This is a genomic window from Aequorivita soesokkakensis (genome assembly GCF_001641085.1).
GTDB classification, from domain to species: domain Bacteria; phylum Bacteroidota; class Bacteroidia; order Flavobacteriales; family Flavobacteriaceae; genus Aequorivita; species Aequorivita soesokkakensis.
Genome location: NZ_LXIE01000001.1, coordinates 1 through 56,534, shown reverse-complemented (window position 1 = coordinate 56,534; position 56,534 = coordinate 1). Strand labels below are relative to the sequence as shown.

Sequence of the window (56,534 nt, the reverse complement as noted above, 5' to 3'; positions counted from 1 at the left end):
CTAACTTTTTCATGTGTAAATAGTTAAATAATTGTATAATTTTAATTAAACTCGTTGCGTAATAATTGCTCAATAATCGTGTTTCGCTGTGATCCCCTATCGTCTTGTCGATTGCTTAACAGTACGATCGTTGCATTGTATGCTGGTATAAAACCAATCATGCTCCAATAGCCATTAATATCGCCAGCGTGCCAATACATGGTGGTATTACTTTCTTGGGTCGTAAACCAACCCAATCCAAAATCAGTAAAACCACTGTAAACATTTTGGGCAAACACCTCCCCTTTTTCCGCTTCTGTGAACCAATTCGACTTAACTGCATTGGCCCAGATTTCCATATCTCTTGGGGTACTACTGAAATCGCCCGCCCCAAATGGAATGGCCATAGGGTACGTACTATTTGGATTTCCGTTAAAATACCCTTGTGCGTGTGTGTTAACCTCTATTTCATCCGTACCTTTAAATGAGCTTAGCATTCCCAAGGGATTAAAAATTTTCTGTTGAATATACTCATGGTAAGGTATTCCGGATATTTGCTGTACTAACAGGGCTGCAATAAGATAATTTGAATTACAATATTGTTTCTTTGACCCTGGTGTAAAACTGAGACCCTCTTCTAATATTAAATCCGTTATAACATTATAAATGTCTATTTCATCCAGTATTTGTCCACCCTCAAAAGCTTGTTCAACTACCAGTTGATACTCTGGAATACCCGATTGATGCGAAAGTAAATGCGCAATAGTTATCTGATCGCCATTCGGAAACGCTTCATCAAATTCATTTAAGGTCTGATTAAAACTGCTTATTAAGCCCTCGCGTTTCAATTGCACTAGGGCTGCGGCAGTTAAGGTTTTGGAAACGGAGCCTATGCGATAAGCGAGGGTGTAGTCTTGCGGCATGGAAGTACCAATATTTGCCAGCCCAAAACCCTGACGGAGTAAATCATTTCCATTTTTAGTAACAATGGCATAGCCTTGAAAATCAATCTCCCTCAATAGATTCTCTACCGTTGTGTAGTTAGTTGTTGGCGAGTTTGTATCATCCTCCTTAGAGCAAGACGTAAAGAGCCCCAAAATGGATATAATACATACCAATATGAATTTTTGCAATGCTTTCATAACTGTTCGTTTTTTGATTACTAATTATGGTGCAAAGATTTATAGGATAGACAAGCCAATCGTCCTGAATTATAATTTGAAACGAATTGATGGAAATTTGCTACGAATTGGCTTTTAACCAAGCCCTAGGAGTAAGACCTTCCGCTTTTTTAAAATAGGTGTTAAATACACTCTTTGAGTTGAACCCGCTATCATAGGCTAACCCAAGAATTGTTAGGTGCGAATTTTTAGGGTCTAAGGCTATCGTTTTAAAATGCTTTAGACGGTATGAATTAACATACTGATTAAAATTCATGCCAATTACTTCATTTATTAAAAAGGAAACTTTATTGGTTGAAATTGTTAGTATTTCTGAAATTGTATTTAATGATAAAGAAGCATCAAGATAAGGTTTCTCTTCATTAAAATAAACAGTTAATTTGGTTTGTAATTCCTTTCGTTCTTCCTCTAATAAAAGCGGTTTGGTGATTTCTACAGTTTTTTTATTATCAACAATTTCATCAATTGAAAAATTACTTGTATGTAACTTGTAAAAATCATTGAACGCTCTCAAAGGCTTCAACAAGGGTTCTTGTTTATAATTGAGAATTTGTCCGCGCTTTTGTGCTACAAATTGTTTCAATAATTCATACGCTTCCTCTGTGTAATTTGTATTGGCAAGAATGAAGAGTTCAAACAAGGTCAGTTGGTCCCGTTTTAAATGATTGGAAAGAAAGCTGGATAAAACTTCTTTCGGCAAGGACTTTCTATTTTCATTTACAGCTTCATGTAACAATTGTATCTTTTCCCACAAAGGGTTGGATTGAAATTCATTTTCCAATTGTTCCCTTTTATTAAGTGCAATTAAACAAACCGCTTTTTTATGATAGGCCAAATCAAAATCAGGACGCAACTGAATAGCCTTGGTGATATGGGTTAAGGCAATATCAAAATCACCTTTATAGTAATAAATATTTGCGAAAATGTATTGGTTGTTTGCTGAAAGCGGATCTATCTCCAACAATTTTTTTCCATAAAATATAGCTTCATTAAAATGGCCATGCGCCATAAATAACTTCACCATAACATCCAACGCATCGGTATGATTAGGATTTATGGCAAGAACATCATTGAGGTAATGATATGTAGATTTAAAGTCCCATTCTCTCCAAAAACATTTATTTACATAACACATAGGGTGTTCGGGTAAATGGGTATCAATTTCTTTGGCTTTCATTAAGTTGAGAAAAGCTTTTTCAGTTCCTTCCTCTTTATCCATATACCCCCAAGTGGTTAACAACTCATAGCATTGCACATTGCCATAATATGCCTTTGCATAATTAACATCTAATGAAATTGCTTCATTATAAAATTGGATGGCTTTTTTTAATGCATCTGGTGTCCATTGTAATTGATTGAAGCGTCCTTTTAAAAATAATTGATAGGCATCAATACTCTTAGTGGGTTGCTCAATTAAATGGTCTTTTACTTCAAAATGCCCAAAATTATTTCTGATTTCATCCGCTATGGCAAGACTGATCTCATCCTCTAAATCGAATATATCAATTAGTTCCCTGTCAAACCTTTTGGACCAATAATGGGTTCCATCCGTAACATCTATTAATTGTGCTGTTATTCTAACCCGCTCTTGTGATTTTTTTATGCTGCCTTCAAGAATTGTATTTACGTTTAATTGTTTACCAATTTCCCTAATATCAATATCTCTTCCTTTAAAGGCGAAAGATGAGGTTCTTGCAATAACCTTAATTTGGCTGACTGCCGTTAGTGCATTTATAATTTCCTCGGTAATTCCATCGCAAAAGTAGTCGTTGTCAATATCATTGCTCATATTGACGAATGGTAGTACTGCAATAGACTTTTGGTTGATAAATCTTAATTTTTATTGAACAAACCTAGAAAAAAATAAAAATATAAAAAAGTAAAGGAAATCAGCTTATATGCTTTTCTAAAACTAGAATTGTGCGGTTAGGGGTATTTTGCGATTTCCATAATAAAAGATTTCCCTCTGCCGCGCTGACAAAGACAGGTTTTTAAATTTAATTTATTCGGTCTGGCCAGATATTGGGTAATTCTCATCTAAAACCAATAGTCTTTAGGCCATTACAATAGCTGCCCCTCTATCCCAATTCAAATTTAGGCCACTTGTCCTTAAAACCACTTGGTGCATAAAAAAACTCCTGAGAATTTTTCTTCAGGAGTTTTTTTATAAAGTTTAAAACTTTTTATCAATCTGCCTTTACCAATTCAATATTTAAGTAGGTGCCATCAGCAATTGTCCTCACGTTACTGTCTTGGGGGGTATCCGTAAAAATATAAACCACCTCATTGGCGTTAAAATGAACCATTTTGGTTAGGGTAGCCGAAACCTTATCCCCATTCCCCATAAAAACGTAAGTCGCAGAGCCTGGAATAAAGTTAGAATTCCACCCCTTGGCAAGGCTGTTGGTTTCTAGATAAATATAGAGCCTTTTCGCAAAAAACACAAGTAGTACATGCCGACTATAAGCCGACTCCATGCCAATCATAAGCCGACCCAATGCCGACTCCATGCCGACCACACTCCATAGATACTCCACATATACTCCATAGATACTTCATAGAGGCTTTATGAATACTACCTATATACTACAACAGCGCATCGGTCTTACGTCTTATGTCGTTTGGCGGTTGGCTATATGGTGAATATGTGAGTAAGGGGAACTTGGAATTTGGAATTTGGAATTTGAGTAAAGGTTTTTAAGCTGTAGGCTTAAGGTTTTAGATTAGTCCCAAATCGCTGGGGGCTTCATTTTCATGGCTCTCAAATAGGAAAGGAATTGTCCGGCGTGAACAGCTTCATGATATCCAATTCGCAATAAATATTTTCCAAGGTTTTTCTTGGCTCCATTTCCAGGGTGAATGATTTCCGTTTCGTTTAATTCCCTATCCGAAAATTGGCGAATGCTTTCCAAAAAGGCATTTCTATATGGTTCAGCAAATTCAATTTCGTCTGCAACACTGATGTATGGACGATTTTGCCAAGGGGTTTGATACTTTGCCATACTCCCATTATTGATTATGATATTCCATCCATAGTCGGCTTCCAGGACGTGTCTAACCATTGCTATGGCAGTCATTGCTTTGGCGTCGGGTTTCCAAAGGTAGTAGCTTTCAGGAAGCCCTTTCCAAAGTATTACGCTTCTTCTCCTTATCTCCGTAAGGTTTAAAATGATAAGTTCAGATTGTGTCATATTCTTAGTTTTCGGGAAAATAGGTTTACGTTCTTAGAATTATTATTTTTTTTGGGCTGAAAGCTTTATAATTGAACATTGAGAATTAAACCTTGGGCATTAAACCTGCAACCTTCTCACAACCCACAACCCACAACTCCCAACCCACAATTCACTACTAACTACTCACCACAATCACCACATTCCCTCTTTTCCGCCCTTTGTCAACATATTTATGGGCTTTAATGATATCAGAAAAGGGAAAGGTTTTGTCGATAAATGGTTTGAGGGCTGCCTGCTCAGCTAGTTGGCATAATTTCTCGAGATGCTCCTGACCCGGACTCGTCAGTGCCTTTACAGTTACAAAACGGCCTTCCTTTTTTAGAACTTTTGCTGCTTTTGATTTTGAGGTTTTTCCAACAGCATCAAAAACAATATCAAATTTTTGTTCCAGTTCTGCATAGTCTTGACGCTTATAGTCAATGGTAACATCAGCTCCCAGTTGTTTTGCCATATCAAAATTTGAACTGCTGCATACTGCTGTTACGGTGGCTCCACTTGCTTTCGCAATTTGGATGGCATAGCTCCCCACACTTCCTGAGGCACCATACACCAGTATGTTCTGTCCTATTCCCATTTTGGCTTTTTGAAGAAGGTATAAAGCAGTCATTCCGCCAACAGGCAAGGCGGCAGCTTCATTGAAACTAAGCGTCTTGGGTTTTAATGCCAATACACCCTTCTTCCGGTGTTCTGGAATACTTAGATATTCGGTATAGGAGCCCGAGGGGAGCATGGTTGGGGTGCCTAAAACCTCATCCCCCACTTTATATTTGCTAACACCCGCACCAATGGCTTCAACAATACCTGAAAATTCGTGGCCCAATATTTCCTTTTTCGGTTTGAATAGACCGTAGATAAGTCTAACAAAAAGCCAGGCTATTCCGGGGAAATCCGAGCTGCGCAACCGGACATCACCGGATGTTACGGAAGTTGCATAAATTTTGACCAATACTTCGTTGCGCTTTGGAGTTGGCTTCTCAATATCCACCATATTCAAAACACTTGGTGGGCCATATTTTTGGTAGGTAACTGCTTTCATTATTTCATTGTTATTCTCAGCATTCAAACAGTAGAGTGCTGAAGTTATAGTTAAGTTTTATGATTTTCTATTTCAAATTAAAATTGTGGATTATACTTGCCAGAGCATTCTTGTTTATTTGTTTTCTTCCTGCATAAATATACGAATTGCTCGAATAGCCTCCTCTTTCGATTCCTCCTGAACAAAATGACCGCTTTCTATTTCCTCCGTTTTAGCATTTGGAAGTTTCTCTTGCCAACGTTTTAAAGAGTCCATGGTAATAAAGGTGTCTTTGGTTCCCCAAAGAATCAACCATTCTTTAGTTGCCAATAGATCCAGTTGTTCCCATTGTTTTTGATACCAATCAGAAGAACCCACCAATGCTTTTGCAAGCTTTAGCAACGAAATGCGTGAAACTTTATCGGGAAATGGTTTGATATAGTGCTGATGCACTTTTTTTGATAAGTTCTTTTTGTTTGAAAAACCTTGTCTCAAAAGTACCTTGGGAGAGAAATTCATGGTTAAGTACATAAACTTTCCCACTCGGCTATTTATAACCCTATCAATTTTTTGAGCTTCTTTGTTTTCTTCAGTAGCCCAAAGCCAAGAGTTGAATAATACAACCTTATTGATTCGTGCGTTATTTTCAATACCGGCTGCCAACCCTATGGGTCCCCCAAAGTCGTGCACGACCAAAGTGATGTTGTTAAGGTCTAATTTTTTAATAAATTCGTTAAGATTCCGGGCGTGCCATTCCGGCGTTCCGGGGACTGAGTCCGGTTTATCAGACAGGCCAAACCCTAAATGGTCTATGGCAATGCAGCGATATTCTTTTGATAGTTCTTTTATGAAATCCCTGTATAAGAATGACCATGTGGGAGTGCCGTGAACGAAAAGAATGGTTTCCCCCTTCCCTTCATCCACATAGTGCATATTTCCTGCTTCCAATCGCAGAAATTTGTTTTCAAAGGGATAAAGCGTGGAGTTTACCCATGATTGGGAAAATGTCGTTGTGTTCATAATGCATAAAATTAAAATGTTAAGTGATCGATTAATTGTTCTTTAATTTTGATGCAAAGATCTGGCGCTTAAACCAGTTTGTTTTTGGTATATACCAAGATTTTAAATTTTAATCGTGTTGAACAACTTGCTGAAGTTGGTTGAATCAATCCGTAAATAGGAAGCCAAGTCTTTGTGGGAGACTAAATTGAAGAGGTGTGGACTTCTTTGGGCGAAAGATGTAAAACGTTGATGTATATCAAATGCCATCAATTCATAGTGCCGTTGCACCATTCCAATTAATATGCCTTCGGTCGCTTTTCTGAACAGCGTTTCTATATCCCGATGTTCTTGCATAAGTTGCTGGTGCTTTTCAAAGGGGATCCGAAGAAATGAACTTTCAGTTATGGTCTCCAAGTAATATTTTGAAGGTGTTTGGGTAAGAAAGGATTCCGGAATTCCGCTAAACGAGGGAGTATAGGTAAAGGCAATGACGTGTTGTTTATCCTCGTTTAGGTAATAGGATTTTTGAATTCCGTCTATTACAAAATACATATAACGCTCCGTTTCTCCCGGAGCTGTCATGATGGTTTTTTTAGGTGCAGTGTATTTGGTCCAATTCGCAATGTAGTCTTCAAGAATTTCTTGGTCTATAGAATATATTTTATTGAAAAATTCTTTCATTGTTCAGGATTGCATCTAACCGGCGGGAATTCTTTTCAAATATAGCAATAATTCAAATGTTGTAATTTTTTGGAGGTTGGCTATAGGGTGAATCTGTGAATCTGTGAGTAAGGGGAGCTTGGAATTTGGAATTGGGATTTGGAATTTGGAATTTGGAATTTTGGATTTGAAATTTGAATACAGGTCTTTAAGCTGTTGGCTGTTAGCTGAAGGCTTTAGAATTGAGAACTGGGAGTTGAGAATTGAGAATTGAATATTGAGCATTAAACCTGCACCGTCTCACAACCCACAACATCCCTATGTCATCTATAGGCCGTATCTTTGCCAATACGTCTACATCCATAAAAAAACCTATGCCCTTTAAAAAATTACATCCCGATATACTAGAGAAGCTAGCGCAACTTGAAATAACCACCCCTACTCCTTTTCAGAGCGAGTGTATTCCTATTGTAAAAAGTGGCGCCAATGTATATTGCGTGGCTCCAAAGAATAGCGGTAAAACAACCACGCTTATCATTACCACTTTGCAAAAATTGAAATGCAGGGCCATAGGCAATGCCCCACGGGCGTTGGTTCTTGTGGAAAACAAGGAAATTGCCACCCAATTGTATGATGCTTTTTTATTTTATACCAAAGAGACTTCGTTAAGGGTATATGTTGGCTATGAAGAGCTGCATAACGATGTGCAAAAATCAGAAATCGCTATGGGGGTTGATATTCTTATTTCTACTCCCAAGAGTATGAACAAGTTGTTTTTAACCAATGGCGTGAGTATTGCCGATTTAAAGCTGTTTAGTATTGACGATGCTACATTTTTAACCCAAAAATCGGCTTATGCGGCTATTATGTCAATTACCCAAAGTATTCAAAAATGCCAATATGTGCTGTATTCAGAAAAAATGCACCCGATGTTGAAACGGTTTGAGGGGTATTTTATGGAGTTTAGTAAAGTAGTGAGTAATTAGGTATTTACTTCGACTATCTCAGTACAGACTTCTTCAATTTAAACCATAAAAAAATCACCTGTCTTAAAACAGATGATTTTTTATTTTTAATAATTGATTCTACTTAGTTTTTAAGAGATTTCATATCAATTACGAAGCGGTATTTCACATCACTTTTCAGCATACGCTCGTAGGCTTTGTTTATATCTTGGATTTTTATGACTTCGATATCTGAAGTGATGTTGTGTTTTCCACAGAAATCCAATAACTCCTGTGTTTCCGCAATGCCTCCAATCAATGATCCTGCCACGGACTTTCGGCCCATAATCATTGGTACGGTAACCAACATTGGGTCCAAGGGACCTAAATAGCCAACCACCACCAAGGTGCCGCTGGTTGTTAATGTACCTAAATATGGATTTAAATCGTGGGCATAAGGTACTGTATCAATAATGAGATCAAAACGCCCCATGGCCTTTTCCATCTGGGCTTCGTCCGTGGAAATAATAACCTCATCTGCTCCTAATGCTTTTGCATCTTCAATTTTATTGGTGGAGCGTGAAAATAAGGATACGTGCGCGCCCAATGCATGTGCTAGTTTTATTGCCATATGGCCCAATCCGCCAAGACCTACTACCGCTACCCTACTATTTTTACCAACCTTCCAGTGCCGCAATGGCGACCAAGTTGTAATACCTGCACATAATAAAGGGGCTATTCCTGCATGATCTAGGTTTTCAGGAACCCGCAGTACAAAATCTTCATCCACAACAATGGTTTCTGAATAGCCACCATGGGTGGTGGTGTCTAAATGTTTGTCATACCCACCATAAGTTCCAACCCAACTTCCACAATATTGTTCTAGGTCGTCATTACAGTTGTCACAGTTTCTACAGGAATCCACCAAACAGCCCACGGCCACTAAGTCGCCCACTTTATACTTTGAAACTCCAGAACCCACTTGGGTTACCCTGCCCACAATTTCATGTCCCGGCACCACTGGATATTGCGTCATCCCCCAATCGTTGCGTGCAAAATGCAAATCGGAATGGCAGACACCACAAAATAGAATATCTATTTCAACATCTTTTGGGGTGACCTCCCTCCTATTGATGTTCATTTGTTTTAAATCGGCAACGGTAGATTCGGTGCCGAATGCTTTAACGCTTTTTGTTTTCATGGCATTTTGATTTTATTATTATTATATGATTAAGAACACTTTTTAAAAATTTAGCGTTAAGGTAACAAAAGCATTGTGAATTAAAGGATTAGACTTGTGTGAAAGACGGCAAATATTGTCCGAAGATGCTATTTTTATTATCAGATGATTCTATAATGGGTCACTCTTCAACTGCGCTCAGTGTGAAAGTTTTAGATTTTGGTTAATTATTCGAAAGGTTAAACTAAATAATGTAGTTTAGTAAAAATAAATTAAATTATGGTGCTAGCGATTATTGGCCCTTGGCAAATTATCCTGATTTTAATAATTCTTATGGTAACTTTTGTTTTACCAATAACACTCATCTTATATTTTAGGAGAAAGAATAAAAGAAAATAATTATTTTCAATACTATCTCAATTATAGGTTTAATGATGAGATTGCTCTATTAAACACTACTATTCTATTCATGGTGGCATTGTTTTTAAGCTGAAATATTCTTAAGCTTATCAGCATGCATCTTACGAAGCTTGGCCAATTTCGGAGTTATCACCGCACTACAGTATCCCGCTGATTGATTGTTTTTGTAATAGTCTTGATGATACTCTTCGGCTTCATGAAAAGTTTGCAAAGCACTAATTTCAGTAACTATCGGCTTTTCAAAATAAGGCGCCATTTCTTTTGCAACCAATTCTGCAATTTCCTTCTGGATTTCGTTGTGATAATAAATAACCGAGCGATACTGCGTTCCCGCATCACCACCTTGACGGTTTAGGGATGTTGGGTCGTGGCTGGTCATGAAAATTATCAATAAATCTTCGTATGAAATCACAGAAGGATCAAAGGTTACTTGTACTACTTCGGCGTGGCCCGTGAGGCCAGAACAAACTTCCCGATATGTTGGTTTACCTGGAACGGTTCCTCCCGTATATCCAGAAACAACTTTTTCTACGCCCTTAACTTCATTCAATACGGCTTCAATACACCAAAAACATCCGCCACCCACTGTTGCTAATTCCATTTTAGTATTTGTCATTTTTAAATTTTCTTTTCTGTTTTTTGTAATTTCATTGATTCTGAATTGATGCAATAGCGCAAACCGCTTGGCGCGGGACCATCTGGAAATACGTGGCCTAAATGCGCATCACAAGTATTGCACATCACCTCCACCCTAACCATTCCGTAGGCTGTATCTTTTTCATATTTAATCGCGTTTACTGTAATTGGCTGTGTAAAACTAGGCCAGCCGGAGCTGGATGAAAATTTAATTGTAGAGTCGAATAAAGGCGTGCCACAGCAAATACAATTGTATTTTCCTTCGTCGTAAATACTGCACAACGCGCCGCTATTGGGAGCTTCCGTTCCTTTAAGACGTGTTATTCGGTATTGTTCGGGAGTTAATAGTTCCTTCCATTCGCTATCCGTTTTTTCAACGCGTTTATCGGGAATGGGATTGCCATTTACTGTAAAATTCATTACTTCTTTCCAAGTTAACATGCTTTTTTCTTTCTTGAATTAATTTATATTCTATTGCTCGGTGACTTCTGTCGTTAAAGGTACTTACAAATTACAATTTCAGAAATAAAAGCCCTTCCATTTAAAGCATCCCAAAAACCTGAAAAACCAAAAACAGAAAGCTCATTAAAAAGGTTGCAAGTTCCATAAATCCAAAAGGTGGTTTAAGGAGTAGAAATATTCTTAAGGGAAGATAAAACAGGCAAAGACAAAGGATTGACCAAAATTGGATGCCACCATTTTCGGGATGCCAATTTTGCACCGTGAGCGTTAGAAAGGCAATACTGAAAAAAATAAATACACTTATAAATAAATTACTTCCAATTTTCACAAAAGGATTGCCTGCTATTTTGTGGGACTCTTTGTGTTTTAAACTGTTGATTAGAACAATTAAATAACTAAAAATATAGATTACAACTCCTAAAGCGAAAAGTGTTGCCCTCCCTCCCATTTCGGTCATTGCTTCAAATGGCACGAACCACCACACAAATCCCCAAGCGGTTATGAATGCTGCCGTACCTACAGTTTTCTTTTCGAAATCACTGGTAACCAAACTTTGGTTTTCTGGTATTTCTTTGTTGTTCCAAGCTGCATAATAGCTGAAACAACCTAAACAAACCGCAATAATATTTAGTAACATCAGCAGATTTACTGAAAGTTGAAGATTTTCTGATTGCCATTGTTTCATTGCATCCAACCCGAAGTAGCATAAAAAAACCACCACGGCATCCGTCAACAAGTTTATTTTATCAAAAGCGCGATTGGCGAATACGGTTGTGGTTGCTTTCATAAACAGTCTTAAATGGTTCTCGTAAAAGTATATTTCGCTATCAACTTATAAATCACTCCATTGGGTGAAAAATGAACTTATATGTATTCCTAATTTTGACATAATAAATTTCAGCACACTAACTTTTTAAAGTATCAATTATGAAAAACCGAATTATTATTGCATCGCTATGTTTGGCTTCTTTAAGCATTATTTCCTGTAAAAATGAAGAAAGCAAACCCACTGAAAATGTGAATGAACAATCTGTTCCAGAAAACACAGATGCCACCAGAAACGACAAACTAAGAACTCTAAAAACGGGCGAGCACACTGTGACTTTAAATTCCATTCAAGATTGGGTTATAGACCAACGAAGTTCAGAGATTCCTGCAGCGGAAAAATCTGTCATTTTGGAACAGATAGGTTATAAACCAATTTATAGTGCAAATACCAGTATGGCTACAATGGTTTACCGTAAAGGAACTGTGTCCATGAATGCAGATAATGCAATAAGCGGAATGATTGGTACGGTATTGACGAATCCAAATATTTCTGTGAAAGACCAAAAGTTCGAAGATGTAAGCGCTATTTATGGATTTCCCGCAAAATTAAGCAGTGGGCGTTTTGTGGAGGGCGGAGCCAATCCTTACCAATATGAATATAAAATATTAGCAATCGCAGATGGGAAAGAGCTTTATATGTTTTTAGGGATGTTTGAGACTATAAATGGTTTCGACTCAAGATTCTTTGATGATGTTTTGAAGAGCGTTAAAATCAATAAAGTATAATTAACTAACTATAAATTATTCAATTATGAAAAAAATAGCAGCAATTATCGCGGCCTTAGCCATCATTTCAGCAATCGTTATGTATATGGTAGGTTCCAATTCGGGCCATCTTTCTGAACTGAAAGACTTCTTTTGGGTTCCACTTCCTTTGGCGCTTATATGTTTATTTATTGCCTTTGGAAAGAAAAAAGAAAACGTTTAACCATTCTAAAATAAAACAGATGAAAACACTAAAACTAATTTTCGCAAGTACATTATTTCTAATTTTAGGAAGCACAGCAATAGCGCAACCTTCAGCAGCACAAGTAAAAAAAGACGTTACTAAAACATTTCCCGGTGCAATTTCCATAGAAGTAATTGGCAATGGTGAAACTACTGAGGAATGGGAAGGTAGTACCAAAATGTATTATCACCGTAGGAGAGTAAAAGTTGTTTCAAAAACTTCCTTTGACAAACAATTGCCAGAGTCCAGAGCTATTGTGGAGGGTTTAGCTGTTTATACAAAGCAAGGCGGGAATTTTGTCTATAAAAAATACAATCCAGGCTATGAAGAACTTACCGGGATGCCACCTGTTGATATTGATGCAATCAACGAAATGATTAAAAATAATATCTGCAAATTGGTAATCAATTGTAATAGTGTAGTTGCGCAACCTATTTCAAATTGGTATATGACCAAAGACTCCAAAATCACTTGGTACTCTCCTACTTCTTTCTCATTTAAAATTGATACCCTAACCATCAAAAGATGGCGTAATCCTACTACACTTGATGTGGTTGAAGGAAAAGCGGATATCCGTTTTTATCGTGACGATATGCAAAGTGACTGGACAAGGGTGCTTGACGCTTCAGGGTTTACACGAGTGAGGGATTTGAAAGAGGAAAAATATACCGAGGAAGAATTGAACAGTATGTCCTATTTAAATCAAGTAACAGAATGAAAAGTGCAATTTTAATCCTACCACTTTTAATTTCCAATATGGCTATTTCACAAAAATATTCATCTTTTAAAAATGTTCAGTTTAAAAATATTTATGAAGTTTTTGATTACGCACACAAAACGCTCTACAATGATGATGCTAAAACCTGTGAGATGAAAATCAAAAATGCATTGAGCAATGAATATTACATAGGCGAAGACAGAAAAAACCTAAACCAAAAAGGTGAAAATCTCTTAGCATACCTAAAGGCAATTAAAACATCGGATCAAGGGTACGATTTTCAATACTGCGGCCATCCCATTGAAAGATTGCAAACAGACCACACTTACTCTTGGTATAATAAAAACAATTCCAGGACCAGCACCTTAAACGCACAATGGGAAAATGGTTTCTTACGCATCGCTTCGTTAGATATTGTGATTGAGGGAAACCCTGAAGCCAGAAAAAAGTTAGCTCGTTTTTCTTGTACGCAAACCACAATTGGTGCGATAGTCCGTGGAAAACGCATAGGACTTTCAGAACAGAAATACGACCAGCCAGTGCTTGCGTATAACAGTGAAACAGATTATTGGCAGGAAGCAATTTATTTGGAAAAAAGTGAAGATGGTTTTTACAATGTGGAATATCCGAACAAAACCAAAACAACAGTTACACAGATTGTTCCTATAGATATTCGGCCCGGAGATTTAGCCTATTTTCTTCAAGATAATGAATTGAAAAGAGTTGGAATCGCTGAGGTTAATAACACACTTATTAGCCTTGCAGCAAGTAAGCTTAATATGGTTGTTGAGCGTGATAAGCTGTATTTCAAAATCAACACTTATGAAGCTATTGATACTGAATCGCTGCTATTTATTGGAAAATAAACATTTTAATTAAATACAATAACATGAAACTATTATTACAATTTTCTTTATTTATCATTTTCGGATTAAATTCAATTTCCTCTTTACAAGCACAAAATGTAACCATTCCAGATGTAAACTTTAAAGCCTATTTGTTAGGAAACACAGCCATAAATACTAATGGAGATAATGAAATTCAAGTGAGTGAAGCAACAGATTTTCAGGGAAGCATTTCTTGCAACGACTTAAATATTGCAGACACGACAGGGCTTGAAGCTTTCGTAAACATTCAATACCTCTACTGTGATCACAACCAACTAACCACTTTAAATTTAAGTAGCAATTTAGGGTTGAAGACGGTTTATTGCAACGACAATCCACTGACCTTTGTTGATGCAAGTAACAACACAAATTTAGAGGAATTGAATGCCTATCAATGTCAGTTAACCAGCATAAATATTACAAATTGCACTTCACTTGACGCCCTGTATCTTTATGACAATCAATTAAGTATAATTGATTTAAGTACAAATTTAGCGCTAACCGCCATTAGTCTTGAAATGAATCAATTTGAAACCTTAGATTTAAGTATAAATCCAGCTATAACCGCTGTTGGAGTTACTGATAACCAATTAACAAGCTTAAACCTTGCCAACGGAAATAACATGAATTTTGTAAATATACAGGCCACAAACAATCCAGATTTACGTTGTGTTCAAGTGGATGATGAAATGTATAGTAACGACAATTGGAATGATGGCCAATTTTTCAATTTTGATCCTCAAACTTCCTTTAGTGAAGACTGTAGTTTAGGAAATTCTGAATTCAACACTACCAATTCATCACCAATTGCAGTTTATCCAAACCCTACAAAAGACCAGATAAATTTTTCTGAAGTTGTAACTATTGAATTAGCTTCCGTAACAGGACAAATTCTTAATAGCCAAAAAAGCGTTTCGTTTTTAGACCTTTCAAAACAAACCACTGGAATTTATTTTATTACAATTACAGATTCAAACGGACAAGTATTGCAAAGAAGTAAAATAATTAAGGAATAGCTTAAAGTTCATAAATCAGGAAGTTGCACTAGTTTTTTATTAAAATAAAATTTGTACTTTTTCCATAAAATAAGCTGATGCGCAAACAATTACTCGATTCGATTTTTTTTTCAAAAACTTTTAGCATAAAGTGTTCTTTCCTGGTTTTATTTTTTTTTATTCTTTCTTCTTCCGTCATTTCCCAGAATAAAGAAAAGATTGATAGTCTGTTGCATATTATTGAAACCCCAAAGCTAGACACTATTACCGTCAATGCTTATTGTGGCTTGTCTTCAGAATTGGTTGGTGTTGATAATGAGCAAGCAAAATCATTTGCCTTAAAAGGTTTAGCTATTTCGAATGAAATTAAAAACACAAAAATGCAAGGCTATGCTAATCATGTAACCGGTATTGTTTACGATTATATGGGCGTTGCGGATAGCGCGCTAATTCATTATGAAAAGTCCATCGAAATTAAAAGAACGCTAAATGATTTGGACGGGGAAGCGTCAACACTCTTGAATATTGGCGTTCTTTATTTTTATCAAAAGGATTATGAGAAGTCTCTTTTTTATGCGAAACAATCGCTGGAAATGTATAAAAAATTGAACAATGAGAAAAGAACTTCTGCAGCGCTCAATAATATTGGCGCTACTTACCGGCTTCTAAAAAAGTATGACGAAGCCATTGAAACCTATAATGAAGCCTTAGCATTAAAGGAAAAGGTAAATGACAGCTTAGGCATGACAAGCGTTTTCCTTAACCTAGGAATTGCCTACCAAAACAAAGAAATGTATGCTGAAGCGGAAGCATATTTATTAAAATCACTTGCTATACAGAAAAAACTCGATGATGAAAGTAGGCTTATAAACACTTACATCACTTTAGCAAACTTAAACATTGAGCAAGAAAAGTTTACTGCCGGTAAGGAGTATATAGAAAAATCCATAGAAGTTGGGAAACGTAAGGATCTTCCCCACGAAATGTCTTCGGTTTATAAACTCTATGCTTATTTGGATAATCTAACAGGAGATTATGAATCTGCCTATACGCACCTAAATGAATATATAAAACTAAAAGACCAGTTTGAAAAAGCCGACCGAAAAAAGGAAATGGACAAATTGGAAACAGTTTATCAAACGAAGGAAAAGGAAAAGGAAATAGAAGTTAGTAACACTATTATTAAAAACCGAAACAAAGCGCTATGGGTGATAAGTATTATCGTTGCAGTGCTTCTGATTTTGGCTTTTTGGCTTTTTTGGTTACGCTATAAATTGCACAAAAGCAACAAGCAACTCAATGTTTTAGTGAAGCAGAAAGAAGATTTGGTAAAGGAAATCCATCATCGGGTGAAGAACAATTTACAGGTAATTAGCAGTTTGCTAAATATGCACGTTCGGAAAGTTGAAGATCCACAGTCCAAAAAGATTTTTGATGACGGCATTTCACGTATTCAGGCTATGTCGCTCATTCACCAAAACATTTATAGCCACTCCAGTCTTCAGCAATTAAAGCCGAAGGATTATATTGAAAAATTGGTACAGCAACTTTTCATTACTTACCAAATCCCAGATAAATCCATCAAAATAACTACAGATATTGAAGATATGGATTTGGATATAGAAAAACTTATGAGCCTTGGTTTGATTCTTAATGAAATTCTTTCCAATGCTTTTAAATATGCCTTTAACGGAAGCCAGCAAGGTGAAATTGATATTTCAATGAAGACCATTTCGCAAAATAAAGTGGAACTAAAAGTAAAGGACAGCGGAAAGGGTATAACTATTGAAATGATGGACGCCTCCGCAAATTCTTTGGGAATGAGACTAATAAACGCTTTCAGCGAAAAGTTGGATGCCGAAATGAATATTACAAATACTAATGGAACGAAATACAAATTAGTTTTCAATCCCAATTAATGAAACAAGCTCTCAAAATATTGATTCTTGAAGATGAGCCAATAATTGCTATGGATCTGAAAGAAAATTGTATTGATCTAGGTCACGAGGTTGTTAGTGTTTGTTACACGTATACGCAGGCAATGGAGCAGATTGAAATTAAAAATCCAAACTTTGCCTTGGTTGATATCCGTTTGGGAAAGGATGAAGACGGAATCATCTTCGGAAAAAAGCTTACTGAGGAATTTGGAATTCCTTTCATCTTTATAACATCTTTCTTTGATGAAAAAACCCTCTCGCAAGCGAAGACCACCTACCCTTCCGGATATTTGGTAAAACCCATTAGCAAAGGTGGATTGGTTGCTGCCATTGAAGTTGGGGCCTCCAATTTTCAGAAATGGAACAACGGCAATGAAAGTTTGGAAGAAAAGATTGAAAAACTTTCCCATTCCCCGCTCACCAAAAAGGAACTTGAGATTGTGAAGGAATTAATGCAGGGCAAAACCAATTTTGAAATCGGTGAATCGCAGTTTGTGAGTTTAAACACGGTGAAAACGCATCTTAAAAACATCTTCCTAAAAATGGAGGTTGAAAATCGAGGGCAGTTGATTGTGCAGCTTAATAAATAATTATGGCTATAAAACCGATCAAATTTCCACCAATTAGATACCAATTAAAAGATTCCGGAGCGAATCCTTTTGATATGGAAGCTAAGGAAAATATCTTTTTTTTCGATGATGAGTATTCTTGTTTAAGTAAAAATATACAAGACTTACGTCCTTTTTGTGAAATCTCTAATATGTATGTCGTTTTTGAAATGGAGCGGATGAACTTGGTTGAAAACGGTAAAGTTTTGAAACGTTTTCCAAAAGGGGAAAATCAGCGTTATGTAATAAGAGATAACAACCCCGTTTATGCTATAGTTGCTAATCAATTAATAGATTATTCGTTTCATTCCCAAGATCGAAAAATCGAAAGAATGTCATATTGGGTTATTCACGAAAACGATTCATTCGGCGGACTTTATTCATTTATTTGGAATAATCATGGAGAAGCATTAAATCGTGCGATACATTTTTCAGCTGAAACTAAATGTGCTGTTTTGGTAGTTCAATGTATATCAATTGAAGATAGGCACTAATGCTGAATAATTCATTCTTTCAAACTACATTAAAATGATTGAATTTCCGACAATTAAATACCAATTAAAAGATTCCGACGCGAATCCGTTTGATATAGACGCGAAGGAAAACATCTTTTTTTTCGATGGCAATTATTCTAGTTTATCCAACAACACGGAAGAGTTGGATTCGTGTTACGAACAGTCAACAGCAAATTCTGTGTTAGTTATGCACCGCCTGGATTTTATAAGCAAAGGCGTAATTTTAAAACATTTTCAGAAAGATGAAACCCTTTATCAGCGAACTACGAGCGACGGAAAACTGTTTTATTCTATTTTGTCTAGCCAATTGATAGATCTTCTTTTTGAAATGAAATCTGAAAGTATTATTATAAAAACGTATAATGTTAGTAATCCAAACAACCCACTTGCTAGATTTATATGGCATGATTATGAAGAATGTTTAGCATTTGCAAAGCAATACTCAAGCAAATCTGCAGATGCTTTTTTGGTAGTTCAGTGTTTGTGGATTGCGGATACGCATTAATGGTATAAATTATCAAAAATCGTGTTCAGCATTGATTGTGAAAGATAATAACCGCCACCAATAACAAGCATTGGCAGGGCAATGCAGGCCAAAGCAACAGACCAACCAAAAACGCCAAAAAAAGTAACAACTTTTCCTTTTGACGGATTTTCAATTTTATAAGCATAAACTGCCTTCTCGCCCACTTTCCAACTTGGTGGATTGCTTGAAGAAATGGACGTGTGTTCAATCACTTTGCCATCTTTTGTAACGAATTTAAAAACAGGTTTGAACGTTGGTTTGCTCGTACTTCGGTGTATTTTTTTCAACTCGACTACTTCGCCCTTTGCCCGTTCGCTGTTTTTCAGAAATACTACGTTTTTATAGACTAAAAATAACGAAAGAGCCAACAAAATTATTCCGACGGTAAAAGCAATTTGATACTCCATTTTATTTTTCTTTAATTCCAAAATAGGTTTCGTTTTTAAGATTTTCTGTCAATAAATTCAATTCAAAATTTAAATCAAATGCACAAGTTGTTGCGGCTTCGTTGTTCCAAGTAACTTGAATTGATTTACCCTTTTCTGCAAATTGATACAATAGAAAATCCATCCAATCTTCTTCAAAAGAGCAATTTTTAGGTATTTTCGGAAAGATGAATTCCTTCATTTTCTGCAACGGGAAAACATTCTTCAAATTCAATTCTTCAAATCCGGTGTTTGGGGAATATCTATAAAATACCAATTGTTCCGCAACGCACACAGGACCGCAGCTTTCCTTGTAAACACCTACTAAAACATAAGGTTTTGGAAGTTTCCAAAGCTTCATTTGAAATTGCCCTTCAAGAGAGCCAATGAGTTTCAGATATGTTTTGTTTACAGATTCAAACGCATATTTATCTTGGGTGGAATTCATCACTTTATAAGCTTCTTCAAATGATTTGTTATTTTTTGAATGCGCTACAATCTGACTTCTTTCTGAAGGGCCCAAATTGAGTACAATTGAATCCGGCAGCATTTGAAAAAATTCAATGCTATTTTGCGAAAACCCAATTTGTCCAAAAAAAAGCAAAGCGAAAACTGAAAAGGCTTTCACTTAAAGGTTTGTTGAATTTGATGAAATCCGCTTGTTCAATTCTTGTTCAAATTCAAAATATTCCTTTTCTGAACGGAATCCTTTTGCCTGAATATAAAGTGGTTTAGTGGCGCTTTTCTTCATTTTAACTTGAAGTATGCTTCCGTTAAATTTGTTTCCAATTTGAATGGCTGAATCGATTATTTCTAAAGGAATTTTTACAACATCCGCTTTTCCGTTTGGCACTTGAAGTGTTGAATCTGAGATTTCAAGCTTGTACGGATTCTGTTTTGAATTCTTTGATTTCGTCTTTAAAATTAGGGCAATGAGCAGAAATAATCCAGTAAATAACAAACCTCCAAAAAACAAGGTATGGTTGGTAAGATGTATCCTGCGAGTGTGGATTTCAAAAGGAACAACCGCTCCAATTATTGCGCATATAATAAAAATTCCAATTGCTTTCCAAATGGTATTGTTAAATGGAATTTCATAAGTGTACTGTTTGTTCATAATCTTTAGTTTTTGCTAAAGTATATGGGTACAGCCAAAAAAAAATCACTCATAAGAGTGATTTTGAATGATTTAATTTGAATATTTCATAGCCACTTCTTCCGTTTAAAATACCAAAGCATCCCGAAGAAAACCAAGATCATCGCGCCCCACAGATAGTAATAACCATACTTGAAATGCAGTTCAGGGATGTGGTCAAAATTCATCCCATAAATTCCTGCCATAAAAGTTAAGGGAATAAATATGGATGCCATAATGGTTAGCACTTTCATCACTTCGTTCATTTTGTTGCTAATGGTGGTCATATACATATCCATCAAACCCCAGATCATATCGCGATAAATTTCAACGCTTTCATTCACTTGAATAATGTGGTCGTACAAATCGCGGATGTATTTGTTGGTACGTTCCTCAATGAGCGGGGTTTCTATTTTTTCAAGTCTATTAACCACTTCCCGCAAGGGTACGACTGCTTTTCGGATTTTTAGAATTTCCTTTTTAAGGTCTTGTATTTCCTCTGTGATATTTGGGTCCTCTTTGTCGTCAAAAAGCTTGTCTTCCAGCAATTCCACTTTATTGCTCAAGAATTCAATTACTGTAAAGTAGTTATCTACAATGGCATCCAAAATGGCGAACATTAAATAATCTGCTCCAGCTGTGCGAATTCTTCCACGTCCATGTGCCAAACGTTCCCGCAGATCTCCAAAAACATCTCCTTCGGCCTCTTGAAAAGTTAGCACGTAATCCTTTCCCATTACTAAACTTACGTGTTCATTTGTCAACTGTTCCGCGTCATCATAATGCAACATTTTGAAAACGATAAACAAATACTCTTCATATTCATCAATCTTTGGGCGTTGGTTGGTTGTAACTATATCTTCCTGAATTAGCGGATGTAAATCGAAATGATTCCCGAGAGTAACAATATCATCCGTATTGCTTAATCCATTTACATTTATCCACGTAATATGTGTGGAATCTTCATATTTGAAAGCATCTTCAATATTGTGTGTTTCAAAGCGATCGTAATGCTCTTTGGAATAATCAATTATATCAAGCTGTGTAACCGTCGTGGTCTTTTTTCCTGTATAGGCTACCGTTCCGGGGGAAAGATTTCTTGCTCTTTTTGGTTGTATTTTGGTGGTTTCCTGTTTTTTTCTTCTTCTAGCAGCCATAAAAGTGATTTATGTTTTTAAAGGTAGGAAAAATGAACAAATGATTTAAATTCCACAAATACAATTAAATGTTAATCTACTTTATGTCTTTTTAGAAGCGTTTTTTCTATATCGTTTAATTTAAAACCTTTTGCTTGAAGTAAAATCATATAGTGAAACAATAAATCCGCACTTTCATTTAAGAAAAGTTCATCGTTGTTTTCTTTCGCCTCAATAACCACTTCCACAGCCTCCTCACCTACTTTTTGGGCTATTTTATTGATACCTTTTTGGAAAAGTGAAGAAATATAAGACTCCGTATTTTCAAAGTCTTCCTTTCTGTTTTCAATGATTTTTTCCAATTCTGAAAGAAATCCGAAATTTGAATTATTTTCTTCCATCCAACAAGTATCGGTTCCTTTGTGGCAAACGGGTCCTGTGGGATTTACCTTTATCAATAATGCATCGTTATCACAATCTACGGCAATGGAAACCAGTTCCAAAAAGTTGCCACTTTCCTCGCCTTTAGTCCAAAGCCTGTGTTTGCTTCTGCTGAAGAACGTAACTTTTTTAGATTCATTTGTTTTAAGAAATGCCTCTTCGTTCATATAGCCGAGCATCAAAACTTTTTGTGTCCCGTTATCCTGAATTATAGCAGGAACCAATCTGTTTGTATATTTTTCAAAATCTATTTTCATCTTTTCTTATTTTTTCTAATAATTCATTTTTCGTCATTCGCCCTTCGTCCCTCGTCGTTCTTCCCTCGGAACTCGTATAGGTATTCCCTGTATTTGTAATTCATTTTTTAAATCGGTTATCGTAATTTCCTTAAAGTGAAAAACGCTGGCGGCCAAAGCGGCATCGGCTTTTCCATTTTTAAAAGTATCTGTAAAATGCTGCATAGTTCCCGCGCCGCCCGAAGCTATTATCGGAATATTCAAAGTTGTGGAAAGCTTTGCCAAAGCCTCATTCGCAAAACCATTTTTTGTACCGTCATGATCCATGGAGGTAAAAAGAATTTCTCCTGCGCCACGCTGCTCCACTTCTTTTGCCCATTCAAAAAGATCTAAATCTGTAAGCACCTTCCCTCCCATCAAATGTACTTTCCAGCAGCCATCAATTTGTTTTGCGTCAATGGCAACCACGATACATTGTGAACCAAATCTTGAAGCCAGTTCATTGATTAACTGCGGATTTTTTACTGCGGAAGAATTTATTGAAACTTTATCTGCTCCGTTATTTAATAGGATTTCAACGTCTTCAATCGAAGAAATTCCGCCACCAACGGTAAACGGAATATTGATGGTTTCTGCGACTTTTAAAACTAAATCTGCCAAAGTTTTTCTACGCTCTTCTGTTGCTGAAATGTCTAGAAAAACAAGTCCGTCTGCCCCGTTTTCTGAATAGAATTTTGCCAATTCCACAGGATCTCCGGCATCACGTAAATCGAGGAAATTGATTCCTTTTACGGTTCTTCCGTTTTTAATATCGAGACAGGGAATGATTCTTTTAGTTAACATAATTTGAGGTGTGAATTACGAACGACGAGCGACGAAACCGGATTACGAAATACGGACGACGAATGCCGAGATTTGAAAATGTTTCTCATAATCTTTTTCTTGCTGTTTTTATTGATGCAACGGTAATGGCGACCAATTCATCACTTTCATCGATTAATTTTTGGATGGTTTCGGTGTTGTTCGAATTGATTTCTAACAATATTTCCAACCAAAACATACTTTCGTCTGCTTCTTCTTCTACGATCTTTAATTTATTTATAAAATCTCGATCAGATTTTGCACGGTTGGCAGCACGATAATTTGCGCCAACAGAGCTTGATGACCGAATAAGTTGGCGTACAATGGAGTCGAATTCTCTTGACTTTGGAATTTTAGTACACAAGGCCAAACAATCCAAAGTAAACTTTTTGGTTCTAGCTTTTAAATCCTGCATATCCTTTTATTTTTTAATGTTAGACAAATTCAATTTAATGATTATCTCAATTATTTAATTATTAGTAACCTTTCATTTTTCACATAACTCAAAACTCGTTCGTAGCTCGTCGCTCGTCTCTCAAACCTCGTCGCTCAAAATATAGTTTTCGAGTTGTTTTAGATTAATGCGATTTTCATAAATGGCTTTGCCAATGATGGTTCCTTCACAGCCTATTTCAGCAAGTTTTGGAAGTTCTTCAAAAGTTGAAATTCCTCCCGAGGCAATCAATTTCAATTCTTTTCCATTCGGTCTTCGACTGTACTCAGACTGAAATTCGGATATTATTTTTTTGTATAAATCAAACGAAGGCCCCTTTAACATTCCATCTTTGCTGATATCTGTGCAGATTACGTATTTAATTCCTTCTTCAATATATTTCTGAATAAAGGGAATCAATTTTAAATTTGAATCTTCAGTCCAACCGCTTATCGCCACTTTTTCATCTTTCGCATCCGCTCCTAAAATTATTTTTTCACTTCCGAATTTTTGCAACCAATTTTTAAAAATCTCAGGGTTTTTCACAGCTATACTTCCTCCGGTGATTTGTTTTGCACCGCATTCAAAGGCAATACGCAAATCTTCATCGGTTTTTAAACCGCCGCCGAAATCTATTTTCAATGAGGTTTGTGAAGCAATTCCCTCTAAAATTTTATGATTTACAATGTGTTTGTTTTTTGCGCCATCCAAATCCACCAAGTGTAAATACTGAATTCCGTGGGCTTCAAATTGCTTCGCTACTTCAAGCGGATTTTCATTATAAATCTTTTTGGTGCTGTAATCGCCTTTGGAAAGACGTACGCACTTACCATCAATGAGGTCTATTGCAGGTATTATTCGCATATTATAGTTCTAAGAAGTTTTTTAAAATTTGTTCGCCAGCAGTACTGCTTTTTTCCGGGTGAAATTGCACGCCGTAAAAATTATCTTTTTTTAATGCCGAAGTGTACTGGATTCCGTATTCAGAAGTTGCAATGGCTTCTTCACATAAAGGTGCGTAATAACTATGCACTAAATACATAAACTCGTTTTCTGTAACATTTTTAAACAGACTGGATTTCAAATTTGATATTTGGTTCCAACCAATTTGCGGCACTTTTAAATCATTTGAAAATTTTATCACATTCACATCAAAAACACCTAAACCATTCGTATTTCCTTCTTCGGAAGAATTGCATAGCAATTGCATTCCCAAACAGATTCCCAAAACGGGCTGTTTTAATGAAGGAATGACTTTGTCCAAGCCGGAAGCTTTCAACTTTGCCATCGCGCTACTCGCCTCGCCAACTCCCGGAAAAATTACTGTATCAGCAATACGAATTTCAGTTTCACTATCCGTCAAGATGGCATTATATCCAAGCCTTTTCAAAGCAAATTTGATACTCTGAATATTCCCAGCGCCGTAATCAATAATTACAATTTTCATATTTCCCATTTCGTATTTTAATATTTCGTCGCTCGTCGCTCGAACCTATAATCTCCCTTTAGTTGATGGTAAAATCATTTTTTCGGCATCGCGCTTTACTGCCATCTTTATCGCTTTTGCGAAAGCTTTAAAGATTGCCTCAATCTTGTGGTGCTCGTTGGTTCCTTCCGCTTTAATATTGAGATTTGCCTTTGCGCCATCGGTAAAGCTTTTGAAGAAATGGTAGAACATTTCCGTGGGCATTTGGCCAATCATTTCACGTTTGAAATCTGCGCCCCAAACCAACCAATTACGGCCACCAAAGTCGATTGCAACCTGCGCCAAACAGTCGTCCATCGGCAAACAGAAGCCGTAGCGCTCCATCCCTAATTTATCGCCGAGGGCTTGGTTGAAAACTTCGCCTAAGGCAATGGCGGTGTCCTCAATAGTGTGATGCTCGTCCACTTCCAAATCGCCTTTTACTGTGATTTCTAAGTCCATTTGACCATGTCTTGCCAATTGGTCCAGCATATGATCAAAAAAGGAAATGCCTGTGTTTATATCGCTTTTGCCGGTACCGTCTAAATTTAATTTTATTGAAATATCGGTTTCATTTGTTTTTCTTTGGATTTCAGAAACGCGTTGCTTTAATTTTAAAAACTCATAAATCTGCTGCCAATCGTTTGTTTCCAAAGCGATATATTTTTGTAATTCTTCAGATTTCAACGAAACTTCAGAAGTGCCCAAGTTGGTTTTGTCATCGATAAATATTCCTTTGGCGCCAAGGTTTTTGGCTAGTTCAATATCTGTCAACCTATCTCCTATTACGAACGAATTTTCAAGATCGTAATCTTCTGAAAAATATTCCTGCAACAAACCAATGCCCGGTTTTCGAGTATTTGCTTTTTCGTGTGGAAAAGTTTTATCAATCAAAACATTTTCAAAAACAACACCTTCATTTTCAAAAGATTTCATAATAAAATTATGCACGGGCCAAAAGGTTTCCTCGGGAAAAGAATCTGTTCCCAATCCATCTTGGTTAGTAATCATTACCAATTCAAAATCCAATTCCTTTGCAATTTTTCCCAAATAGGTAAAAACTTTCGGGTAAAAAATCATTTTTTCAAAAGCATCAATCTGTTCGTCCACGGTTTCCTTTATAATCGTGCCGTCGCGGTCTATAAACAATACTCGTTTTTTCATTTGAATTCTTTTAAAATAGTGATTAATTTTTCGTTTTCTGATGGTGTTCCAATAGTTATTCGAAGAGTATTTTCGCAAAGAGGCTGTGAGCTTCTATTTCGTACTACAATTCCATTTTCCAGTAATTGGCTGTAGCGTTTTTCAGCATCGTCCACTTTTATGAGAATAAAATTCGCATCCGTTGGATATATTTTTTTAATGAATTTTTTCTCATTTAAAGCTTTAAGCAATTGATTTTTTTCTTCTATTAATGAAGTAATTTCCATTTGAACTTTTTCAACATTCTGAAGTTGCTCAATTGCTTTTTGTTGGGTCAATTCATTAATGTTATATGGAGGTTTAATTTTGTTTAAAACTGAAATTATTTCCGAGGAAGCGTAACAAATCCCCAATCGGATTCCCGCCAAACCGTAGGCTTTTGAAAGTGTTTGGGTAATAATCAAATTTGAAAATTCGTTCAATTTTGTAATCCAACTTTCTTCTTCTGAAAAATCGATATATGCTTCGTCAATAACCACCAAACCATTAAAATTTTTCAACAGATTCAAAATTGCTTCGGAAGAAATTAAATTACCCGTTGGATTGTTGGGAGAGCAGAAAAATAAAAGCTTTGTACGCGTATCCGCAATTCTCGAAATTTCATCCAAATCTGGTTGAAAATCTGAATCGAGCAATACTTCCCTATTTTCAATATTATTTAAACTTGCCAAAACATTGTACATTCCGTAGGTTGGTGGCAACGTAATTATGTTGTCTTTGGATGGTTCGCAAAAAGCCCTGAAAATTAGGTCCAAAACTTCATCACTTCCATTTCCCAATAGAATTTGATCAACTGGAATGTTTTTTTGTTTTGAAAGAATACTTTTAAGTTTTCGCTGTTGTGGATCGGGATAGCGATTTACGTTAGTTTCAAAAGGATTTTCGTTTGCATCGAGGAAAATCATTTCCTTATCAAAATCCTTGAACTCATCGCGGGCGGAGCTGTATGGCTTCATTTTGGCCACGTTTGGGCGAATAAATTGTTTTATATCAAATTTCATATTCGTACTAATTAAGGTTTCGACTGCGCTCAACCTGACATTGTTTTAAACTTTCCAATCTTAAAGTAACGGCATTTTTGTGCGCTTGCAATCCTTCGTTTTCTGCCATTATTTCTATTGCTTTTCCAATATTTTGGATTCCTTTTTCTGAAATTTTCTGAAACGTCATGCTTTTCATAAAACTGTCCAAATTCACACCACTGTATTGCTTCGCATACCCATTGGTAGGTAAAGTATGATTGGTACCCGAAGCATAATCGCCAGCACTTTCGGGCGTGAAATTTCCAATAAAAACCGAGCCTGCATTTTGAATGTTTTTAAGGAAGAAATCTTCATCCTTTGAAACCATAATAAGGTGTTCCGGCGCGTATTCATTGATTAAATTGATTGCTTCGGAATTAGTTTTAACCAAAATAAGTTTTGAATTTTCAATAGCTTTCTCGGCAATCGTTTTGCGCGGTAATACTCCAAGTTGTTTTTGAATCTCCTTTTCAACGGAATTCAAAAGCTTTTCTAAAGTTGTAACCAAAATCACTTGGCTGTCTGCCCCGTGCTCAGCTTGTGACAATAAATCTGAAGCTACAAAAGAAGCGTTCGCAGTTTCATCTGCAAAAACCAACAATTCAGAAGGTCCTGCGGGCATATCTATTGCAACGCCATACTTTGTCGCTATTTGTTTAGCAACGGTTACAAATTGGTTTCCGGGGCCAAAAATTTTATATACCGAAGGAATTGTTTCAGTGCCAAAAGTCATAGCACCAATGGCTTGTATTCCACCGATTTTAAAAATCTTTGTAACTCCACAAAGGTTTGCGGTATATAGAATTGCAGGATTAATTTTTCCTTCTTTATCGGGCGGCGTGCAAAGAATAATTTCGTTACAATCCGCAATATTGGCAGGAACAGCCAACATTAAAACCGTTGAAAAAAGAGGTGCAGAACCTCCTGGAATATAAAGACCCACTTTTTGAATAGGTCGTTTTTCTTGCCAGCAAACCACCCCTTCGGTGGTTTCAATAGTAATTCTTTCTGTTTTTTGTGCACTGTGGAATTTTTCGATATTTGTCTTTGCAAGATTGATTGCATCCTTCAATTCTGTTGAAACTTGTTTTTCCGCAATATCTATTTCCTCTTTCGAAACTAACAGATTTTCGATTGAAATTCCATCAAAAAGTTGAGTATATTTTTTTACGGCCAAATCCCCTTTTGATTTTATTTCAGAAAAAATTTCATTTACAGTTGCCTCAATATCCGCAACGGTTTGCGTGGGACGTTTTAATATTTCCGCCCAATTTTCAGGTTTTGGGTTGTATATTTTTTTCATTTATGGTATTTTAAAGTTTAACCCCTCGACTGCGCTCAGGGGGGTGACAGATTCAAAATTCAAATTTTTCAATTTGTCATTCGTCGCTCGTATTTCGTATTTCAAAGAATCATTTTCTCAATTGGGCAAACCAATATTCCTTCGGCACCCGCTTCTTTCAACTCTTCGATTACTTCCCAAAAAGTATCACGATTTACTACAGAATGTACACTACTCCAACCCTCTTCTGCCAATGGAAGCAGCGTGGGGCTTTTCATTCCGGGTAAAATTTTAATGATCTGCTCAATTTTTTCATTTGGTGCATTCAGCAATACATAACGCGAATCACGACCCAACAGCACCGATTCAATTCTAAATTTCAGCTTATTTAAAAGTGCATTCTGTTTTTCAGAAATATTTGGGGAAACAGCGAGTACCGCTTCACTTTTCAAAATAACTTCAACTTCTTTTAAATTGTTCTTAAAAAGTGTACTTCCGCTGCTCACAATATCGCAGATAGCGTCCGCTAAGCCTATGTTTGGAGCTATTTCCACACTGCCATTAATTATGTGCAACTCTGCTTCTACTCCATTTTGAGATAAAAAATTTCGAGTTGTTTCCGGGTAACTAGTTGCGATTCGCTTTCCATTGAAATCTTTGATGGAATTGTATTTGAAAGTCTTCGGAACTGCGAGGGAAACCCTGCATTTTGAAAAACCCAATCGCCCAGCAATAGAAATTTCTTCTCCTTTTTCTATCAAAATATTTTCACCAATAATGGCGCAATCCACTACTCCATCCTTTAAATACTGTGGAATATCACCGTTGCGGAGGTAATAAATTTCCAAAGGAAAATTAGTAGCGGATGCTTTCAACTGATCACGGCCATTGTCAATATAAATTCCGCAATCTTTTAAAAGCGCTAGTGATTCATCGTGCAAACGTCCCGATTTTTGTACTGCAATTTTTAATTTTTTCATTTTTTGAAATACTATTTAGTTGAGTTAAGGGCATAAAAAAACCCGCTTGATTGCTCAAACGGGTTTTGAATATTGTTGGATTTTACACAATAACCATATCACCTCGCGTGAGCGTGGAAAATAATATGATGTAGATGTAAAATTGTTCTGTTCATAATTGTGTGGGCAAATCTAAACAAAAATATGTTCAAAACACTGTGAATATAAAAATTAACGATTTATTAATTTTCGGTTCTATTTATTTACTTTAACCGAACATAAAAAAACCTGAACCAAAACTCATTATTATGCAGTTAAGCACCATCGATTGGGTAATTATCATTTCCTTTTTTATTGTTTTTATCATCATTGGATTAGTAGTAGCAAAAAAGTCTGGGAAAGATTCAAAATCATTCTTTCTTTCCGATAGAAATATGCCGTGGTGGCTGTTAGGCGTTAGTATGGTTGCAACAACCTTTGCGGCTGATACGCCCAATTTTGTTGCGGGAGTAATTCGTGAAGATGGTGTTTTTGGAAACTGGATTTGGTGGAGTTTTCTATTAACAGGAATGCTGACCGTATTTTTCTACGCCAAACTATGGCGAAGAAGCGGAATAACAACAGATTTGGAGTTTTATGAATTGCGCTACAGCGGAAAAAGCGCCGCTTTTTTAAGAGGTTTTCGAGCTATTTATCTTGGCGTGTTCTTCAATATCGTGATTATGGCTAATGTTTGCTTGGCCGCAATTAAAATTGGTCATGTAATGTTTGGACTATCTTCTATTGAAGTATTATTGATTGCTTCTCCGGTAGTCGTTATTTATTCAGCTTTTGGTGGTTTAAAGGGTGTTTTGCTGACGGATTTTGTTCAATTTATAATTGCGATGGTCGGAAGCATTTGGGCAACAATTTATATTGTAAATATGCCAGAAATTGGTGGAATTGAAAACCTCCTCTCCACCCCTGCCGTTGCTGCAAAAACTGCGATGCTGCCAGATTTTTCAGATCCAAAATTGTTAATCCCATTGCTTATCGTTCCACTTGCGGTACAGTGGTGGAGTGTTTGGTATCCAGGCGCAGAACCAGGTGGCGGTGGTTATATTGCGCAACGTATGCTTGCCGCAAAAGATGAAAAACATGCAACTTGGGCTACTTTATTTTTCAACTTTGCACATTATGCGCTTCGTCCTTGGCCTTGGATTATTATTGGGTTGGCCTCTATTATTATTTATCCAAATATTGAAAGTTTGCAAGCTGCCTTTCCAAATTTGAATCCTGCCTTTGTTAAAAACGATTTATCGTATCCCGCGATGCTCACATTTTTACCAGCTGGATTGTTGGGAATTGTTATCACATCGCTAATCGCAGCTTTTATGAGTACTATTTCAACACATTTAAATTGGGGAAGTTCTTATGTGGTAAACGATTTTTATGTGCGTTTTCTTCGGAAAGAAGCAACTGGGAAGGAACAAGTTGCTGTTGGTAGAATTTCAACAGTTGTAATGATGCTTTTTGCTGGCTTATTGGCGTTTTTTTTAGAAGAAGCGCGTGATGGTTTTAATTTGTTGCTTTCAATTGGAGCGGGAACAGGTTTGCTTTTTATTCTACGTTGGTTTTGGAGCCGAATAAACCCCTATAGTGAAATTGCAGCAATGCTAATTTCATTTATAATCGCTGCGTTTTTCTTTGTAAACGGGAAAATGGAAACCCCAATGATTGAAATGGCTGGCCACTGGCAATTGGTCTTAAGTGTTGCAATAACTACAATTGGATGGGTGCTTGTAACTTTAATGACACAACCTTCAAATACCGAAACATTAAATAGTTTCAACAGTTTAATTTTTGGAAATGAATCCAAGTTTAAAGGTTTTGGAATGAAAATCCTCGGGTTCTTTGCTGGCGTTGTAGGTGTTTATTGCTCTTTGTTTGCCATTGGAAACTTTATCTATAGCAACACTATTTTAGCGTTTAGTTTAACGGCTGTAGCTGTTGTTTGTGGATTGGTTATTATTAGATCTTTTCGGAAGACAGATTTGTAGAAATTAAAATTAGTTTTCGGGTCTTTCAACTTTTTTTAATATTTCTATTAATTCTTCTAATTGATTTATTGGAATTTTTACGACTGATTCAATTTTTTCGTTTCCTTCTTCTAAAACCAACGCCCCTTTTTTGTCTTCAACATACCCAATTTGTTTAATCGAAAAAACAGGTTTATCTATATTAATTATCTTTTTACCATCTTTAAACCACCCATAATTTGCTTCATATTCAATTTCCGAACTATTAAATTTTATGGTTTCTTCCCCATATGTGTTCCACAATGATATTCTTAAAAGATAAAATCCTATAAGTCCGAAAAAACCAACACCAATCAAAAATCCAAAATGAAATTTATTTCCTAATGAAATTGCTATAATAATACCAACTAAAGGTAGAATAAATGATAAGAAAGCTATGAGGAACATAATCCCTCTGATAAAAATTGGAGCCTTTTTTACTTTTAATATTAAAGTATTATCATCAAAATCAAACTGTTTCATTTCAGCTTATAAATAGCTTTTTAACAAATTAATATATATTTACTGAAAATCAATTATTCCCCAAAATCAAAGGCAAACCACTATCGCCAGAACCAACTACCACTACTTTAGAGTTTGGCGATTTTGCAAGCTCCAGTGTAGCGTCAATCCCTTTATCCTGAAGGATTTTATCGGTCAATGAAGCACTTAAAATTTTATTGGCATCTGCTTTTCCTTGAGCCTCAATCCTAACTTTTTGGGCTTCTTTATCTGCGGTTACGAGTCTAAATTCATATTCCAAAGATTCTTGTTCCTGTTTTAGTTTCCTTTCAATCGCATCTTTAATTGTAGGCGGTAGGGTTACATCGCGTACCAAAATTTCATTTAATTGCACGTACTGTTTGTCAAGAATTTTTTTAGTTTCCTCAAAAATTTCTTCTTGGATTGCATCTCGCTTGGTAGAGTACAATTGTTCGGGCGTATAACGACCTACAACACTTCTGGCCGCACTTCTAATTGCCGGCTGAATAACACGTTGCAGATAATCTTCTCCTTTTTCTTGGTGTAACTTGGCAACATCACTATAAATGGGTTGATACCAAGCAGAGGCGTCCAATTTTATTTCCAGTCCGTTGCTGGAAAGTACCTGCATTTTTTCACTGAGTTCCTGTTGGCGTACTTCATAAACAAAAACCTTGTTCCAAGGCGCGATAATGTGAAAACCTTCGCCAAGCGGTGGTTGGTCTGTAACCACACCGTTTCCAAAAGTTTGATACAGCACCCCAGCGTGACCGGAGCCAATAGTTACGGAAGATTTTGAAACTAAAATTATCAGCAAAATAATTCCTACGATTACGGGTATTGTGAGTTTGGGTAATTTTTCCATTGTATATTTTTATATGGGTTAATTTTTAGATGAGTCCGTTATACTTTCTGATAAACCATTCTGCAGCAAGGGCGAGAACGATAAGTGCGAGAAGATATTTCCAATCAATCAAAGGTACCACTTTTTGCTCGCTTTTCTCGATGTTTTGGAAGTTAGTATTTTCAACCAATGATTGAATAAGAGAATCGCTCTGGGCTGCAAAATAAGCCTTTCCCTTTGTGTTTTGGGCAACGCGGCGAAGTTTGGAAACATCGGCATTTAAGAATTGTTGCTCTACGTTAAAGTCTAAAATCGTGAAATTTCCACTACTGGAAACCGCTTCGTTTGAAACCGAAACAGTATAATTATATTCCCCAGCGGGAAGACTGTTTAAATCTACTTCGTAATAATTGTTTCGCAAAAGCATGGGGAAAACGGTTTGCTTTTCGGTTTCCGTATTTTTCACGGTTATATTCAGCGATGCGCGATTATCGAAAACATAATTTTTGTCGAAATACTGGGCTGAAATTTTTATGGGACTGTTGTTGTAATAAAACGTTTCCGAAGACACTTCCAGTCTGCTTCGGCGTTTGTTTGAAGCTAAATATTGAACAAGATTTCCTATAAAATCATCAAAACTTTGGAAGCTTTCCGTTTCCAGAAAACTGCGTGCACGCCATCGCCAAAAACCTTCTCCGTCCCATATTGCGTCGCGCTTTCCGTTTATTTCCATAGTGGCGAGCAACGGATTTCCGCTGGAAATTCCGCTAACCGTTTGTTCCAGCATTACTTCGTTTGGAACAGTGATTGTCAATGCGCCAAACTCTGTGTGCAATGGTGGAAAATTATCAAAACCAATATTTTCCACCGCGAAAGTTCCGTAATTACTGTTTAGTTCAGCTTGCACGTCATCACTTTGATTGGAGGCTTCCTTATTAAAATTATCCTGCGCTCCATTCAGAAAATACCAATCCGTTTGAAGACCCGAAATAACCCAAGTATTTTTGTTCAATTTTTCAATTTCTGAAAAAACCGAAGCGAAACTTCTGTCAGGCTGATAAAGGATTACAAGTTGATAATCATTGAGTATGCTTACTGCTTCCGCTGGTTTTTTAAAAGTGATTGTGCGCCGTTCGTTGCTGGTAATCGCTTTTTTGAGTGCACCCAAATCTGGATGGGTAATTTTACTAATTACCAAAACATTTGTTGCTTGATCAATCACTTCAACGGCGAATTGCTTGCTGTTGTTGATTTTATTCTTTTCATCCACAAGTGGAAATATTTGCGCAGTATATTTTTGAAGCCCAACACTGGAAGCATTTAGTGTAAAACTGAGCGTTTTTGAAGTTTCATTCTCCGAAAAGGAAACGTTTGTTCTATAAACTGTTGCAGCGCCTTGCGTAACGATAAACTCAGAATTCACGGCATTTGTACCGCTGTAATTTAAAATAACTTCAACCGGAAATTGATTTTTCAGAAAAGCGTACCGATTGGTGTTTAATTGTTCAATTTTTAGATCGGTATATTTTATGGAATCACCCAGAATTACAGGATAAATAGGATTTTTAAAAGTTGCGGAAGAAAATTCATAATCATTCCCAAGGGTTTGGTTTCCGTCAGTAATAAGGATTGTTGGTGCCGTTTGGTTTTTGAAAAGCTCGTTTGCTGAAGCAAGCGCTTTGGAAACATTCGTATTTTTTTCATCAAATGAAAGTGAATCATTTTCATGGAAATCACTTCCGAAGGAGTAATAAGAAACATCAAATTTGTCATTTAATTTGCTGTTTTCTTTTAATTTTTGAAGCAAAGACGAAACATTTTCCTTTTGGTTCAACTCCCCTACTGAAGATGAATTGTCAATAATTACGGGAAGTTTTGGCTTTTCAATTGTATAAGTTTCACTTTTGAATTTTGGATTTATGATTAAAAGTAAAATGGAAAACAAAGTTAAAAAGCGAAGTATTCCAAAAACCCAACGAAGGGGACCCGTTTGTTTTGATTTATATCCATACATAAAAACCGCCAAAGCAATTGATATTACTCCGGCGATGATTATATAAAGTATTGTTTCTGTAGTCAATTAAAAAGTTTAAAAGTTTAGAGTCGATGAGTTTAGAAGTTTATAAATGATGAAGTCAGTATGTTTTTCTAACGGTTTGCATATGAGCTGTGGCGTGTTCCGGTACAGACCTCTTTAAATAAAGACCGACTTTGGAAAATCCACAGGATTTTCCAAGTGGCGTGGACAAACCATAGCTTATATGCGGTGTTGTAAGTAGTATTTTCCGTACAGTTGATTAATAATTCTCAATTTCGTCCATATAAAAATGGGGCAAACCTAATTCTTTAAAAGCACTAAATACTTTTGGCTTTTTCGTTTTTAAAAAAATAATTCCACAATCAGCACTTGTCCCAAATAAAACTTGTCTTTCGTCTTCAATCCAAACATCTAAATCGTAAATATCATTTGTGTTTAATAATTTCACAACCGAGTTTGTTAAACCATCATTTAAGGGATTTTCAATTCGAAAAGCAATTTGTTGAGATTCATATTTAACAATATAAAGTGGTTTACAAAATCCCTCCGTTCTAATTTTGCGAATAGAATCCAATTTAGGTATTTTTTGAACTGTAATTCCATCTGGAAATCCCCATTTGATATAAACATCTACATCCGCAATTAAACGTTTGTTTATAAGATCAATTTTTTCAGACAGTTCCTCAGTTTTAATTAGAGATTGAAACCATAAATCATTTGCTTTTTTAGTCAAAATCAATTGTTCATTTTGAGCTATACTGCAAATTGAATATAAAATTAAAAATGTGAACAGGATGTGTTTCATAATATTACTTACAACTATCAGCCAATAACTAAGTCAACATTCCTCCATCTACGTTCAGCACTTGCCCAGTAACGTAAGCAGAAAGATCACTAGCCAAGAAAACACAAGCATTTGCAATATCTTCAGGAGAGCCGCCGCGTTTTAATGGAATTGCATCGCGCCAACCTTGAACGGTGGCTTCATCAAGTTTTCCTGTCATTTCGGTTTCGATGAAACCGGGAGCAATGGCATTGCAGCGAATGTCGCGGGAACCTAATTCCAAAGCAACAGATTTTGTGAAACCTATAATCCCAGCTTTTGAAGCCGCATAGTTGGTTTGTCCAGCATTTCCTTTTACGCCAACAACGGAACTCATATTAATGATAGAGCCTTTGCGTTGTTTAAGCATTGCGCGCTGTACGGCTTTGGTCATATTGAAAACTGATTTCAGGTTTACTTCAATAACCTTATCAAAATCTTCTTCGGAAATACGCATTAAAAGGTTGTCTTTGGTAATTCCGGCATTGTTTACGAGAATATCAATACTGCCAAAATCATTCAAAACTTCTTCCGCAAGTTTTTGTGATTCTTCATACGAAGCTGCGTCGCTTTTATAAGCTTTTGCCTTTACACCAGTTTTTGAAACTTCATCTGCCAAAGCGTTTGCCGCTTCTGCTGAAGAGCTAAAGGTAAAAGCCACGTTGGCGCCATGTTGGGCAAATATTTCTACTATTCCTTTTCCTATTCCACGGCTACCGCCGGTTATGATTGCTGTTTTTCCTTCCAGTAATTTCATATAAAAAGTATTTCGATTAAAATTAAAGAGGTCTCGATTGCACTTAGACTGAGTTAAGTGTGACACGCTCGACCAGACATTTATGAATTAAAAAAACCGCAAAAGGCGGAAATTCAAATATAACAAAAGGTTACGGGTTCTCCATAAAAAAAGCCCTGCGAATTTCACAGAGCTTTTTATTAATTTTTTAGAGTATTAACCTAATACTTCCTTTACTTTCTTTCCAATTTCAGCAGGAGAATCCACAACGTGGATACCACATTCACGCATTACTTTTTTCTTTGCCTGTGCAGTGTCATCGCTTCCGCCAACAATTGCACCGGCGTGACCCATCGTGCGCCCTGCAGGAGCAGTTTCGCCAGCTATAAAACCAATTACAGGTTTTTTGATGCCACTATTTTTATACCAGTTTGCCGCGTCTATTTCAAGTTGGCCACCAATTTCACCAATCATAACAACAGCCTCACTGTCTTTATCATTGATAAGCATTTCCAAAGCTTCTTTTGTTGTAGTTCCGATGATTGGATCGCCTCCAATTCCGATTGCAGTTGTAATTCCGAGCCCTTGTTTCACTACTTGATCTGCAGCTTCATAGGTAAGCGTTCCAGATTTTGAAACAATGCCTACAGTTCCTTTTTTGAAAACGAAACCAGGCATGATACCAACTTTCGCTTCGCCCGGAGTTATAACGCCCGGACAGTTTGGCCCAATTAAGCGACAATCTCTATCTTTTATATAATCTGAAGCGGTAATCATATCTTTTACCGGAATTCCTTCAGTAATAGTTATAATAACTTTAATACCCGCATCTGCGGCTTCCATAATGGCGTCTGCAGCAAATGCTGGTGGAACGAAAATAATAGTTGTATCTGCGCCTGTTTTTTCAACTGCTTCAGAAACTGTATTGAAAACCGGCTTGTCAAGATGTTTTTGACCACCTTTTCCTGGGGTTACCCCTCCTACTACATTGGTTCCGTATTCAATCATTTGTTCGGCGTGAAAAGTACCTTCACTTCCTGTAAAACCTTGAACTATTATTTTTGAATTTTTATTTACTAAAACGCTCATTTTTAATTATTTTCTATTGTTTATTTTTATTTATTATTGAAGTAACATCTATGATTGATTTTTTCAGAATCGCCGCAAAGATACAGCTTTTGCATGTGGATTTAAAGGATATTAAACCTTAACTCGGTGGTAGCTCTCGTTAGTATCGTCTTTATCGGTAACGGGCTGGCTTACTTGATATCCTCTATAAATTTTATCATCCTTCACTTCCCAAATGGCAATGAAATGGGCAATTCCTAACTCTTCGTCTGGATTCTCCATTGTGCGGATGTAATATTTATAACGAATGGTTACATGTGGACCATCAGCCAACAAATGGCTCACTTCCACTCTCAAATCATTGTAAGACCTTCTTATTTCGCCAAAAAAGTTTACAATATCTTCATAATGCATAATAGAAAGACCGTTAGCACTGTTCCAAATAAGAACCAAATCTGGATGGAAAAAGCGTTTCATTACTGTTTCATCCCTTAAAATATCAGACCTATAAAAATCCCTAATTATTTCTTTTGCTTTATTGCTCATGACAGTTCATCCAATTTTTTTATTATATCTGGAATAAGCTTTATGGAAGCCAATTCTTTGTATTTTGTTCTAAAATCATCTGCAGGAGTTCCGAAATAAGCTTTATTTCCCGGTAAGGATTTGCTCACACCACTCTGTGCTGAAATTACCGCTTTTTCACCAATCGTAATTCCGCTGGTAATACCTACTTGCCCCCAAATAGTAACAAAATCCTCAATCAAAACACAGCCTGCAATACCAACTTGTGAAGCTATCAAGCAGCGTTTCCCAATAACGGTATCGTGGCCAACCTGAACTTGATTATCCAACTTTGAACCTTCGCCAATGGTTGTGGAAGCTGTAACACCTTTATCTATAGTACAAAGCGCGCCAAGGTCAACATTATCTTCAATTACCACATTTCCGCCGCTTAAAAGTTTATCGAATTTCTCTGGACGATTTTTATAATAAAATGCATCGCCGCCCAAAACCGTTCCAGCGTGTATCGTTACATTGTTGCCAATAACCGTATTGTCATAAATACAAACGTTGGAATGTATTACACAATCATGACCAATTTTCACATTATTTCCAACAAAAACATTGGGTTGAATTATAGTCCCTTCCCCTATTTCCGCAGAAACGGATATAGCAGAATTGGAACCTTGGAATGGTTTAAAATGATGCGTAAGTTTATTAAAATCGCGAAAAGGATCTTCAGAAATTAACAATGCTTTTCCCACCGGACATTCAACTTCTTTATTGATAAGAATTACGGTTGCTTGAGATTGTAAAGCTTTGTCATAATACTTTGGATGGTCAACAAAAACAATATCTCCTGGCTGAACTACGTGAATCTCATTCATTCCAAAAACTGGAAAATTGGCTTCGCCCACATAATCTGAACCGATTATGACAGCTATATTTTCTAGAGTTTGGGGAATTGGAAATTTCAAATTATAGGTTATTAGATTACTGGATTGTTATACTAATAGAATATTTTTCTAATTATTCCTTCATTCTTTCCTGATACTGACCTTTTTCAGTATCAATCCTGATTTTATCACCTTCATTAATAAAAAGGGGAACGTTAATTTCTGCTCCTGTTTCAACAATTGCAGGCTTTGTTGCATTTGTAGCTGTATTTCCTTTTACGCCCGGTTCTGTGGAGGTTACCTGTAAAACAACGTGTGCGGGCATTTCAACAGAAAGCGGGGCGCTGTCTTCTGTATTGATTAAAACTGTAACAATTTCACCTTCCTTCATCAATTCTGGCGTATCAAGAATATCTTTCATTAATCTAATTTGCGAATAATCGTCAGTATTCATAAAATGGTACGTTTCTCCTTCATTGTAGAGGTATTGAAATTTATGGGTTTCAACGCGTACATCGTCAATTTTATGACCTGCGGAAAAAGTATTATCAATTACTTTTCCAGTGGTAACGCTTCTCAATTTGGTTCGTACGAAAGCTGGACCCTTTCCTGGTTTTACGTGAAGGAATTCAATAATTTTATAAATGTCATTGTTATAGCGGATGCAAAGCCCTTTTCTTATGTCTGATGATGTTGCCATTAGATTTATTTGTAGTTAATAGTTTTTTTTTTATAGTTTAATTTGAATTGAAATACCCTTTCATAATTCCGCGTTTGGAATTTTTGATGAATTGAAGAATCTCATCGCGTTCAGGGGTGGCTTCCATTTCTGCTTCAATAATTTCGGTAGCCTGGGTAGTATTGTAATTCTTTTGATAGAGAAGCCTGTAAATATTTTGTATCTCAGTAATTTTTTGTGAACTGAAACCTCTTCTGCGTAGTCCTATACTATTTATACCCACATAACTAAGAGGTTCGCGTGCTGCTTTTACGAAAGGCGGAACGTCTTTTCTCACCAAAGAACCGCCGGTTACAAAAGCGTGGTTTCCAATCATACAGAATTGATGCACAGCGGTCATTCCCGCCAAAACAACGTGGTCACCAACAGTAATGTGGCCCGCAAGTGTACTGTTGTTTGAAAAAATGCAATTGTCCCCCACGATACAGTCATGCGCAATGTGGCAGTAAGCCATTATCCAGCAGTTTTTTCCAACTACGGTTTTTCCACGATCTATGGTTCCCCGATTAATGGTTACATATTCTCTAATTGTTGTTCCATCCCCAATTTCAACTGTGGTATCTTCATCCTTAAATTTCAAATCCTGAGGAATTGCTGAAATAACAGCGCCAGGAAAAATATTACAATTTTTACCGATTCGTGCGCCTTCCATAATAGTTACATTGCTACCAATCCAAGTTCCCTCACCAATCACAACATTATTGTGAATGGTTGTAAATGGCTCAATTACAACATTTTTGGCAATTTTCGCGCCCGGATGGACGTATGCAAGTGGTTGGTTCATTTCTCTTTTTTATTATTTCTTATCGGTGAAATGTGTTCGCGCAATACCATATTCCTTTCAAAACAGATTTTCACAAACGCTCGGTTCATTTATAAGTTTTTTGTTTTTACCATTTGGGCCATTAGCTCAGCTTCGGTTACCAATTTATCATTTGCGTATGCATTTCCTTGCATATGCACAATTCCACGGCGGATTGGGGATATTAATTCCAATACAAAAATTAAGGTATCACCTGGATTTACTTGTTGTTTAAACTTCACATTATTTATTTTCATAAAAAATGTGAGATAATTTTCAGGGTCTGGAACAGTGCTCAATGCTAAAATCCCTCCTGTCTGGGCCATCGCCTCAACTATCAAAACTCCTGGCATTACTGGTGCTCCCGGAAAATGACCAACGAAGAAAGGTTCATTCATAGTTACGTTTTTCAGCCCAACTACGCCCGTATCCGTCATTTCCATGATTTTATCAACCAATAAAAAAGGCGGTCTATGCGGAAGCATCGCCATTATTTGATTAACATCTTTTACAGGTGGTTTATTGATGTCGAATTTTGGAATGTTATTTCTACTTTCAAGTTTTATAATTTTTGAAAGTTTTTTTGCAAACTGCGTGTTTACGAAATGTCCCGGCTTATTAGCAATCACTTTTCCGCGGATGCGAGTACCGACAAGAGCCAAATCACCTACAACGTCCAAAAGTTTGTGGCGCGCAGCCTCATTGGGATAATGAAGCGTGAGGTTGTCCAAAATTCCATTTGGTTTCACAGAGATGGTGTCTTTTCCGAAAGCAGTGCGAAGCTTATCCATCGTGCTTGGGGAAAGTTCCTTATCTACGTAAACTATTGCATTGTTAAGATCTCCACCTTTTATTAAACCGTGTTCAAGCAACATTTCTATTTCGTGAAGAAAGCTGAAAGTTCTAGCGTTTGCAATTTCATCCTTGAATTCTGAAATATGTTTTAGGGAAGCATTTTGTGTACCCAAAACCTTTGTGCCAAAATCTACCATAGTGGTGACTTGATATTCATCGGCCGGCATTACAATTATTTCGCTTCCGGTTTCTTCATCTAAATAGGAAATAACCTCCTTCACCACATATTCTGATCTTGGCGCGGTTTGCTCCACAACTCCAGCTTTTTCAATAGCTTCCACAAAAAATTTGGAAGATCCATCCATAATAGGCGGTTCGGAAGCATTCAATTCCATAATACAGTTGTCAACTTCAAGACCAACCAATGCCGCAAGCACGTGTTCAGATGTTTGGATCTTTACGCCGCGTTTTTCCAAATTGGTGCCACGCTGGGTATTAACCACATAATTTGCATCTGCTTCAATTACAGGGTGACCTTCCAAATCAATTCTCACAAAAGTATATCCGTGATTTTCGGGGGCAGGTTTAAAGGTAATCGTTACCTCTTTGCCTGTATGCAGACCGACTCCAGTAAGAGAAATTTCCTTACCAATGGTGCGCTGTTTTACAACACTTTCATTCATTATCGAGCTTTTTTTCAACTATATTAAACCTGTCCATTATTTTGGGAAGGTTTTTAAAATATACATAACTTTTATTAAAATCACCATAATTTAGCGCTGGAGAACCTTGAAGCGTTTCATCATCTTTAACATTTCTTCCGATTCCGCTTTGGGCTTGGATTTTTACATTGTTTCCAATAGTGATATGTCCAGCAATTCCTACTTGCCCGCCAATGATGCAATTTTTACCTATTTTGGTAGAACCTGCAATACCGGTTTGGGCCGCGATCACTGTATTTTCGCCAATGGTAACATTATGGGCTATCTGAATTTGATTGTCCAATTTTACGCCTTTCTTAATAAGGGTGGAACCTAAGGTTGCCCTATCTATGGTAGTTCCTGGACCAACATCCACATTATCTTCCAAGATTACATTGCCCGTTTGTGGAACTTTGTGGTATTCACCTTTTTCATTTGGCGTGAAGCCAAAACCATCTGCGCCAATAACAACGCCACTATTTATTACACAAGATTCACCAATTATGGTTTCAGAATAGATTTTGGCTCCAGTAAACAATGTAGTATTGCTTCCAACGGTGACATTATCTCCAATATATACATTGGGATAAATTTTCACGTTATCGCCAATTTTTACATTTTCACCTATATATGAAAAAGCGCCTAAATACAGATTTTCGCCATACTTTGCACTTTCTGAAATAAAAACAGGATTTTCAATTCCCATCTTGTTCATCTTTACTTGATTATAATATTCCAATAACTGTGAAAAAGCCTTATAGGCATTTTCTACCCTTATAAGCGTGGTGGATAAATCGTTTGAAGCAACAAAATCGTTATTAACTATAGTTATTGAAGCTTGGGTGGAATATATATAATGAGTGTATTTTGGATTGGCAAGAAAGGTTAAGCTGCCTTTGCTGCCCTCTTCAATTTTTGCGAGTTTGGAAACTGCTATATTTTCATCACCATCTACGGTACCGTTCAGAATTCCTGCTATTTGAGCTGCTGTAAATTTCATTTGGTGCGTAGATTTTTTTTAACCGAACTACAGATTATGGACGACCATAAAAGAGTGTTTTTTAAAAGAAGTAGATTTCGGTCGTAAGTTTTCATTCTTGCAAAAATAGAAAAAAAGGATTTAGCCTCGATAGCTATCCTTATTGTTTTTTGGATAGCACAGGTAGTATTTCACAACAGATTTTGAAAGTGCCTCTAAATTCAGTTGGTCGCTCGCCTTTGCCACATCTATTATATTTCCGTTTTTCTTCAGCAAGTTTATAGTATCCTTTTCCATACTATAGGCTTGGTTTTCAAGCTTTCCCGTGAAAACAAAATAGGAAGCTTCTTCTTCAGAAATGTTGAACTTTTCAACCAATTTAGCCCTTTCTTCTTTTATTTTTTGAATTGGAAAAGGCTTTGTTTTAACTTTTACTTTCAATAAATCTCTATTTAGTAGCATTTTGGAAAGATTTTTCAATACAAAATCTTTATTGCCAACCCACATTTTCATTGCTGAAATAATATCATAATCATCCAATTTTGAAAAGGTGTCAAGCACTTCTTCTGAAAAATTTTCAATATTAATATTATGATTAAGAAAAAAACGCAGGCCATCACTGGCGGGAAGCTCAATGCCTTTTTCGGAAAGTTGTTTTGCGCGTTTCAGCACACGCACCAAAAGCTGTTCCGCTACAATTCCTGTTTTGTGAAGATATACTTGCCAGTACATCAACCGTCGTGCAACAAGAAAATTTTCAACCGAATAGATTCCTTTTTCCTCTACAACCAATCCGTCATTTTTCACATTAAGCATTGCGATCAAACGTTGCGCGTTTACAGTGCCTTCGGGAACGCCTGTATAAAAACTGTCACGTTTTAAATAATCCAAACGATCCATATCCAATTGGCCTGAAACCAATTGATGTAAAAATTTTCGGGGGTGTTCGTCCCTAAAAATCTTTATGGCAAGCGTTAATTGCTTGTTAAACTTTTCGTTTAGAGCCTCCATAAAAAGCAGGGAAATCTGCTCATGGCTTACGTTTTGAACTATGCTATTTTCCATGGCATGTGAAAAGGGACCGTGCCCAATATCATGCAAAAGAATGGCAATATAAAGCGCTTCTTCTTCCTTTTCAGAAATCACCACCCCTTTTGAATGAAGCGCTTGCACGGCTTTTTGCATTAAAAACATCGCGCCAAGTGCATGATGAAAACGTGTGTGGTGCGCCCCTGGATAAACAATATATGAAAAGCCCATCTGCGAAATGCGGCGGAGTCTTTGAAAATATTTATGCTCCATCAAATCAAAAACCAGCTTGCTGGGTATGGTAATAAAACCATAGATGGGATCGTTAATGATCTTGAGCTTGGAAAGGGTTTTCAAACTTTAACTTTAAATTAATAGCTTCAAAAATTTTTTGAAATAATTCAAGCCTATTTTTGAAGAAAATTCTTCGGAACAACGTAGAATTATTTACAAATTGAATTTAACGATACTCCTTTGCCGAGGCTTCGGAGTATAACAACAAATATACATATATGAGCGACATAAAAGTACTATGGGTAGATGATGAGATAGATTTGCTTAAACCACACATTCTTTTCCTTGAAAATAAAAACTACAAAGTAACTACGGCACAGAGCGGTACAGAGGCATTGGAAGAAATAAAAAAAGAAACTTTTGATATCGTTTTTTTAGACGAAAATATGCCAGGTCTTACCGGACTTGAAACCCTTGCGGAAATAAAGGAGCAACAAGCTTCCATTCCCGTAGTGATGATAACTAAAAGTGAAGAGGAATATATAATGGAGGAAGCCATTGGTTCTAAAATAGCCGATTACCTTATAAAGCCTGTAAACCCAAACCAAATTCTACTTAGTCTAAAGAAAAATCTGGACCATAGCAGGTTGGTTTCAGAAAAAACCACTTCAAACTATCAGCAGGAATTTAGAAAGATAGCGATGGATCTTTCTATGGTGAACAGTTTTGAGGAATGGAAAGACCTTTATCAGAAACTGATTTATTGGGAATTGGAGCTTGAAAACATTGAAGATTCCGGAATGTTTGAGATATTGGAGTCACAGAAAACAGAAGCCAACAGCCAGTTTTGTAAGTTTATTGATAAAAATTATCCAAAATGGTTCAGTGACCCAAGTGACGCGCCTACCATGTCCCATACGCTTTTTCGCGAAAAAATACAGCCCCAATTACAGCAGGGTGTGCCAACATTATTGGTAGTTGTTGATAATTTGAGGTTTGACCAATGGAAAGCCTTTGAGCCAACGGTTGCAAATATTTATAAAAAGACTTCGGAAGAACTTTTCTGCAGCATTCTGCCCACGGCCACACAGTATGCGCGAAATGCCATTTTTTCAGGATTGATGCCCAGCGAGATGGAAAAACTGCATCCAGATTTATGGCTGAACGATACTGAGGATGGCGGGAAAAATATGAAAGAGGAAGAGTTTCTTGCCGCACAGCTGAAACGTTTAGGTTTAAATTTGAATTGGAGTTATCATAAAATTTCAAGTTTGAAACAAGGAAAAAAACTTGTAGAAAACTTTAGAAGCCATAAAGATGAAGACTTAACGGTGGTGGTTTATAATTTCGTGGATATGCTTTCCCACTCTAAAACAGAGATGGAGGTGATTAAAGAACTCGCTTCAAACGACAAATCATATAGATCATTAACACAGAGTTGGTTCAAAAATTCACCATTGCTTGAAATTATTCAACAAGCAGCACGATTGGGTTTCAAATTGATAATAACAACAGACCATGGAACCATTAATGTGAAAAATCCTTCAAAAGTGATAGGCGATAAAAACACCAGTCTTAATTTAAGATACAAGACTGGAAAAAGTTTGACCTATGAAGATAAAGAAGTGCTTGCCGCCAAGGACCCAAAAGCTATCAATTTACCTACAATAAACATGAGCAGCTCCTTTATTTTTGCCAAAGGCGATTACTTTTTTGCCTATCCAAATAATTACAACCATTATGTAAGTTATTATAGAAATACATATCAGCATGGAGGAGTTTCTTTGGAAGAAATGATTATTCCATTTTCAGTATTAGTGCCGAGATAATTCATTTAAAAACTCTGAATATTAGAGATTTGATAGATAATTTCGGTTTTGAATGATAAATTTTCTATATTCGTTCCGTTTTTACAATGGAACTTACATATACCCAAATCGAAATTTCCAAAGTTGCTGAACAAATCTTAGCCTCAACAGCCTCAAAAATATTGCTTTTCTATGGCGATATGGGGGTTGGAAAAACTACGTTGATTAAGGAGATTGTCAAACAACTAGGCGTTGATGAAATATCAAGCAGCCCTTCATTTTCAATTGTGAATGAATATCATACCCCACAAAACGTAATATACCACTTTGACTTTTATAGAATCGAAGGCATTTCAGAGGCTTATGACATTGGGGTTGAAGATTATCTTTACAGTGGAAATTATAATCTTATAGAATGGCCAGAGAAAATTGATAAGCTTTTGCCAGACAACACAGATAATATATACATTACAAAAAATAAAAACGGAAGTAGAACCTTAAAACTAATGCCAGTGAAATAAAGTTGTAACGAAAAAATATATGCTTATTAGTACTTTTTAATCGTTTGCCCCAAATCGCAAAAATTATAGAGCAGGGAATCTATTTTCAAAAAAACTAGTAAATATATGTTAAAAATAATTAATGTGCTTTTTTATTTTCATATTAAGTTTGAACTATTAACCTCACAAAAACTTATATATTATGAAAACTGTAAAGTACTTTATTATCGTAGCAATTTTTTCACTAGGAACCTTTGCTTCTTGCACCCCAGAAAGCATCCAAGATGAGCAATCACCCCAACAAATCAAGAAAAGCGACATCATCATCCCTAGTCACGGGTAGTATTATTGCGCTAATAATAGCAGCAACACCCTATATTTTTTATTCATATGAAAGTTTTCCACAAGACAAAACGTGGGAAACTTTTTTATTTACATACGATGCTGATTGGTATCAAAAGGTACAGGTCTCCGTATGGACAATGATGGGGAAGTTTGTACCATTGCTTCTTTTAGTTATCTGGTTTATAACTTGCAAACATTGGTGGTACCACGTAATCTTGATTCCTACAGGGATGTTTGCATTTCAACTTTTTAATGTAATTAACGATGATGTACACATTACCGATGAAGTTGAAATATGGTGGCTTTTCCCAATTATGCTGGTTATTATACCGTTAGTATATCTAATAAAAGCCAAGCTTTCAAACAAGTTAATTGGCAAGGATCTTAAAAGCTTTGAAGAGGAACTGGGGACACAAAAAAACTTCTGGCAACAAATCAAAGATCTTTTCTAAATATTCCCTTCCCTATAATTTAAAATTAAATACGTACATTAGTCCGTCAAAAATTCAGAAGTATTTTTACATCTACAGTGTAAAATATAGGCTTTTGTTTTTAAAAAAATAAGTCCCCAAAACAATTAAAAAACCAAAAAAGAGGAGAAGTCTTTAACATTAATAATACTGGCTATATGAAATAAAAAATACAGGTTTTGCAGCAATGTTAAAATATTAACTTTAAAGCCACACTAAAAGAGTATTTTAAAGTATTTATTTGCATTATAACCTGTAAAGGTACAATTAACATAATTATTATACTTAAGTTTTTTGCATGTAAGTTTGACCCATATTAACCTCACAAAAACTTATTATTATGAAAAACCTAAAATTGATTATCGTAGCCGCTATTTTTGCCGTAGGACTTTTTGCTTCTTGTACCCCAGAAGGAATCCAAGATGAACAAACCCCGCAACAAATCGACGTTAGAACGGTTTCAGTTCCGCCAGCCGGATAAGAAAAGCCTTATACAGGGAGGCATCATTGTTTTTATAATGGCTTGCACCCCTTTTATATATTACGCTTATGAGAGTTTCCCAAGCAACACACAAGTTTGGGAAACTTCTTATTTTACATTTACAACCAAATATCTTTCTTTATATCAATATGCCTGGTTTTTAATGGGCAAGGTTATTCCTGTAATTCTATTGCTTATCTGGTTTTTTACCTGTAAACATTGGTGGCATTGGATAATATTAGTTCCTTTATCCATGTATGTTTTTCAGCTTTTCAACATTTTAAAACAAAACTTAAATGCTGATGAAGTTGAAATAATTTACGTAATCCCCATAATGATGGTATTGGTACCCTTCGTTTATTTAATCCGCGCCAAGATATTTAGCCAAATGAGGCAGAACGATTTAAAATCTTATGAAGAAGAACTTTTTCAAAAAAGATCGTTTTGGCAGCAATTAAAAGACCTATTTCGGTAAGATTTTCTTTATTAAAAAAGTGAAAATTATTCCGTAAATTGAAACTGCCAAGATTTAACTATGCCACAACCAAAATCACCATTTACAAGAGCGCAATTACTTCCACAGGAGGAAACTCTTGAAATAGCAAGACAAAAAGGAGAGCTTTATATAGGAATTCCCAAAGAAGCTTATTTCCAAGAAAAGAGAATTTGCCTCACACCTGATGCAGTCAATGCTATTGTTAACAACGGCCATAAAGTTTTAATAGAGAATGGCGCTGGTGATGAAGCTGGATTTTCGGATAAAGATTATTCTGAAGCTGGAGCACAATTAACCAAGGATACAAAAAAAGTTTTCGGTTGCCCGATGGTTTTAAAGGTAGAGCCCCCTACCCTTGAGGAACTGGAAATGATAAAACCAAAAACAGTCCTGATTTCAGCACTGCAATTAAAAACTCGCCAAAAATCCTATTTTGACGCTCTTGCCAAAAAGAAAATTACTGCTTTAGCTTTTGAATTTATAAAAGATGAAGACCACAGCTATCCCGCCGTGAAAGCGCTAAGCGAAATAGCCGGAACCGCATCTGTGCTTATTGCAGCCGAATTAATGGTGAATGCAAAAAAAGGAAATGGACTTCTTTTTGGAAATATCAGTGGCGTACCTCCCATTGAGGTTGTAGTGATTGGCGCAGGAACTGTTGGCGAATTTGCAGTTAGATCCGCCTTGGGCCTCGGTGCCAATGTAAAAGTTTTTGATAGTTCCATTACCAAATTAAGAACCATTCAAACAAATGTGGGGCGCATTTTATATACTTCAACCGTACAGCCAAAAAATTTGATGAAAGCACTTCTGCGCTGTGATGTTGCAATTGGGGCAGTACGCGGCCATAATAGAGCGCCAATTATTGTTACCGAGGAGATGGTGCAGAATATGAAAAAAGGTGCAGTTATAATTGATGTTTGCGTAGATATGGGTGGCTGCTTTGAAACCACGGAAATGACAAGCCACGACTGCCCAACATTTATAAAACACGAAGTGATTCATTATGGGGTGCCCAATATTCCGGCAAGATATCCTAAAACAGCTTCTATTTCCATCAGTAATATCTTCACTCCTTATATTTTGGAAATTGCGGAAAGTGGCGGACTTGAGAATGCCATTCGTTTTGACAATGGTTTAAAAAATGGTTTGTACTTTTACCGTGGAATTCTGACAAACAAAGCGGTCGCAGATTGGTTTAATATGTCATACAGCGATATCAATCTGTTGATTTTTTAAAATTTATTCCAGGAAACAAAAACTCCTAATTACAAATTAATGAAGTTAGCATACCGATTGGCCTATTTTTCAGGCGGATTTTTAATAGGAATAGCGCTTTTATTTTTTATCCTTAGCGGAAAAAAAACATCTTGCGCCTATGGCCCAGAATCCAGAACCCTCAAAAATATCAAGCTAAAGCAACGTGACTTTTCAGAACAAACATTGACTGTACTGCGCGAGAATAGATTAGATACAGCTGCCGTTTCAAAATTATTGGAAGATGGTGATGTGTTATTTTCTGAGAGCAATACCGAACTTGATTCCTGTAAAATTTACGTTATTGAAGGAGTGATTTCAGAAAAAAACCTGAAAATTACCGTTCAAAACTGTGAAGAAAAAGCAACTGTTCTCAACGCTAAAGTCAATAAAGAATAAATCGCAGTAAAAATTAAAGTTTTCTTCGCTCCTTTTCTTTTTTCAAAAGTGTAAGTTCCCGGCTTGTTTGCCCAGCAACGGATGTATTTTCCTCTGCGCGTCTAATTAAATAGGGCATCACATCCTTAACCGGACCAAAAGGAATATATTTTGCAACATTATAGCCTTCAGCGCCAAGATTGAAAGTAATGTGATCGCTCATCCCAAAAAGTTGACCAAACCAAACGCGGTCATCACTTCTGGAGATTCCTTTTTCTTTCATTAAATCCATTGCAAGATAATTGCTGGATTCGTTATGTGTGCCAATAAACAATTCAATATCATTGAGATTGTCCATTATATATTTCATTATTTCATTAAAATTATCATCTGTAGCTTTTTTGCTTTCACAGATTGGAGTTTTGTAGCCTTTTTCAGCTGCGCGTTCATTCTCTTTTTCCATATATGCGCCGCGAACTATTTTAAAACCAAGCTTGTAGCCTTTATTTTTAGCCCGTTGATGCAACTCTTTCAAATATTCCAACCGATCCCATCTGTAGCATTGTAGGGTGTTAAAAACAATTGGGCGCTCGGTATTGTATTTTTCCATCATTTTTTCGCAAAGCGAGTCTGCAGCATCCTGCATCCATGATTCTTCCCCATCAATCAACAACCTAATATTACTATCATGCGCTTCCTTTGAAACTAGATCATAACGATCTTCTATCCTTTTCCATTCAAGTTTTTCGGCATCGGTCAAGTGTTGGTTTTCAGTTATTTTCTGCCAAATTTTAAATCTTCCAAAACCTGTGGGCTTAAAAACAGAAAAAGGCATCGCCTCTTTATTCTTTGCGAATTTGGTGAGCTCAATTACCTTTTCTGCCGTAGAATCAAACTGTTCATCTTCTTCCTTTCCTTCAACTGAAAAATCCAAAACTGAAGCAACTCCCGCATCAAAAAGCTTATCGACGGTGGACATACAGTCCTTTTCGTTCACACCACCACAAAAATGGTCAAACACTGTAGAACGAATCAAGCCTTCCACTGGAAGGTTTATATTTAATGCAAATTTTGTTACGGCGGTTCCTATTTTCACCAAAGGTTCCTTTGAAATCATTTTGAAAAGAAAATAAGCTCTTTCCAGCTCAGAATCACTTTTTAGTTTAAAGGCAGTTTCGGTATTGTCGAAAAGGGAATTTGATGTCATAAAATTCAAAATAAAGTGTGCAAATATAGTTAGATTTGAACTCTGAATATATGAGAACAATCAACAAATTCATGGAAAAAGAAGGAAAAGAAAAAGGCTTGGTATATAAAAATGAAATGGCTTGGGAAATATTTTCAAAAATCATTTTGAAATCAAAGCCCTCAAAAATATTCATCCTGGTTGATGAAAACACAGAAAACCATTGTTTGCCCTATCTTTTAAAAAAAGCTGGATTTGAAACTATTCCTGAAACAATCATTATTCCCGAAGGGGAAGCGCACAAAAATATCGCTACCTGCCTGAATGTATGGGAAACACTTTCCGATAAAGGCGCTGACAGAAATAGTATGATTATCAATCTGGGCGGCGGTGTAGTTACAGATTTGGGCGGTTTTGTGGCTTCAACCTTTATGCGGGGAATTTCATTTATAAATATTCCCACTTCCCTACTCGCAATGGTTGATGCATCGGTTGGCGGTAAAAACGGCGTTGATCTGGGCCACAAAAAAAACCAGATCGGGGTTATCGCGCTTCCTGAGATGGTTATTTTGGATACTGAATTTTTAAAAACATTGCCAAAAGAACATATAGTTTCCGGTATTGCCGAAATGCTAAAACATGGATTGATACACAGTAAAGCATATTGGGAACGCATTAAAAATGTTGATGTTTCAGATAATTCAGCATTTAACAATTTGATTTGGGATTCAATTGAAATTAAAAAGGAAATTGTAACCAAAGATCCTTTGGAAAAAAATCTTCGCAAAACCTTAAATTATGGACACACATTAGGGCATGCAATTGAGTCCCATTTTCTTGAAGCATCCAATAAAAATCCTTTGCTTCATGGCGAAGCGGTTGCTGTGGGTTTAATTTTAGCAACCTATATTTCAACTGAAATTTTAAGTTTTCCGAAAGAAACTTTGGAAGAGGTGACACATAGCATTTTTAACTACTTCCCAAAGCAATCATTCACGCAAAACGATATTGCCGCGATCATAAATTTGATGGCATTCGACAAAAAAAACAGAAACGGAAAAGTGTTATTTGTGCTCTTGGAAGACATAGGTCGTCACAAATGCAATTGTGAAGTAAATAATGAGCTGATATATAAGGCTTTTGAATATTATAAAAATTTCTAAAAATTTTCCTGAAAATATTTTTATGTCTTCAATTTTTGAATAGTTTTATAACCACAAACCAAAAGATTGAATATTAAATGAAGCGAATCATTGTAGATTACCGAAAGTTGACCCCCGAAATACTTTCTTTATTAGTTGAAAAATATCCTGACGGGTATGACGATGACCATGTTATAACTTTTAAAAATGCCAAAAACGAAACCGTAGAAGCCGTTGAAGTTAGAACGGAGGACACTATTTATTTGGTTAAAGTAAGTTCCCGATTGGAAACAACCATGGCAAATTTTGATGAAGACGACTATGATGACGCAGACTTCAATGAGCCAATAAGCGAAATTCCGGATAAAAAGAAATTGGACGAAGAGGAATAATTCCGAATCCATTGCATAAAAAAAAAAGAGGCTTTTTCGGCCTCTTTTTTATTGTCTATTTATAAAAATTAAGCGTGTTGAAACTCGTGCTTACCTTCCTTAATTTCTTCAATCAATTTTGAATTGAATGCCGGCAAGTCATTTGGATTTCTGCTGGTCACAAAACCTTCATCAACAACTACTTCTTCATCCACCCAATTTGCTCCTGCATTTATCAAATCAACTTTGATAGAATTAAAAGAAGTCATTTTTCTTCCTTTAACTACTTCAGCGGATATTAAAATCTGTGGCCCATGGCAAATTGCCGCAACTGGTTTCTTTTGTTCAAAGAAATGTTTCACGAATTTTAATGCCTTTTCGTTTCTTCTCAGTTTATCTGGGTTTATCACCCCGCCAGGAAGCACTAATGCGTTATAATCAGATGCGTTGGCGTTATCTAAGGTTTTATTGACGGCGTACTCATTACTCCAGTTTCCGTCTGCCCACGCTTTAATTTTTCCTTCTTCCTCACTAATGATTTCAACATTAAAACCTTCCTTTTCCATCGCCTCTTTTGGTGATTTTAATTCAGATTCCTCAAAACCGTTTGTGGCTAAAATTGCAATTCTCTTATTCATAATCTTTCTTTTTAGTTAAACAATTAATTTTTGATGAAGATAGCAACGATAGGGCTTTCCATCAATTTTTTTATACTAATGTTTTACTAATCTTTGTTAAGAAACATTAAGAGAATCAGTTATTCTTTAATTTTTCTGCTTTTTTTTTATCTTCTTCAACTTTGCGTTTATACTCGCGAAGTTCTTGCATTTCAAGTTCGTAGGAAAGTGTGGCATTCTCTGTGGGTTCAATTTTTATATTTCTCAGCAATGCCCAATTAACTGTAAATTCTGCTCCAAAAAACAGAATAAGACAGGTATAATAAACCCACAACAAAAGCAGGACCACACTGCCGGCTGCTCCATAAACAGAAGCTGGATCTGATTTAGCAAAATAAAATCCTATTAAATATTTTCCTGCTAAAAAGAGCAAAGAAGTCATAAAAGCGCCAATGAGATTGGTTTTCCATTTAATTTTCACATCCGGTAAAATTGTAAAAATTGCCGCAAAAAGCGCGGTGACAATAATCTGTGAGAAAATGAAATTGAGTATTTGGATAAATTGCGAAGAGAATTCGGTGTAATAGCTCCCGATGAATTCACTCAACGCATTGATCGCAGTGCTTAAAACAAGCGAGATAAGCATCAGCAGACCAATAATCAAAACCATTCCGAAGGAAACTGCCCTTCGTTTTAAAGTATCTTTAATTGTATTCTTTTTTGAACGGACGCTCCATATATCATTCAATGCTTTTTGAAGCTGAAAAAAAACTCCCGTCGCACCAAAAACCAACATTCCGATACCGAAAATGATAAACAAAAGGGAACTTTCAGAAAGCGCTGAATTAATAATCATTGCTTGAATCAATTCAGCACTGCCCTGCCCTATCAAGCCACTAATTTCGCCTGTTATTCTGCCCTCTACCGCTTCCCTCCCGAAAAATACACCGGCAAAATGAACGGTTATAATAAGTAAGGAAGGCAGTGAAAACAGGGCGTAATAAGCAATTACCGCGCTTTTTGCCCACGGGTCATTTTTATCCCAGCTTAAATAGGTATCTTTTAAAAGTTTTAAGGTTTTCTTCATAAATAGCGCTCCGTAATAATATTACTGTGGTGGATTTCGTGACCACAAATTACAAAACCCAAAGCAGCCACGGACATATTACTGCCATTGGCCATCCCAATTTGTTTAAATTGATGCTGGCTAAAGTTTTTAAAAAGACAAATGGTGGACGTCCGCACTGCTAAATGCTCCTGCAAAAGATCTTCAACAGCCCTGTCATTGGCCATTGCATTTTCAGCAAAAATATTTTCATCAAATCCTTTGAGGTCGGCGTTTTTGCTTCGGGCAAAATATAAGGCTCTGTATGCAAAAACACGTTCAGTGTCCGTAATGTGCTGCAAAATATCTTTTGGGGTCCATTTTCCTTCGGCGTAGCGATAGTTCCATTTTTCCTTAGGCAAATTATCAAAAAATGATTGTGTATTCCCTAATCCTTTCGACAAGGCATCGAGTAAAGGAATATTTTCCACCAAATCTATATAGTGTTTATAATACGGGTTGTATTCAGAAGGATCAATTTCAGATACTCTCATAGTTTTCATATAAAGATAAAAAAAACCTTTGCTGAATAACAAAGGCTTCTTTTTAAATTGAAAATAAAAAAATTATATCTCGCTGAAGATGGAATGGAGCAATCGCTTTTTATCGTTGATGCTTTCTTCCATAGAAATCATAGTTTCTGTTCGGCTAACACCTTCAATATCATCTATTTGGTAAATTATATCCTTGGCATGCGAAGTATCCCTAGCCCTTATTTTACAGAAAATATTGAATTTCCCTGTAGTAACACTGGCTACCGTAACAAATGGAATTTCGCTTATTCGTTCCAAAACAAATTGTGTTTGTGATGTTTTAAAAATGAACACCCCAACATAGGCAATAAATGAATACCCTAATTTTTGATAATCAACCTGAAGCGAGGATCCTGTGATTATTCCGGCCTCTTCCATTTTTTTAACACGAACATGTATTGTTCCAGCTGAAATTTCCAACTTTTTTGCAATATCAGTAAAAGGAATTCGGGTATTATCAATCAGTAAATCAAGAATCTTGTGATCGGTATCGTCTAATTTAAACTTTGGCATAACTTTTATTTTTTTTTGCAAAACTATGAAGTTTTATGGTATAATGAAACCGAATTATTGAAAATATATTGTTGATTTATCAAATTTATCTACAATTCTTAAAATATTTTGACCTACTGTTAAATTTTCTTGCGAATCTGTTAAAATTTCCGAACCCTTCGCATCTACCTCTTTATATCCAAACTTTGTGTCCAATTTTCCAATTTCATCAATTACAGGTACAAAATCTATTTCATTATTTTTTAAAACTTCTGTGTACTGAATGGCTATAGAAACATTTCTCCTTTCATTTGGTATTTTTACATTCCTAAGGATGAAATCATTATAGTTTTTTAGATTTTCCGGAATATCAAAATAATCTTTATGATCTGAAGATTTCTTTTGCACTTCAATAATATCAAAAAGGGAAAGCAAGGAATAGAAAATATATTCCCGTGTTTTTTCCCGCTGGTAATCCTGTCCGTAATGTCCTGCCTCAAAAAGAATGGTAGGCACGCCAGCCTTTTGAAAAGTATCGCCCACACAGGCATTGTTGAAGCTATCATCATACCTTCCTATCTGTCCAGGAATGTATTTTTGAAGAAAATGACTCATTTTTGCTATTTGCGACATTGCTATTTTACGGGCCTCGGTAACTTTTCTATTTGCATCGGCTGCTGGAGATAAAAATGAAACCGCGGCTGATTTCCCATTTTTAAAACCATAAATGGAGCGTTGATCGTGTAGATTTAAGCATAGTGAAGGTTTCAGCCGCTCAAAAGTATCGCGAAGACATCTGCTTTCGCTTTGGGAAAGATTTTGTGCATCACGATTGAGGTCAATTTCATTTGCATTCTCACGTGTATAAAGCTCAGCTCCATCAGGATTAAGCATTGGAAAAATATAGAAAGTATAAGTTTCCAAAAACTGTCTGATTTCCGATTGAAAGACCTCTTTTTGGCTTATAAACTTTAAAAAATCGAAAATAGCCTTCGTGGTCGTGGATTCATTTCCATGCATTTGAGACCATCCCAAAACAATTTTAGGTCCATTTCCAATTTTGATTAAAGGAATATCTTTTCCCATTTCTGAAATTCCAGATACCGAAATTTCATAATCCAATTTATACATATCCAACAATGGGAAAATACTTTGCAATGTAATATATCTTCCTTTTAAATGGAGTTCATAATTACTACTGTACCAATTTTCTATTTTCATAATTTAATTAAAGTTTACAAAGTTAAACAATGCCTAGTTTACAATTGTAAACAAGAAACATAACTCTTAATGATTACACAAGTAAACAGAAATCTTCTTTTTGAAAAGAATCGAACAGCAAAATATTGATT

64 protein-coding genes (1 of these 64 running past the window's edge) are annotated in these 56,534 nt (G+C 36.2%); 20 read left to right on the top strand and 44 right to left on the bottom strand.

Annotation, left to right across the window (positions count from 1 at the left end; genetic code table 11):
* The 8 genes from A7A78_RS00315 to A7A78_RS00280 form a co-directional block, all read right to left on the bottom strand.
* Positions 1–13 carry the beginning of a hypothetical protein gene (locus tag A7A78_RS00315; RefSeq protein WP_068760115.1) on the bottom strand. The gene continues 458 nt to the left of window position 1, outside the view, so the window shows 13 of its 471 coding nt (coding positions 1–13); it begins with the start codon at positions 11–13; the stop codon falls past the left edge of the window.
* A 28-nt stretch (positions 14–41) separates the two neighbouring features.
* Positions 42–1,121, bottom strand: a complete 1,080-nt coding sequence (locus A7A78_RS00310) for a serine hydrolase domain-containing protein (protein ID WP_068760114.1) — start codon at positions 1,119–1,121, stop codon at positions 42–44.
* Between the two features lie 100 nt (positions 1,122–1,221).
* Positions 1,222–2,949, bottom strand: a complete 1,728-nt coding sequence (locus A7A78_RS00305) for a helix-turn-helix domain-containing protein (protein WP_068760113.1) — start codon at positions 2,947–2,949, stop codon at positions 1,222–1,224.
* Positions 2,950–3,346: 397 nt separating this feature from the next.
* Complete coding sequence (locus tag A7A78_RS00300; protein ID WP_131811077.1) at positions 3,347–3,646, bottom strand: hypothetical protein; 300 nt, start codon at positions 3,644–3,646, stop codon at positions 3,347–3,349.
* Positions 3,647–3,883: 237 nt separating this feature from the next.
* Positions 3,884–4,351: a DinB family protein gene (locus A7A78_RS00295; RefSeq protein WP_068760111.1), complete on the bottom strand. Its 468-nt coding sequence runs from the start codon at positions 4,349–4,351 to the stop codon at positions 3,884–3,886.
* 157 nt (positions 4,352–4,508) lie between these two features.
* Positions 4,509–5,429: an NAD(P)-dependent alcohol dehydrogenase gene (locus A7A78_RS00290; RefSeq protein WP_068760108.1), complete on the bottom strand. Its 921-nt coding sequence runs from the start codon at positions 5,427–5,429 to the stop codon at positions 4,509–4,511.
* A gap of 114 nt (positions 5,430–5,543) precedes the next feature.
* Positions 5,544–6,428, bottom strand: a complete 885-nt coding sequence (locus A7A78_RS00285; RefSeq protein WP_068760107.1) for an alpha/beta fold hydrolase — start codon at positions 6,426–6,428, stop codon at positions 5,544–5,546.
* A gap of 102 nt (positions 6,429–6,530) precedes the next feature.
* Positions 6,531–7,091 carry a Crp/Fnr family transcriptional regulator gene (locus A7A78_RS00280; RefSeq protein ID WP_068760105.1) on the bottom strand — a complete coding sequence of 187 codons (561 nt, stop codon included), beginning with the start codon at positions 7,089–7,091 and terminating at the stop codon, positions 6,531–6,533.
* A 353-nt stretch (positions 7,092–7,444) separates the two neighbouring features.
* On the opposite strand from A7A78_RS00280, the gene A7A78_RS00270 reads away from it, so the two are divergent.
* A complete protein-coding gene (locus tag A7A78_RS00270; RefSeq protein ID WP_068760101.1) occupies positions 7,445–8,056 on the top strand; it encodes a DEAD/DEAH box helicase in 612 nt (203 codons plus the stop codon).
* Between the two features lie 103 nt (positions 8,057–8,159).
* Here the strand turns inward: A7A78_RS00270 and A7A78_RS00265 are convergent, their stop codons facing one another.
* The 4 genes from A7A78_RS00265 to A7A78_RS00250 form a co-directional block, all read right to left on the bottom strand.
* On the bottom strand, positions 8,160–9,215 hold the full coding sequence (locus A7A78_RS00265; protein ID WP_068760099.1) for an NAD(P)-dependent alcohol dehydrogenase: 1,056 nt from the start codon (positions 9,213–9,215) through the stop codon (positions 8,160–8,162).
* Positions 9,216–9,678: 463 nt separating this feature from the next.
* The gene (gene msrA, locus A7A78_RS00260; protein ID WP_423190695.1) at positions 9,679–10,215 is read right to left on the bottom strand and encodes a peptide-methionine (S)-S-oxide reductase MsrA; all 537 of its coding nucleotides are present in this window, start codon (positions 10,213–10,215) and stop codon (positions 9,679–9,681) included.
* Between the two features lie 17 nt (positions 10,216–10,232).
* Entirely contained in the window at positions 10,233–10,691 is a 459-nt protein-coding gene (msrB, locus tag A7A78_RS00255; RefSeq protein ID WP_068760097.1) for a peptide-methionine (R)-S-oxide reductase MsrB, read from the bottom strand.
* Positions 10,692–10,791: 100 nt separating this feature from the next.
* Complete coding sequence (locus A7A78_RS00250; protein WP_068760096.1) at positions 10,792–11,499, bottom strand: hypothetical protein; 708 nt, start codon at positions 11,497–11,499, stop codon at positions 10,792–10,794.
* Between the two features lie 140 nt (positions 11,500–11,639).
* Between A7A78_RS00250 and A7A78_RS00245 the strand changes: the two genes are divergently transcribed.
* The 9 genes from A7A78_RS00245 (at position 11,640) to A7A78_RS00210 (ending at position 18,654) form a co-directional block, all read left to right on the top strand.
* On the top strand, positions 11,640–12,266 hold the full coding sequence (locus A7A78_RS00245; RefSeq protein WP_068760095.1) for a hypothetical protein: 627 nt from the start codon (positions 11,640–11,642) through the stop codon (positions 12,264–12,266).
* Between the two features lie 25 nt (positions 12,267–12,291).
* On the top strand, positions 12,292–12,468 hold the full coding sequence (locus A7A78_RS15025) for a hypothetical protein (protein WP_165593530.1): 177 nt from the start codon (positions 12,292–12,294) through the stop codon (positions 12,466–12,468).
* 19 nt (positions 12,469–12,487) lie between these two features.
* Positions 12,488–13,207 (top strand): hypothetical protein, encoded by a 720-nt coding sequence (locus A7A78_RS00240; RefSeq protein WP_131811076.1) that lies wholly within the window; start codon positions 12,488–12,490, stop codon positions 13,205–13,207.
* Entirely contained in the window at positions 13,204–14,073 is an 870-nt protein-coding gene (locus tag A7A78_RS00235; protein WP_068760093.1) for a hypothetical protein, read from the top strand. Before A7A78_RS00240 ends, A7A78_RS00235 begins: the two co-directional genes overlap by 4 nt.
* A gap of 23 nt (positions 14,074–14,096) precedes the next feature.
* Positions 14,097–15,110 (top strand): T9SS type A sorting domain-containing protein, encoded by a 1,014-nt coding sequence (locus tag A7A78_RS00230; RefSeq protein ID WP_068760092.1) that lies wholly within the window; start codon positions 14,097–14,099, stop codon positions 15,108–15,110.
* Positions 15,111–15,319: 209 nt separating this feature from the next.
* Positions 15,320–17,008, top strand: coding sequence for a tetratricopeptide repeat-containing sensor histidine kinase (locus tag A7A78_RS00225; protein WP_165593529.1), 1,689 nt, complete (start codon positions 15,320–15,322; stop codon positions 17,006–17,008).
* On the top strand, positions 17,008–17,616 hold the full coding sequence (locus A7A78_RS00220) for a response regulator transcription factor (RefSeq protein WP_068760089.1): 609 nt from the start codon (positions 17,008–17,010) through the stop codon (positions 17,614–17,616). Before A7A78_RS00225 ends, A7A78_RS00220 begins: the two co-directional genes overlap by 1 nt.
* Positions 17,617–17,618: 2 nt before the next feature.
* Positions 17,619–18,128, top strand: a complete 510-nt coding sequence (locus tag A7A78_RS00215; protein WP_068760087.1) for a hypothetical protein — start codon at positions 17,619–17,621, stop codon at positions 18,126–18,128.
* A gap of 34 nt (positions 18,129–18,162) precedes the next feature.
* Positions 18,163–18,654 (top strand): hypothetical protein, encoded by a 492-nt coding sequence (locus tag A7A78_RS00210; protein ID WP_068760085.1) that lies wholly within the window; start codon positions 18,163–18,165, stop codon positions 18,652–18,654.
* On the opposite strand, the gene A7A78_RS00205 is transcribed toward A7A78_RS00210, so the two are convergent.
* The 13 genes from A7A78_RS00205 to hisG form a co-directional block, all read right to left on the bottom strand.
* Complete coding sequence (locus A7A78_RS00205; protein WP_068760081.1) at positions 18,651–19,082, bottom strand: DUF3592 domain-containing protein; 432 nt, start codon at positions 19,080–19,082, stop codon at positions 18,651–18,653. The genes A7A78_RS00210 and A7A78_RS00205 overlap by 4 nt on opposite strands.
* A gap of 1 nt (position 19,083) precedes the next feature.
* On the bottom strand, positions 19,084–19,728 hold the full coding sequence (locus tag A7A78_RS00200; protein ID WP_068760079.1) for a DUF3256 family protein: 645 nt from the start codon (positions 19,726–19,728) through the stop codon (positions 19,084–19,086).
* Entirely contained in the window at positions 19,729–20,217 is a 489-nt protein-coding gene (locus tag A7A78_RS00195; protein ID WP_068760078.1) for a hypothetical protein, read from the bottom strand.
* Positions 20,218–20,303: 86 nt separating this feature from the next.
* Complete coding sequence (gene corA, locus A7A78_RS00190; RefSeq protein WP_068760077.1) at positions 20,304–21,392, bottom strand: magnesium/cobalt transporter CorA; 1,089 nt, start codon at positions 21,390–21,392, stop codon at positions 20,304–20,306.
* Between the two features lie 71 nt (positions 21,393–21,463).
* A complete protein-coding gene (gene hisIE, locus A7A78_RS00185; protein WP_068760076.1) occupies positions 21,464–22,069 on the bottom strand; it encodes a bifunctional phosphoribosyl-AMP cyclohydrolase/phosphoribosyl-ATP diphosphatase HisIE in 606 nt (201 codons plus the stop codon).
* Positions 22,070–22,102: 33 nt separating this feature from the next.
* Complete coding sequence (gene hisF / locus A7A78_RS00180; RefSeq protein ID WP_068760075.1) at positions 22,103–22,891, bottom strand: imidazole glycerol phosphate synthase subunit HisF; 789 nt, start codon at positions 22,889–22,891, stop codon at positions 22,103–22,105.
* Positions 22,892–22,976: 85 nt separating this feature from the next.
* Entirely contained in the window at positions 22,977–23,324 is a 348-nt protein-coding gene (locus tag A7A78_RS00175; protein WP_068760073.1) for a four helix bundle protein, read from the bottom strand.
* A gap of 120 nt (positions 23,325–23,444) precedes the next feature.
* The gene (gene hisA, locus A7A78_RS00170) at positions 23,445–24,206 is read right to left on the bottom strand and encodes a 1-(5-phosphoribosyl)-5-[(5-phosphoribosylamino)methylideneamino]imidazole-4-carboxamide isomerase (RefSeq protein ID WP_068760072.1); all 762 of its coding nucleotides are present in this window, start codon (positions 24,204–24,206) and stop codon (positions 23,445–23,447) included.
* A gap of 1 nt (position 24,207) precedes the next feature.
* The gene (gene hisH / locus A7A78_RS00165; protein ID WP_068760873.1) at positions 24,208–24,789 is read right to left on the bottom strand and encodes an imidazole glycerol phosphate synthase subunit HisH; all 582 of its coding nucleotides are present in this window, start codon (positions 24,787–24,789) and stop codon (positions 24,208–24,210) included.
* Between the two features lie 45 nt (positions 24,790–24,834).
* Complete coding sequence (gene hisB, locus A7A78_RS00160; RefSeq protein WP_068760070.1) at positions 24,835–25,971, bottom strand: bifunctional histidinol-phosphatase/imidazoleglycerol-phosphate dehydratase HisB; 1,137 nt, start codon at positions 25,969–25,971, stop codon at positions 24,835–24,837.
* On the bottom strand, positions 25,968–27,011 hold the full coding sequence (hisC, locus tag A7A78_RS00155) for a histidinol-phosphate transaminase (protein ID WP_068760872.1): 1,044 nt from the start codon (positions 27,009–27,011) through the stop codon (positions 25,968–25,970). The genes hisB and hisC overlap by 4 nt, the downstream gene beginning before the upstream one ends.
* Positions 27,012–27,018: 7 nt before the next feature.
* Entirely contained in the window at positions 27,019–28,335 is a 1,317-nt protein-coding gene (gene hisD, locus A7A78_RS00150; protein WP_068760068.1) for a histidinol dehydrogenase, read from the bottom strand.
* Between the two features lie 101 nt (positions 28,336–28,436).
* A complete protein-coding gene (hisG, locus tag A7A78_RS00145) occupies positions 28,437–29,294 on the bottom strand; it encodes an ATP phosphoribosyltransferase (protein ID WP_068760066.1) in 858 nt (285 codons plus the stop codon).
* A 287-nt stretch (positions 29,295–29,581) separates the two neighbouring features.
* Here hisG and A7A78_RS00140 point away from each other — a divergent pair, with 287 nt between their 5' ends.
* Positions 29,582–31,312, top strand: coding sequence for a sodium:solute symporter family protein (locus A7A78_RS00140; RefSeq protein ID WP_068760064.1), 1,731 nt, complete (start codon positions 29,582–29,584; stop codon positions 31,310–31,312).
* 9 nt (positions 31,313–31,321) lie between these two features.
* Here A7A78_RS00140 and A7A78_RS00135 read toward each other — a convergent pair whose 3' ends face one another.
* The 13 genes from A7A78_RS00135 to A7A78_RS00075 form a co-directional block, all read right to left on the bottom strand.
* Positions 31,322–31,813 carry a SoxR reducing system RseC family protein gene (locus tag A7A78_RS00135; protein ID WP_068760063.1) on the bottom strand — a complete coding sequence of 164 codons (492 nt, stop codon included), beginning with the start codon at positions 31,811–31,813 and terminating at the stop codon, positions 31,322–31,324.
* A gap of 49 nt (positions 31,814–31,862) precedes the next feature.
* Positions 31,863–32,678 (bottom strand): prohibitin family protein, encoded by an 816-nt coding sequence (locus A7A78_RS00130; RefSeq protein WP_068760061.1) that lies wholly within the window; start codon positions 32,676–32,678, stop codon positions 31,863–31,865.
* A 25-nt stretch (positions 32,679–32,703) separates the two neighbouring features.
* Entirely contained in the window at positions 32,704–34,737 is a 2,034-nt protein-coding gene (locus tag A7A78_RS00125) for a vWA domain-containing protein (protein ID WP_068760059.1), read from the bottom strand.
* 217 nt (positions 34,738–34,954) lie between these two features.
* On the bottom strand, positions 34,955–35,500 hold the full coding sequence (locus A7A78_RS00120; RefSeq protein WP_068760058.1) for a hypothetical protein: 546 nt from the start codon (positions 35,498–35,500) through the stop codon (positions 34,955–34,957).
* Between the two features lie 28 nt (positions 35,501–35,528).
* Positions 35,529–36,275, bottom strand: coding sequence for a 3-oxoacyl-[acyl-carrier-protein] reductase (gene fabG / locus A7A78_RS00115; protein ID WP_068760056.1), 747 nt, complete (start codon positions 36,273–36,275; stop codon positions 35,529–35,531).
* 195 nt (positions 36,276–36,470) lie between these two features.
* Positions 36,471–37,343: a succinate--CoA ligase subunit alpha gene (sucD, locus tag A7A78_RS00110; RefSeq protein WP_068760054.1), complete on the bottom strand. Its 873-nt coding sequence runs from the start codon at positions 37,341–37,343 to the stop codon at positions 36,471–36,473.
* A 111-nt stretch (positions 37,344–37,454) separates the two neighbouring features.
* Entirely contained in the window at positions 37,455–37,868 is a 414-nt protein-coding gene (locus A7A78_RS00105) for a nuclear transport factor 2 family protein (RefSeq protein WP_068760053.1), read from the bottom strand.
* Entirely contained in the window at positions 37,865–38,803 is a 939-nt protein-coding gene (locus tag A7A78_RS00100) for a UDP-3-O-(3-hydroxymyristoyl)glucosamine N-acyltransferase (RefSeq protein WP_068760050.1), read from the bottom strand. The genes A7A78_RS00105 and A7A78_RS00100 overlap by 4 nt, the downstream gene beginning before the upstream one ends.
* A 52-nt stretch (positions 38,804–38,855) precedes the next feature.
* Positions 38,856–39,422, bottom strand: a complete 567-nt coding sequence (gene efp, locus A7A78_RS00095; RefSeq protein WP_068760048.1) for an elongation factor P — start codon at positions 39,420–39,422, stop codon at positions 38,856–38,858.
* 37 nt (positions 39,423–39,459) lie between these two features.
* Entirely contained in the window at positions 39,460–40,245 is a 786-nt protein-coding gene (lpxA, locus tag A7A78_RS00090; RefSeq protein ID WP_068760046.1) for an acyl-ACP--UDP-N-acetylglucosamine O-acyltransferase, read from the bottom strand.
* An 89-nt stretch (positions 40,246–40,334) separates the two neighbouring features.
* Positions 40,335–41,741 (bottom strand): bifunctional UDP-3-O-[3-hydroxymyristoyl] N-acetylglucosamine deacetylase/3-hydroxyacyl-ACP dehydratase, encoded by a 1,407-nt coding sequence (locus A7A78_RS00085; RefSeq protein WP_068760044.1) that lies wholly within the window; start codon positions 41,739–41,741, stop codon positions 40,335–40,337.
* Positions 41,734–42,759: a UDP-3-O-(3-hydroxymyristoyl)glucosamine N-acyltransferase gene (lpxD, locus tag A7A78_RS00080; RefSeq protein ID WP_068760042.1), complete on the bottom strand. Its 1,026-nt coding sequence runs from the start codon at positions 42,757–42,759 to the stop codon at positions 41,734–41,736. Before lpxD ends, A7A78_RS00085 begins: the two co-directional genes overlap by 8 nt.
* A 120-nt stretch (positions 42,760–42,879) precedes the next feature.
* Positions 42,880–44,124 carry an HD domain-containing protein gene (locus A7A78_RS00075; RefSeq protein ID WP_068760041.1) on the bottom strand — a complete coding sequence of 415 codons (1,245 nt, stop codon included), beginning with the start codon at positions 44,122–44,124 and terminating at the stop codon, positions 42,880–42,882.
* A 155-nt stretch (positions 44,125–44,279) separates the two neighbouring features.
* Between A7A78_RS00075 and porX the strand changes: the two genes are divergently transcribed.
* The 7 genes from porX to A7A78_RS00045 all read left to right on the top strand — a co-directional run bounded on the left by porX (position 44,280) and on the right by A7A78_RS00045 (position 49,757).
* Positions 44,280–45,830 (top strand): T9SS response regulator signal transducer PorX, encoded by a 1,551-nt coding sequence (porX, locus tag A7A78_RS00070; RefSeq protein ID WP_068760040.1) that lies wholly within the window; start codon positions 44,280–44,282, stop codon positions 45,828–45,830.
* Positions 45,831–45,916: 86 nt separating this feature from the next.
* Complete coding sequence (gene tsaE / locus A7A78_RS00065) at positions 45,917–46,330, top strand: tRNA (adenosine(37)-N6)-threonylcarbamoyltransferase complex ATPase subunit type 1 TsaE (protein WP_068760039.1); 414 nt, start codon at positions 45,917–45,919, stop codon at positions 46,328–46,330.
* Between the two features lie 263 nt (positions 46,331–46,593).
* Positions 46,594–47,106 carry a hypothetical protein gene (locus A7A78_RS00060; RefSeq protein WP_068760038.1) on the top strand — a complete coding sequence of 171 codons (513 nt, stop codon included), beginning with the start codon at positions 46,594–46,596 and terminating at the stop codon, positions 47,104–47,106.
* A 358-nt stretch (positions 47,107–47,464) separates the two neighbouring features.
* Positions 47,465–47,605, top strand: coding sequence for a hypothetical protein (locus A7A78_RS15020; protein ID WP_165593527.1), 141 nt, complete (start codon positions 47,465–47,467; stop codon positions 47,603–47,605).
* Complete coding sequence (locus tag A7A78_RS00055) at positions 47,547–48,080, top strand: hypothetical protein (RefSeq protein ID WP_068760036.1); 534 nt, start codon at positions 47,547–47,549, stop codon at positions 48,078–48,080. Before A7A78_RS15020 ends, A7A78_RS00055 begins: the two co-directional genes overlap by 59 nt.
* Positions 48,081–48,140: 60 nt before the next feature.
* Positions 48,141–49,340, top strand: coding sequence for an alanine dehydrogenase (locus A7A78_RS00050; RefSeq protein ID WP_068760034.1), 1,200 nt, complete (start codon positions 48,141–48,143; stop codon positions 49,338–49,340).
* Between the two features lie 39 nt (positions 49,341–49,379).
* A complete protein-coding gene (locus tag A7A78_RS00045) occupies positions 49,380–49,757 on the top strand; it encodes a DUF4258 domain-containing protein (RefSeq protein ID WP_068760032.1) in 378 nt (125 codons plus the stop codon).
* 13 nt (positions 49,758–49,770) lie between these two features.
* Here A7A78_RS00045 and A7A78_RS00040 read toward each other — a convergent pair whose 3' ends face one another.
* Positions 49,771–50,943, bottom strand: a complete 1,173-nt coding sequence (locus A7A78_RS00040) for a proline dehydrogenase family protein (protein ID WP_068760030.1) — start codon at positions 50,941–50,943, stop codon at positions 49,771–49,773.
* A 50-nt stretch (positions 50,944–50,993) separates the two neighbouring features.
* On the opposite strand from A7A78_RS00040, the gene aroB reads away from it, so the two are divergent.
* Positions 50,994–52,085, top strand: a complete 1,092-nt coding sequence (aroB, locus tag A7A78_RS00035; protein ID WP_242649234.1) for a 3-dehydroquinate synthase — start codon at positions 50,994–50,996, stop codon at positions 52,083–52,085.
* Positions 52,086–52,162: 77 nt separating this feature from the next.
* Positions 52,163–52,456, top strand: a complete 294-nt coding sequence (locus tag A7A78_RS00030; RefSeq protein WP_068760027.1) for a hypothetical protein — start codon at positions 52,163–52,165, stop codon at positions 52,454–52,456.
* A gap of 68 nt (positions 52,457–52,524) precedes the next feature.
* On the opposite strand, the gene A7A78_RS00025 is transcribed toward A7A78_RS00030, so the two are convergent.
* The 5 genes from A7A78_RS00025 to A7A78_RS00005 all read right to left on the bottom strand — a co-directional run bounded on the left by A7A78_RS00025 (position 52,525) and on the right by A7A78_RS00005 (position 56,403).
* Positions 52,525–53,073, bottom strand: coding sequence for a type 1 glutamine amidotransferase domain-containing protein (locus A7A78_RS00025; protein WP_068760025.1), 549 nt, complete (start codon positions 53,071–53,073; stop codon positions 52,525–52,527).
* Positions 53,074–53,188: 115 nt separating this feature from the next.
* Positions 53,189–54,139 (bottom strand): YihY/virulence factor BrkB family protein, encoded by a 951-nt coding sequence (locus A7A78_RS00020; RefSeq protein ID WP_068760023.1) that lies wholly within the window; start codon positions 54,137–54,139, stop codon positions 53,189–53,191.
* The gene (locus A7A78_RS00015) at positions 54,136–54,651 is read right to left on the bottom strand and encodes a DinB family protein (RefSeq protein WP_068760870.1); all 516 of its coding nucleotides are present in this window, start codon (positions 54,649–54,651) and stop codon (positions 54,136–54,138) included. The genes A7A78_RS00020 and A7A78_RS00015 overlap by 4 nt, the downstream gene beginning before the upstream one ends.
* A gap of 72 nt (positions 54,652–54,723) precedes the next feature.
* Complete coding sequence (locus A7A78_RS00010; RefSeq protein WP_068760021.1) at positions 54,724–55,203, bottom strand: Lrp/AsnC family transcriptional regulator; 480 nt, start codon at positions 55,201–55,203, stop codon at positions 54,724–54,726.
* A 54-nt stretch (positions 55,204–55,257) separates the two neighbouring features.
* Positions 55,258–56,403 (bottom strand): M14 family zinc carboxypeptidase, encoded by a 1,146-nt coding sequence (locus tag A7A78_RS00005; RefSeq protein ID WP_068760019.1) that lies wholly within the window; start codon positions 56,401–56,403, stop codon positions 55,258–55,260.
* Positions 56,404–56,534: the final 131 nt, after the last annotated feature.

What these genes read in the sequence shown, in the direction of transcription:
- A7A78_RS00290 (WP_068760108.1), bottom strand. Translation starts at nt 5,429, where the DNA reads ATGAAAGCAGTTACCTACCAAAAATATGGCCCACCAAGTGTTTTGAAT.
- A7A78_RS00140 (WP_068760064.1), top strand. Translation starts at nt 29,582, where the DNA reads ATGCAGTTAAGCACCATCGATTGGGTAATTATCATTTCCTTTTTTATT.
- sucD (WP_068760054.1), bottom strand. Translation starts at nt 37,343, where the DNA reads ATGAGCGTTTTAGTAAATAAAAATTCAAAAATAATAGTTCAAGGTTTT.
- corA (WP_068760077.1), bottom strand. Translation starts at nt 21,392, where the DNA reads ATGGCTGCTAGAAGAAGAAAAAAACAGGAAACCACCAAAATACAACCA.
- A7A78_RS00285 (WP_068760107.1), bottom strand. Translation starts at nt 6,428, where the DNA reads ATGAACACAACGACATTTTCCCAATCATGGGTAAACTCCACGCTTTAT.
- A7A78_RS00280 (WP_068760105.1), bottom strand. Translation starts at nt 7,091, where the DNA reads ATGAAAGAATTTTTCAATAAAATATATTCTATAGACCAAGAAATTCTT.
- A7A78_RS00135 (WP_068760063.1), bottom strand. Translation starts at nt 31,813, where the DNA reads ATGAAACAGTTTGATTTTGATGATAATACTTTAATATTAAAAGTAAAA.
- hisIE (WP_068760076.1), bottom strand. Translation starts at nt 22,069, where the DNA reads ATGAAAATAGATTTTGAAAAATATACAAACAGATTGGTTCCTGCTATA.
- hisH (WP_068760873.1), bottom strand. Translation starts at nt 24,789, where the DNA reads ATGAAAATTGTAATTATTGATTACGGCGCTGGGAATATTCAGAGTATC.
- A7A78_RS00215 (WP_068760087.1), top strand. Translation starts at nt 17,619, where the DNA reads ATGGCTATAAAACCGATCAAATTTCCACCAATTAGATACCAATTAAAA.
- A7A78_RS00195 (WP_068760078.1), bottom strand. Translation starts at nt 20,217, where the DNA reads ATGAACAAACAGTACACTTATGAAATTCCATTTAACAATACCATTTGG.
- A7A78_RS00235 (WP_068760093.1), top strand. Translation starts at nt 13,204, where the DNA reads ATGAAAAGTGCAATTTTAATCCTACCACTTTTAATTTCCAATATGGCT.
- aroB (WP_242649234.1), top strand. Translation starts at nt 50,994, where the DNA reads ATGAGAACAATCAACAAATTCATGGAAAAAGAAGGAAAAGAAAAAGGC.
- A7A78_RS15025 (WP_165593530.1), top strand. Translation starts at nt 12,292, where the DNA reads ATGAAAAAAATAGCAGCAATTATCGCGGCCTTAGCCATCATTTCAGCA.
- A7A78_RS00210 (WP_068760085.1), top strand. Translation starts at nt 18,163, where the DNA reads ATGATTGAATTTCCGACAATTAAATACCAATTAAAAGATTCCGACGCG.
- A7A78_RS00130 (WP_068760061.1), bottom strand. Translation starts at nt 32,678, where the DNA reads ATGGAAAAATTACCCAAACTCACAATACCCGTAATCGTAGGAATTATT.
- A7A78_RS00020 (WP_068760023.1), bottom strand. Translation starts at nt 54,139, where the DNA reads ATGAAGAAAACCTTAAAACTTTTAAAAGATACCTATTTAAGCTGGGAT.
- A7A78_RS00310 (WP_068760114.1), bottom strand. Translation starts at nt 1,121, where the DNA reads ATGAAAGCATTGCAAAAATTCATATTGGTATGTATTATATCCATTTTG.
- tsaE (WP_068760039.1), top strand. Translation starts at nt 45,917, where the DNA reads ATGGAACTTACATATACCCAAATCGAAATTTCCAAAGTTGCTGAACAA.
- hisF (WP_068760075.1), bottom strand. Translation starts at nt 22,891, where the DNA reads ATGTTAACTAAAAGAATCATTCCCTGTCTCGATATTAAAAACGGAAGA.
- A7A78_RS00300 (WP_131811077.1), bottom strand. Translation starts at nt 3,646, where the DNA reads ATGATTGGCATGGAGTCGGCTTATAGTCGGCATGTACTACTTGTGTTT.
- A7A78_RS00085 (WP_068760044.1), bottom strand. Translation starts at nt 41,741, where the DNA reads ATGAATGAAAGTGTTGTAAAACAGCGCACCATTGGTAAGGAAATTTCT.
- A7A78_RS00305 (WP_068760113.1), bottom strand. Translation starts at nt 2,949, where the DNA reads ATGAGCAATGATATTGACAACGACTACTTTTGCGATGGAATTACCGAG.
- hisA (WP_068760072.1), bottom strand. Translation starts at nt 24,206, where the DNA reads ATGCGAATAATACCTGCAATAGACCTCATTGATGGTAAGTGCGTACGT.
- A7A78_RS00005 (WP_068760019.1), bottom strand. Translation starts at nt 56,403, where the DNA reads ATGAAAATAGAAAATTGGTACAGTAGTAATTATGAACTCCATTTAAAA.
- efp (WP_068760048.1), bottom strand. Translation starts at nt 39,422, where the DNA reads ATGGCAACATCATCAGACATAAGAAAAGGGCTTTGCATCCGCTATAAC.
- A7A78_RS00040 (WP_068760030.1), bottom strand. Translation starts at nt 50,943, where the DNA reads ATGACATCAAATTCCCTTTTCGACAATACCGAAACTGCCTTTAAACTA.
- fabG (WP_068760056.1), bottom strand. Translation starts at nt 36,275, where the DNA reads ATGAAATTACTGGAAGGAAAAACAGCAATCATAACCGGCGGTAGCCGT.
- A7A78_RS00030 (WP_068760027.1), top strand. Translation starts at nt 52,163, where the DNA reads ATGAAGCGAATCATTGTAGATTACCGAAAGTTGACCCCCGAAATACTT.
- hisC (WP_068760872.1), bottom strand. Translation starts at nt 27,011, where the DNA reads ATGAAATTTGATATAAAACAATTTATTCGCCCAAACGTGGCCAAAATG.
- lpxA (WP_068760046.1), bottom strand. Translation starts at nt 40,245, where the DNA reads ATGAACCAACCACTTGCATACGTCCATCCGGGCGCGAAAATTGCCAAA.
- A7A78_RS00270 (WP_068760101.1), top strand. Translation starts at nt 7,445, where the DNA reads ATGCCCTTTAAAAAATTACATCCCGATATACTAGAGAAGCTAGCGCAA.
- A7A78_RS00265 (WP_068760099.1), bottom strand. Translation starts at nt 9,215, where the DNA reads ATGAAAACAAAAAGCGTTAAAGCATTCGGCACCGAATCTACCGTTGCC.
- A7A78_RS00025 (WP_068760025.1), bottom strand. Translation starts at nt 53,073, where the DNA reads ATGAATAAGAGAATTGCAATTTTAGCCACAAACGGTTTTGAGGAATCT.
- A7A78_RS00230 (WP_068760092.1), top strand. Translation starts at nt 14,097, where the DNA reads ATGAAACTATTATTACAATTTTCTTTATTTATCATTTTCGGATTAAAT.
- A7A78_RS00010 (WP_068760021.1), bottom strand. Translation starts at nt 55,203, where the DNA reads ATGCCAAAGTTTAAATTAGACGATACCGATCACAAGATTCTTGATTTA.
- A7A78_RS15020 (WP_165593527.1), top strand. Translation starts at nt 47,465, where the DNA reads ATGAAAAACCTAAAATTGATTATCGTAGCCGCTATTTTTGCCGTAGGA.
- A7A78_RS00205 (WP_068760081.1), bottom strand. Translation starts at nt 19,082, where the DNA reads ATGGAGTATCAAATTGCTTTTACCGTCGGAATAATTTTGTTGGCTCTT.
- A7A78_RS00015 (WP_068760870.1), bottom strand. Translation starts at nt 54,651, where the DNA reads ATGAGAGTATCTGAAATTGATCCTTCTGAATACAACCCGTATTATAAA.
- A7A78_RS00240 (WP_131811076.1), top strand. Translation starts at nt 12,488, where the DNA reads ATGAAAACACTAAAACTAATTTTCGCAAGTACATTATTTCTAATTTTA.
- A7A78_RS00120 (WP_068760058.1), bottom strand. Translation starts at nt 35,500, where the DNA reads ATGAAACACATCCTGTTCACATTTTTAATTTTATATTCAATTTGCAGT.
- msrB (WP_068760097.1), bottom strand. Translation starts at nt 10,691, where the DNA reads ATGTTAACTTGGAAAGAAGTAATGAATTTTACAGTAAATGGCAATCCC.
- A7A78_RS00245 (WP_068760095.1), top strand. Translation starts at nt 11,640, where the DNA reads ATGAAAAACCGAATTATTATTGCATCGCTATGTTTGGCTTCTTTAAGC.
- A7A78_RS00220 (WP_068760089.1), top strand. Translation starts at nt 17,008, where the DNA reads ATGAAACAAGCTCTCAAAATATTGATTCTTGAAGATGAGCCAATAATT.
- msrA (WP_423190695.1), bottom strand. Translation starts at nt 10,215, where the DNA reads ATGGAATTAGCAACAGTGGGTGGCGGATGTTTTTGGTGTATTGAAGCC.
- A7A78_RS00055 (WP_068760036.1), top strand. Translation starts at nt 47,547, where the DNA reads ATGAACAAACCCCGCAACAAATCGACGTTAGAACGGTTTCAGTTCCGC.
- porX (WP_068760040.1), top strand. Translation starts at nt 44,280, where the DNA reads ATGAGCGACATAAAAGTACTATGGGTAGATGATGAGATAGATTTGCTT.
- hisD (WP_068760068.1), bottom strand. Translation starts at nt 28,335, where the DNA reads ATGAAAAAAATATACAACCCAAAACCTGAAAATTGGGCGGAAATATTA.
- A7A78_RS00250 (WP_068760096.1), bottom strand. Translation starts at nt 11,499, where the DNA reads ATGAAAGCAACCACAACCGTATTCGCCAATCGCGCTTTTGATAAAATA.
- lpxD (WP_068760042.1), bottom strand. Translation starts at nt 42,759, where the DNA reads ATGAAATTTACAGCAGCTCAAATAGCAGGAATTCTGAACGGTACCGTA.
- A7A78_RS00175 (WP_068760073.1), bottom strand. Translation starts at nt 23,324, where the DNA reads ATGCAGGATTTAAAAGCTAGAACCAAAAAGTTTACTTTGGATTGTTTG.
- hisB (WP_068760070.1), bottom strand. Translation starts at nt 25,971, where the DNA reads ATGAAAAAACGAGTATTGTTTATAGACCGCGACGGCACGATTATAAAG.
- A7A78_RS00105 (WP_068760053.1), bottom strand. Translation starts at nt 37,868, where the DNA reads ATGAGCAATAAAGCAAAAGAAATAATTAGGGATTTTTATAGGTCTGAT.
- A7A78_RS00295 (WP_068760111.1), bottom strand. Translation starts at nt 4,351, where the DNA reads ATGACACAATCTGAACTTATCATTTTAAACCTTACGGAGATAAGGAGA.
- A7A78_RS00050 (WP_068760034.1), top strand. Translation starts at nt 48,141, where the DNA reads ATGCCACAACCAAAATCACCATTTACAAGAGCGCAATTACTTCCACAG.
- A7A78_RS00045 (WP_068760032.1), top strand. Translation starts at nt 49,380, where the DNA reads ATGAAGTTAGCATACCGATTGGCCTATTTTTCAGGCGGATTTTTAATA.
- A7A78_RS00060 (WP_068760038.1), top strand. Translation starts at nt 46,594, where the DNA reads ATGAGCAATCACCCCAACAAATCAAGAAAAGCGACATCATCATCCCTA.
- hisG (WP_068760066.1), bottom strand. Translation starts at nt 29,294, where the DNA reads ATGAAAAAATTAAAAATTGCAGTACAAAAATCGGGACGTTTGCACGAT.